This window comes from Bradyrhizobium sp. OK095, from assembly GCF_900109945.1.
Taxonomy (GTDB): domain Bacteria; phylum Pseudomonadota; class Alphaproteobacteria; order Rhizobiales; family Xanthobacteraceae; genus Bradyrhizobium.
In genome coordinates this window covers 279,239-333,945 of the sequence record NZ_FOBX01000009.1, presented here as the reverse complement: position 1 = coordinate 333,945, position 54,707 = coordinate 279,239, and the positions used below count along the sequence as shown (strand labels likewise).

Sequence of the window (54,707 nt, the reverse complement as noted above, 5' to 3'; positions counted from 1 at the left end):
GCTCTTGATCTCGCGGGGTGGTTGCGGTTGAATGACCGGCGGGGAGGATAGCCACTGACTGCAGATGACATCGCGAATGTCGCAGTCATTGGCTAGATGTTGCATGAGGGGGCGAAATGCTTGCAGGTTCAATTCCAAGCCTAAACCGCGTCTGCAAAGCAATCCTTGTAGCAGCCTCTGTCGTCCTCTCGGCTGCGGACGCCTTCGCGGCCGATCCGCAAGACCTCAGAGATTGTCAGGATAGCGCCGACATCCAGCGTATGATCGCGGCCTGCACCAGGCTCTCGCAGGACGCTGCATTGCCTCCCGGTGCGCGATCCATGACATTGCTGAAGCGGGGCTTCGGGTATTTTGCGCTCGATAAGTTCGATGCGGCCCAGGCCGATTTCTCCGAGGCCATCAGACTCAACCCCAAGAACAATTTCGCTCATCACGAACTGGGCCTCACCTTGTTCAAAAAAGGCGACTCAGTTGGCGCGATTGCGTCGTTGACCGAGGCCATCAAACTTGATCCCGCCAGTGCCGCAAGCCGGGTCAGTCGTGGGCAGGTTTATTTGGCGGCGGGCGGGCTGGACGAAGCCATCCAGGATTTCACCGATGCCATCAAGCTTGGAGTTGACAAGAACACGGCCTTCACCAAAGGCCAGGCAATGGATCGGCCGGAGGCCAATCGTGTCGCGGCCGACTACTACGCAGCGCGAGCGGATGCGTACTACCTGAGAGGCAATTTCGATGAAGCTGCCTCGGACTACGACCATGCGGCGAATTTTTTCGATCCGGAAGGTTATAATTTGATTGCGGCATCGGTCGCCCGGGCCCGAGGAGGATCGGCCAACGCTGACACTGCACTGTCCGCCGCGCTCGGCAAAGGTCAACTCAAGGACTGGCCCAAGTCCATCGCAGAATTACTCGCCGGGCGGATTACGCCCGCCGCCGCCATGGCTGCGGCCAAGACTGCAGACCAAATCTGCGAGGCTCATTACAACATTGGAATAGCTGAGCTCAGGCTCAAGGATTTAGCCACGGCCCAAAAAGAATTTGTGGCGGCGCGTGACGGATGTCCAAAGTCGTTTCGGGAGTATCGTGCCGCCGTTGCGGATCTGAAGCGAATACAATCGCAGTAGTCGAACACATTGCGCGCGAAGAGAAGCTCGTTACGGCCGACACAGCGCTGCGGCTCGGCAAGTTCTTCAAGACCGGCGCTGCGTTCTGGATGAACATTCAGACGCGCTTCGACCTCGAAGCGGCCGAAGACGTACTCGCACCACAAATCACGAACATCGTGGCTTACAAGGCGGCTTGAGTCGCGTGACGGCTAACTACGACGGCAGCCTCTGCTCGGAGATGATCCGCACCGGCGGAAAAGCGACGCAATCCACCACATCGAACAGCACTTCAATTCGTCGATCGAATGAACGTGCGAATGCGAGGGCGTCACCGCGAAATTCATCGTCGATACGCGTGCCGAGCGTGCAATGCGGCGTCCACATTCCCGGCCGGTAATGAGGACGGCAATGCGCGGGGTCGATTGCGGCGCTGATAGAGCTGTGGATGCGGCTTAGCGCCTCATTGGAGGTCGGCTCCGCCCAGAGAACGAGTGGCGAGCCTTCGAACCAACGAATACGTTTGAACTCGATGCGCAACTGCGGTTCATCGATGACAGCCGCCTGCATGGCGTCCCATGCGGTCGTCTCGCTGATGGAAGGGGGATCGTAGATCGCAAACGTGAAATGCGGCCGGTAGCCGAGGGCACGCATCGACGGCTCGACCTCGAACGCGGCAACCTGACCCCACAGACGTTCTATCTCGCCAGCGGAGGCATTGTCGGCCCGGATGTTGATGGCAAGTGCCACAGACTCACCCTGTGGGCGGAACAGTCAATCGCCAAGCGGGGGCCGATCGACTCAAAAAAATGGCGCTCCCTAGGGGAATCGAACCCCTGTTTCAGCCTTGAGAGGGCCGCGTCCTAACCGCTAGACGAAGGGAGCGTGTCGGCTAGCCAATAACCTCGAAATTTGTCCGCCGCAAGGACCCGGATCGAGCTTTTACGGCTCATTGGCAAATTTCAGCTTTCCGGCCGGTTTGAGCGTGTGGGCGTCGAAAGTGCGGATCTCGGTGACCCCGCCGACGTCGAGCGTGACCACGAGGCGGTCGCCGGCGACCCCGGTCGCGACGATCCTGGCGCCCTTGGGCAGGGTGGCGGTGACGTCGCCCACGGCGTCAGCCGCCCTTCCCTCCGACTTGAAAAGGCGGTAGCCCACCCCGATCAGGACGGCGCAGATTGCCAGCGCCGTGGTCAACCCCGCAATCAGCATCATCCGCCGCACCCGCGCAAACAGCGCGGCCTGCTCGGGGCTCGGTTCGGGAACAACAGTTTCGGTCGTCATGGAAAACTCAGGTTCAGCGCAAAGGTTGGAGGTCGTGGTCGGCGGCGACGAGGGCTCGGTCCGGCTCGACCGCGTGCTGGCGGTGCACCTCGCTGAGCTGTCGCGATCAAGGCTGAAAGCCCTGATTTTGGCGGGCGCGGTGAGCCTCAAGGCTGCCGCGGTCCGCGACCCCGCTTATCACGTCAGTTCGGGCGATACGATCATAATCGACGTGCCGGAGGCGGTCGCCGCGGAGCCGCAGGGCGAGGATATCGCGCTCGACATCGTGTTTGAGGACGACGACATCGTCGTCCTCAACAAGCCCAAGGGCCTCGTCGTGCATCCCGCCGCCGGCCACGACACCGGCACATTGGTCAACGCGCTGATCGCCCATTGCGGCGGCTCACTGTCTGGCATCGGCGGGGTGCGCCGGCCCGGCATCGTGCACCGGCTGGACAAGGATACGACCGGGCTGATGGTGGTCGCCAAGAACGACCTCGCCCATGCCTCGCTGACCGCCCAGTTCGCCGACCACGGCCGCACCGGGCCCATGCGCCGCGGCTATATGGCGTTCGCCTGGGGGCTGCCCGGCCGCCATCGCGGCACCGTCGATGCGCCGATCGACCGCCACCCGCATGCGCGCGAGAAGATGGCGGTGCGCCAGGGCGGTCGCGAGGCGGTGACACATTGGGAGCTGCTCGAGAGTTTTACGGGTCGCGATGGCAAGCCGATCGCGGCGCTGCTCGCCTGCGAGCTCGAAACCGGCCGCACCCACCAGATCCGCGTCCACCTCGCCCATATCGACCACCCCCTGATGGGCGATGCCGTCTATGGCCCCCATTTCAAGACCAAGGCGAACCAGCTTGGGCCCGAGTCGCAGGCCGCCTTGACGGCCCTTGGACGGCAGGCCCTGCATGCTTATCTGCTGGTATTGGAGCACCCGAGGACGGGAGAATTACTCCACTGGGAGACGCCTCTGCCGGAGGATTTGCTTCTCCTTCAGGGCTCCCTGAAAGCGGCGCTATGACGCAGGTAGATTCAGAAAATCGTTACATTACAAAAAGTTATAGCTGCCACACGGGGACGTGACGTCAGCAATCCTTCCCTTTTTGCCCTCCCATGAGGTATATTGCGCCTGCGTTGGAAATGACCAACGCGGAACATCGCAGCTACGGCCGGCTTTAACACAGCGGTCGTCTGCCTGGCCCGCCGCTATCGGGGGCCTGAACCTTGGAGGGCTTAACAATGGCCCGTACCGCTGCTCTGCCGGTCCTTAACGGTGAATCCGGCCTTTCCCGCTACCTCGGCGAAATTCGCAAGTTCCCGATGCTGGAACCCCAGCAGGAATACATGCTCGCCAAGCGCTGGCGTGAACACGACGATCGCGACGCTGCACACCAACTCGTCACCAGCCATCTCCGGCTCGTGGCCAAGATCGCCATGGGCTATCGCGGCTACGGCTTGCCGATCTCCGAGGTCGTCTCGGAAGGCAATGTCGGCCTGATGCAGGCGGTGAAGCGTTTCGAACCCGAGAAGGGGTTCCGTCTTGCCACCTACGCCATGTGGTGGATCAAGGCGTCGATTCAAGAGTACATCCTGCGTTCCTGGTCGCTCGTGAAGATGGGCACCACCGCGAACCAGAAGAAGCTGTTCTTCAACCTGCGCAAGGCGAAGAGCAAGATTTCCGCACTGGACGAAGGCGATCTCCGCCCCGACCAGGTGGCGATCATTGCCAAGCGCCTCGGCGTCACGGCTCAGGACGTGGTCGACATGAACCGCCGCCTCGGTGGCGACGCGTCGCTCAATGCTCCGATCCGCGACGACGGCGAAGCCGGCGAATGGCAGGACTGGCTGGTCGACAATTCGCCCAACCAGGAAGCCATGCTGGCCGAGCACGAGGAGTATGATCACCGCCGTGACGCGCTGAACGGCGCCATGGGCGTGCTCAACCCGCGTGAACGCCGCATCTTCGAGGCCCGTCGCCTCGCTGATGATCCGATGACACTGGAAGACCTTGCCGCCGAGTTCGGCGTGTCGCGCGAGCGCGTCCGCCAGATCGAAGTCCGCGCCTTTGAAAAGGTGCAGGCCGCGGTCAAGGGCACGATCGCAAGGGCCGAACAGGCCGCGCTGGAAGCCGCGCTCTAAGCGCGGGGCTCTAGCGCCAGGAATTGGCGGATCGAAAAAGACGAAAAGCCGGCGGCAACGCCGGCTTTTTTGTTTGTGTGAGGTGCAGCATGTTCGCAGGAACGCCGGCACGGCATCTTGAACCAGCGTCGCCGGTCAACCGACCCAGAAATGAGAGCGACCAGCATCAAGCGAACGGACACCGACCGTGTCGATCATCCTGCAATCCACCGTCGGCGGCTTCGAAGCCCAGTTCATGCGCAAGCTGCCGCGGGTCGAGCAGGCGATGCGCGAGCACGGGCTCGAGCCATCGGAGTTCGTGATCTCCAAGGACTACGCCTCGACCGCGACGATCCCGATCATGGGGCCATTCTTCTTCAACTACAGCGTCTTCTTCGGCGAGGAGACATTCACCGTCACCGAGCCGAACGACATGGTGTTTCTGGATTACTTCTTCAAACGCGTGCTGGCGGCAGACGATCCGCCGGAAGTGCCGCGGCGGCCGGGATTGATGCGGCGATTTTTTGGCTGGATGGCAGAGGCGGTGTAGCGCGTCACTCCCCCCAAGTCCGCGCCAGCGTTGCGAGCCAGCAGCCTTCGCAATAACGGGCGTCCTTGTAGTCGATCCAGTTGTGCGCATAGACGTGGTCGAGCGGGATGTCGTAGCGCGCGCGCAGCACCTTCACGAGGATCTTCCATGCCGCGACCTGCGCCTCGGTAGGGCCAGCGGTGACGTCGGGATAATTGCCGGCGAACTCGACACCGATCGCATTGTCGCGCACCACCTGGCGATAGGTCGTTCTGTTGTCGATGTACTTGTTGTCATTGCGGTTGGCACCGTCGCCATGGGTCGGCACCAGGTTTTCCGCGACCGCCCAGTACACCGTGCCGTCGGTCTCGACCCACACCGTGACGCCGCGCCGCGTCGGGTTCTTCGCCTGCTCCGCCGCACCGCCGCGCGCCGAGCCCGTCGGCCCCTCGGTCTGGTGCACGATGATGTTGTGCCAGGCATGAGCCTTGGCGACATCGCCCCACGGCGCGAGCCAGACGATCTTCAGGCCGGGAATGTCGGGCGTGCCGGGGCTGCGCGCGAGCTTTGCGAGCTCGGCGTCCGTTGCAGCTGCGGGTGCGATCAGAAAGAGAGCGGCGAGAGCAGCCGCGAACAGGCGAGATATCATCATGAGGGTCCAACAACGGACCCAGCGTACAGCATGATCCGGAAAAGTGCGCAGCGGTTTTCCGAATAGATCCTGCTCAAACAACAAGGCTTTACGCGAATTTGCGCGTGGCCTCACTGAGCCCGACCAGCTCGGGCGACAGCGGCGGCGGCGGATCGTAAACCGCAAGATCGTTCTTGCCGTTCTTCTTGGCGGCATAGAGCGCGTGATCGGCATGCGCGATCAGGCGGTCCGGGAATTGGCCGATGCCGCGGTCCCACTCGGCGACGCCGATCGAGATCGCGACCGGGATGTCCTTGGCCGTGCAGGCGGCGGCGTCCTGGCGGCAGACCTCGAGCACGCGGCGGGCGATCGCGGCGGCCTCGCGCAGCGACGACGACGGCAGCACGACGCAAAACTCGTCGCCGCCGGTGCGGGCGAGCATATCGCCGGGCCGGAGCCGCGTCTGCGCCATCAGGGTGAAGTGGCGCAGGCACTCGTCGCCCGCGGCGTGGCCATGGGTGTCGTTGATGGTCTTGAAGCCGTCGAGGTCGATCACCAGCAGCGAGAACGGCTGGCCGCTGCGCTCCGAACGGGCGCATTCCTCGGACAGGCGCTGCAACAGATGCCGCCGGTTGGCGACGCCGGTGAGATCGTCGAGCAGCGCGAGGTCGGCAACCTCGTTGCGCAGCCGGTCCATCGCCATCAGCAGGAAGCCGAAATTGAGCGTCATCGACAGGAACAGCAGCCCCAGCACCATGACGGCATGGACCTGACCGGCGGCAATGGCCGAAAAATCGTTGCCGAGCAGATTGCCGACCGCACGGACCACGTAGATCGCGATGATGGCCAGGATGACGATGCTCGCGAGCCGGGCGCCCGGACTGACGCGGCCTTCAGGCGGCGACAGCAACAGACGTAGCGACAGCACCAGCGGCAGGGCCTGGCCGAACGTGTAGCTCGCCATGCGCAGTTGCATGTGGTCGACGACGACCATGAAGAAGATCACACCACCGAGGCTGAGAGCGCCCGTGACGACCATGATGCGCCAGGACACCGGCCGGCCGTAGAAGCGCTGGATGCCCATGGTTGCAAGGCAGCTCGCCGCAATGACGCCGGCGGCGCCGGCCACAAGCGGCAGGGGAGAAGAGACGAACAGACGCATCAGCGCCGCGATCGCACCCGCCGCGGCGACGAAGGATGATGCCATCCAGAACCGCGCGGCCGCGAATTTCGGATAGGAGCGCGTCACATAGGCCCAGATCAGACCGAGCGCCAGGAAGTTGACGACGAAGACCGTCCAGAGTGTCGGCACGTTCAGCATGGCGATCGCAACGCGCGCAGCGTCGCGCCCCAAATCTCTGGCAGCCGTTCGTCCATGACCCGTCCCCGTTTTCTTGCGGAGAACAATGCGCGGGTTGCACTTAACGGAACCTCACTGCGATCCGTCAAACCGCGCCCTTGGTTTTGGATTCATGAACGGCGGCTGGCGTTGTCGGATCGTTAGGCATGTCGTCGGCGAGCGCAACGCGGGCGCTGTGATGCGGTTTCGCGCGCAAAAATCACCCGAAAATGCATCTGAGCTGTGGATAACGCGATGACACGGATGTGACAGCAGAGGGCAGAGACCTGCGAATCTGCTGAGTTTGTCACCGAGGATGTTGCGAGGCTGGCCCTCCGCCGAGCATCCCTCGTGTCGCGTTTAACCATGAACCCTTATGAGGATACTATGGCTAAGAAAGCGAAGAAGGCTGTGAAGAAGAAGGCGAAAAAGGCCAAGAAGGCGAAGAAGAAGTAACGAGGCTTCTTTTTCTTTGCCCGGGTGGAGCCTCGCTCCGCCCGGGCTTCGGGTCAGGTTGGTTTGAAGGTAGCGGGCGCGAGGCCCGCTTTTTTATTGGGTGGAGAAGCTACCGCTCCGCAAACGCGAGCTTGGCGCCGAGCGCGGCAAACCCCGCCGCAAAACTGCGCCGCAGCCAGGCCATCACAGCGGGCCGCGAGATGACGCGCTCGCGCACCGACGCGGCGCAGAGGCCGTAGACCACAAACACCGCAAAGGTCATCGCCATGAAGGCGCCGCTCAATTCCAGCATCCGCGCCAGCACATGGGTCTCGTCCACCGCGATGAACTGCGGCAGGAAGGCGAGGAAGAAGATCGACAGTTTCGGATTGAGGATGTTGATCAGGAAGCCTGTCGCGATGACGCGGCCGCTGGAGCGCTCCTTGATCTCGCCCTCGACCGCCAGCGCGCCGGTTTCGCGCAGCGCCTGCCAGGACATATAGAGCAGATAGAGAACGCCGCCCCATTTCAGCGCGGCGAAGGCGAGCGCGCTGGTGTGGAGCACGGCGGCAAGGCCGAGCATCGCCGCCATCATGTGCGGCACGATCCCGAGCGTGCAGCCGAACGCCGCGGCGACACTGGCGTGCGAGCCACGGGTCAGCGCCGCGGCCAGCGTGTACAGCACGCCGGTGCCGGGCGAAGCGACGACGATGAGCGAGGTGAGCAGGAAGGACCAGGACATGGCCGGACCCTATCACCCCGCCGCGCGGCGAGAAAGCCAGCGTGGATCGGCCGTCAGGACAATTGCGCGAGTTCGGCTTCGCGCAGCACGTCCAGCGGTGCCCAGGGCTTGGCCCAGAATTTTGCTCCGTCAGGCAAGGGCTGCATCAACGGGCGTCCGGAGGTCACGACGACATCGAGCTTCGGATTGCGGTCCTTGGCGACATGGGCAAGCTCGACGCCGTTCATGCGGCCTGAAAGCTGCACGTCGGTCAGCATCAGGCTGAGCGCGCCGGCGTTCTTCTCCAGCACCCGTTCGGCGGCTTCCGCACTCTCGCACTGGATCACCTGATAGCCGCTCTCTTCCAGCAGGAGACTGAGCATCTCCCGCTGCATGGCGTCGTCTTCAACGATGAGTGCGGTTGCGCGAAATGGTTCTGATTGTCCCATTGATGGCTCCCAATGCTGCCGCCTCCGTCAAGTCACGTATGTTAAGGGGCCAAATCGGATACAGTTCGGTTCCATTCTGAAAAAATGTAAATCCTCGTTCCCCATCCGGGACTTGACGGGAGGCATCATGACAGTGATTTGCGGCGCCGCGGCTATCACGGGAGCGGCGAGCGGCATCGGCCGTGCGCTGGCCATCGAACTGGCAAACCGCGGTTGCGACCTTGCGCTCGCCGATCGCGACGAGGCCGGGCTGAAGGCGCTCGCCGATGAGATCGGCAAGCAGCGCAAGGTGACCGTTCATCGCGTCGATGTCAGCGAAGCCGGCGACATCGCACAATTCGCGATCGATGCCATAGCGGCGCATCCACAGCTCAACATCGTCATCAACAATGCCGGCGTGGCGCTGATGGGGACGTTCGAGGAGATCGACCAGGCGCAGATGCAGTGGCTGTTCGACATCAATTTCTGGGGCGTGGTGCACGGCACGCGCGCCTTCCTGCCGCATCTGAAGACGCTGGCAGAGGCGCATATCGTCAACGTCTCCTCGATCTTCGGCATCATCGCGCCGCCGGGACAATCAGCCTATGCGGCGGCGAAATTCGCGGTGCGCGGCTTTTCCGAGAGCGTGCGGCACGAGCTTGCAGTGGCGGGCAGTCCGGTGAAGCTATCGGTGGTCCACCCCGGCGGCGTCGCCACCGCCATCGCGCGCAACTCGCGCACCGGTGTCGGTGTCACTGACAATGCCCGCCGCGCGCAGTCGATCGAGCGGTTCGAGACTGCAGCGAAGACTACGCCGAAGGACGCCGCGCTGCGCATCATCAGGGGTATCGAGAAGAACGAGCCGCGCATCCTGATCGGCAACGACGCCCGCTTCATGGACCTGTTGCAGCGTTTTCGCCCGGGGACCTATTGGGCGCCGTTGCAAAGGAAGCTGGAGAAGATGGCGAAGGGGACATGAAGTCAGGGGCGCGATGGCGTCGCCGCAATCTCCGCCGTCATTGCGAGGAGCCCTTGCGACGAAGCAATCCAGACTGCCCCCACGGAGGGATTCTGGATTGCTTCGCTGCGCTCGCAATGACGGCTGTGGCTAGCTGAGTGCCCTCACTGCCCCGCCAGCCGATCGGCAAAATACCCGATCGTCTTGCGATAGATCACCGCCCTGTTCCACTCGCGCATCGCGTCGAAATTGGCGGTGCCTTCGCCGTAGGGCTGCCCCATCTTGAAGCCGTTGGTGTGGAGCAGGTTCGCGGTCGAGGCGAGCACGTCGGGGACGCTGTGGCGCAGATCGACATGGCCGTCGCCGTCGAAATCGACGCCGTATTTGATGTAGGACGACGGCAGGAACTGGGTCTGCCCGATCTCGCCGGCATAGGCGCCGATAAGGTCGCGCAACGGCAGGTCGCCGCGTTGCACGATCTTGAGGGCCGCGAGCAGCTCGCCCTGGAACAAATCAGTACGGCGGCAATCATGCGCGAGCGTGGCGAGCGTCCGGATCACCGGCAGCTTGCCGATGTCGCCCTTGCCAAAATCGCTCTCCAGCCCCCAGATCGCGACCAGGATGTAGCGCGGCACGCCGAACTGCTGCTCGATGCGTGACAAGAGTGCGGCGTGGCGCTGCAGCAGCGCTTTGCCACCATTGATGCGGCCGGGGCCGACGCGGGTCGAGACGTACTGCTCAAAGCTCTTGTTGAAGGTGTAGCGCTGGCGCCGGTCGAAGGCGAGCACCGCGCCGTCCTCGGTCACACCGCTAAGCGCCGTATTGGTCACGCTCGCCGACACGCCGGCGGCTTGCGCTTCCGAAGCCATGCCGGCAACAAAACTGTTGAAGTCGCCGCCGCAGCGCGCGGCCTGCGCCTGACCGCCGGCGAGACAAACGACGAAGGCGGTGGCCAGGCCTCGTCCGAACATCAGGGCGTGTCTCAACATGCGGGAAAATCCTTTGGAACTATGTGCGGAAGGCCGCGCGATCATGCCCGGGAACAGGATTCGCGTCAAAGCGGCAAATCCTCTCCAGAACCGATCCCGCCTTGGGCGCGACTAAAGGGCAGCGCTCGCCCCTGACACAACCGATCGAGATGACCATGCCCATTCCCTGCCGAATGCTTGCTGTCCTCGCCCTGTTCTCGCTCACCAGCATCCCCGCCGCCTCCGCGCAGACGCGCGATGTCGCAGGCGCCCGCGACTATCCCGGCATCGGCCGCTTCGCCGGCAGCGTCATCACCGGCTATGTCGTGAAGGATTTTGACGCGACGCGGATGCAGGCCGCCGCCTTCAAGGACGGTCAGCCGACCGATGCGCGGCGGCTCGAGGGCCGGATCTTCCGCATCGCCTATCGCACCAATCCCGGCCCCTCGATTTTGGAGGTGTCACGCAATTTCGAGACGCAGCTTGCGAAGGCCGGCTTCGAGACTTTGCTCGCCTGCGACACCGATGCCTGCGGCGCCATTCCGTTCACGGAAAGCATCGACACGCTGCCGGTCCCACAGATGTGGGTCGACGGCTTCAACTACCGCTATTTTGCCGGCCGCAAGAGCGAGGGCGGGCGCGAAACCTATGCCAGCGTCATCGTCAGCCAGAACAACCAGGACATCACGGCACAGGTCACCGTCGCCGAACTCGGCGCAATCGCCAACAAGATGGTGGATGCCGCCGCAATGGCGAAGGGTCTTGGCGATACCGGCCACATCGCGCTCTACGGCATTTATTTCGACACCGACAAGGCCGTGCTCAAACCGGACAGCCGCCCGACGCTGGAGCAGATCGCAAAGCTGCTGACCGGCCAGCCGCAGCTCAACGTCTTCATCGTCGGTCACACCGACAGCCAGGGCGCCTATGACTACAATCTCGACCTCTCGAAGCGGCGTGCGGACGCGGTCGCGGCCGAGCTCGTGAAGAGCTTTCGCATTGCGCAGACACGGCTGCGCACCGCCGGCGTCGGATTGCTGGCACCCGTCGGCTCCAATGCCACGGATGCCGGCCGTGCGCTGAACCGGCGGGTGGAGCTGGTGGCGCCGTAACACCCACTCGTCATTCCGGATTCCGGGCTCGCGACTTCCGCCGTCGGTTCCGCAGCGATGTGCAGGCGCGAACTGGAGCTCATTTGCGTGCAGAGAATGAGAGCCAATGTCCGCGTCGGGAAAGAATGCAGATTTTCGCACACGCGCACACGTCACGCGCGAACTCTCGCTGCATTGCAAGAACCGACGAAATGAACAAAGTATTTTGACAATCAAATCATTCGCGATGAAAGCGCGTTGCAGCAGTACGCATGATCGACGCATATCTGATGCGCTCGCTGCGACATCAACGCCGCCATGATTTGCCTTGCCATCGCAGGGCGAAGGTATTAGCCTTCTATTTTAGGTTGTCGCCCTGCCAGCCCCGGGCGACGCTGAAGACCAAAAATAAACGGCGGGCTTTGCGGCCCGCCGTTTATTGAAACGTCGGCCCATCGAAGGGTCGCAGCAGGCGCTTGGCGCCGCCCCGGCAGGCAATCGCGATCAAAACGGACCTACTGCCGGCCAAACGAGCGCTCCGAGCCGCCGCTGACGTCGACAAACCGCCAAAGTCATTTGACTGCGGCCCCCTGATCGACGACAAGCCGCCCATGGCCAAAAAACCCGGGACCAATCCCAAAGGCGAATTCGCCTTCTTCAACGTCTTCTATGAAGACGATACCCAGCGCTCCAACCGCCGCGTGCCCGCCGAGCTGCTCGGCGGCCTCGACGGCGACGAGCCCGCCCGCAGCTTCATCATGGAGCAGGACCGCGAGATCGCCGAAAAGGGTGGCCGCCCGGCGCCCGAGATCAAGCGGATCGAGCGGGTCGGGGCGAAGAAGAAGTAGCGGCCATCAGCATCGGCCCGAAGTCCGGCCGAAACAAAACAGCAGGCTCGCCGCGAGCGAAGCTGGTCGCCTGAACTAGACTGCCTCCAACTCGGGCATGACCGGAACGGTGGTTCGCGGCTCGACCCGAACACGCGGCTTGTTGATCAGGCTCACCAGCGTGTAGCTGATGATCAGCAGCAAGAACCACGAGCCGAACTTGGCGGGCGAGACCATCGCCCACCCGTGCTGCTGGGACGGATACAGCCACGTCTTCGTGAAGGTGCCGATGTTCTCAGCGAACCAGATGAACAGCGTCACCAGGCCGAGACCGAGCAGAAGCGGCATTGAACGATCATCGTCCCAGACCTTGAAATAGATCGTCGTGCGCGCGAGCAGCAGCGCGGCCGCGGCAAACAGAACGATCCGCACATCCGGCACGTAATGATGGGTGAAAAAGTTGACGTAGATCGCGATGCTCAGCGCAACGAGCGCCCAGCGCGGTGGATGTCGCCCGAAGCGGAAATCGAACAACCGCCACACGCGGCAGAGATAGCTGCCGATGCATGAATACATGAACCCGGTGAACAACGGCACGCCGGCAATCCTGAAGAAGCTCGGCTCCGGGTAGATCCAGGAGCCGACCGACGTCTTGAAGATCTCCATGACCGTGCCCACGACATGGTAGATCACAATGACCTTCGCCTCATCCAGCGTCTCCAGGCGCGTCCCGAGCAGGACGATCTGGACAACGATCATGCAGAGAAACAGGAAGTCGTAGCGCGCCAGTGGCGCGGTGGCGGGATAGAAGCGCCATGTCGCGATCATCAGCGCAACCGCGATGCCGCCGAACAGGCAGGCCCAGCTCTGCTTGATGCCGAAGCGAAGGAATTCATAGAGGAACGCCGTCCATTGGCGGCGCGCCATGAAGCGCCCAAGGCGCCGTTCGCGGACGATGAAACGGCGGAGAGGCGGCCAGGTTGCGGCGGCACTGGGCGGCATGATGCCGGGTGCGTCCTCGTCGGGCGGGGGCGATTGATCGGAAGCGTGATGCACGATGGGAACCGTGGTGGGCGATCGCGGTCAAAAAATGACAGGCATGGAATGAGGCTTCCGTGGCCGACGGCAGGCACTCACCAGCGCCCGCACCACTTATTCCAGGCGAACAGCAGATCGGCAAAACGGTTGTAAAAGAACCGCGTTAACGGCAACGCCACACGGTTGCCGAACAGCGCCGCAAGCCACCCCTCCCCCGGCGTCAGCCGCCACAGCGCAATCGCGACATCCGCGCCGACAATGAGCCGGTCGGCCTCGTCGGTCGCATGTAGGCGCCGTCTGATGTCGTCGAGCGAGGCGCCAAAGTGCGCTAGCGCGTCGGGCTGCTCGTTGATGTCCCTAAATTCGACCGTGCCCGCGCGCACCAACGCCAGCAGTTTGTTGCGCTGCCAGTCGATGCCGGCGTCGCAGACGGGGCAGCGGGTGTTGTAGTAGACGGTGAGGTTAGGGCCAAGCATGAGCAGCTAGGGATACAAGGTGGCAACTATCATGAGATTACCCGACGTAATCAACCACAACGCGCTATCTTGGTTGAAGATTTCTACTCAGATGATATTTGGAGAAAGATCAGCAATTTGGGGATGAATTGAAGTACAGTGATCGCCCAATTGTCAGACCGGGAGAAGACGTTCTCGGAAGAGCGCCTTTTGCGTTGGCGCTCGCACGGGCTATCGACGGCATGGTTCTCGCCAGCGATGGTTTTGTGATCGCGATAAATGGTAGCTGGGGCCTCGGCAAGACTAGCGTCGTTGAACTAACTTTGCGATTTCTAGCCCACCTTGAGATGGAGCGAGCGAGCAATACTACGCTATTAGGCGACGAGTCCCCTTACCCAAAGAATATGACAGAACTGGAAGAACTTGCCTCAAGCTTTGACAAGGTGAGAGACAAGATAACCGCGTATGACGAGCTAAACTTAAATGTCACCGCCGCCCAACGCAATCACCAACTAGGACTTTTCCGAAGTTGGCTTCGAGACGAGGATGAGGCCAACAAGGCCGATCAATATTGGCGCCTCTATCGTAAGATTGAAGGTCATCGTCGAACGATACAAGTCCGATTCTCCCCGTGGGTAATCGCTGGTCGAGCAGAATTGGCATCCGTACTCTTCAGCGAGCTAGCGCGAGCCCTTGGTGACAGACTGGGTTCGGACGTCAAGGACGCCTTCGCCTCGATAATAAGCCGACTAGCTGAGCTTGCGCCAGTCGCGGGCGCTGGTCTGGATTTAGTAACCCCCTACGGAGCAGGAAAGCTCTTTTCCGCGGGAGTTAGCTGGTCCAGCAAAGTCGCGGCATCGTCCATAAGAGGTCCGACTCTCGACCAACTCCGAGATACTCTAAAGAGGCGACTGCGAGATCTCAAAGACCAACGTATCCTCGTGATTATTGACGACTTGGATCGTCTGATGCCCAGTGAAGCGGTCGAAATGGTGTCACTCGTAAAGAGTCTGGGCGATTTACCCAACGTTATCTACTTGTTGAGCTACGACGAGAATAATCTTGCTCGCCTCATTAAAGAAGGCATCAAACTGGACGGCCGCGAGTTCCTCTCCAAGATTGTGCAGTATTCCGTCGATCTTCCCATCATAGGGAAGGATAAAATGGGAGAACTCTTCGAAGCTGATTTGATCTCTATCGCGGGGAGTTTGACTGATGAACAAAGCCAGCGGTTGAGCGCCGCTTGGTATTTTGTGATCCGCCATTATCTTAGGACCCCAAGAGACGTTCGGTTGTATGCTAACTCAATAGCAATGGCATGGTCGGCGGAGAGCGACCACGTCGACATTGTAGATTTACTTTTGATCGAGGCTCTCCGTCTACATGAACGCAATCTCCATGACTGGGTGAGAGACAATTTAGAAGAATTGACCCAATGAACGATCGGGACGACGAACTCAGGAAGCGGGTAGAGCTTCAGTTGTCGGATACCAAGAACGCAGAAGCGGCCAAAAATGCTTTGGCTCTTCTCTTCCCTTCTATCGAAAGAGTTCTGCAGACGTACGTCCCTTCAGATAGGGACGTCAAATTCCAGAAAACCAACCGGAGAATCTCCCAGAAGGATTTTTCGCACGCTTACTTTAGCCTGAATCCGGAATCTGCCACGTGGGGGCGAACGGAGTTCGAAAGGCTTATCGAAGAAGGGCCCGAAGTCGCCTTTGCCGCACTTGAAGATCGAACCAGTAAGTCATCCGCGTCTGATCAAGCGAAGCTGCGTAAGTTGTTCCTCGAATTACTGGATGCGGCATTCAGCACCACAGTGGAGTTTACCCAGCTGTGGCTCGACCAGATCATTGCTGGAAGCGCCAAGCTCTTGCGCCAAAGAGATCGCTCGACAGAATCTCTATTTGCGTTCGACAACGAAGACAGGCTCCGATGGCTGATCACGAATGCACTCGAAAAGCTGCCGGTCGAGCGCAAAGTCGAGTTGTTGAAAAACTCGATCGTTGCGGCCAGCGACCTCACGGTTTTGACTGATGTCATCCGAGGAATTGTTGGGGACAAGAACCCTGACGGCGTCCAAGATCGGAGCAGCAGGTCCAGTCTTGGGGAAGAAGCGGAGGACGTTCGAGAAAAACTTCTAAGAAAGATAAAATACCTTGCGGGTTGGGGAAGGTTCTGGAGGCAAGCTAGACCCGGACAGTTGCTTTGGTTTTGGTGGGGATGCGATCTTAAGGAGGAAGTTCAAACCTTTACGACAATGTCCATGAAGTCGAGGATCGGCCTTCTTGGCTTGCTTGAAGCACCGATAAGTGTGGTGACTTCAACTGCAGGTTCCTTTGAGCGCGTAAACAGAGCTAGCTGGTCGAAAATAGTTGATATTGACGCACTCACGGAAAGGGCGAAAAAGCTCTCAGAAAGTTCGGCTAGCCAGCGCGAACGGGAACTGGCTGTCAGATTTTTGAATGCGGTCGATCGAGATCAGCGGAGATGACGGCAGGCCTAGGCCTGCCGCCTCAATCGATGACGATCCGAATTTAGTTATCCAAAAAGCTCCGCAGCTTCCGCGACCTTGACGGATGCTTCAGCTTCCGCAGCGCCTTCGCCTCGATCTGACGAATACGTTCGCGCGTCACCGAGAACTGCTGGCCGACTTCTTCCAGCGTGTGGTCGGTGTTCATGCCGATGCCGAAGCGCATGCGCAGCACGCGCTCTTCGCGCGGTGTCAGAGATGCCAGCACGCGCGTCGTGGTCTCGCGCAGGTTCGACTGGATCGCCGCGTCGATCGGCAGGATCGCGTTCTTGTCCTCGATGAAATCGCCGAGGTGTGAATCCTCTTCGTCACCGACGGGCGTTTCGAGCGAGAGCGGCTCCTTGGCGATCTTGAGGACTTTTCGCACTTTCTCCAGCGGCATGCCGAGCTTTTCGGCGAGCTCTTCCGGGGTCGGCTCGCGACCGATCTCGTTGAGCATCTGGCGGCTCGTGCGCACGATCTTGTTGATCGTCTCGATCATGTGCACGGGGATGCGGATGGTGCGGGCCTGGTCCGCAATGCTGCGGGTGATCGCCTGCCGGATCCACCACGTCGCGTAGGTCGAGAACTTGTAGCCGCGGCGGTACTCGAACTTGTCGACGGCCTTCATCAGGCCAATGTTGCCTTCCTGGATCAGGTCGAGGAACTGCAGGCCGCGGTTGGTGTACTTTTTCGCAATCGAGATCACGAGACGGAGGTTGGCTTCCACCATCTCCTTCTTGGCCTGGCGTGCTTCGCGCTCGCCCTTCTGCACGGAGTGCACGATCTTGCGGAACTCGACGATCTCGAGGCCGGTGAGGGCTGCAAGCTGATGCACCTCGTGGCGGAGGTCCTTGATGCGGTCCTTCTCGACGTGGACGAAGTTCTTCCAGCCCTTGGCGGACAGCTTCGAGACGCGGTTGAGCCAGCGCGGATCGAGCTCGGAACCCTGGTAGTTGCGCAGGAAATCCTCGCGCGCGACGCCATGGCTGTCGGCAAGCCGCATCAGGCGACCCTCGTGCGAGACGAGGCGCTTGTTGATGTCGTAGAGCTGCTCGACGAGTGAATCGATACGCGCCTGGTTCAGGCGCAGCGACTTCACCTCGACGATGATCTCGTCCTTGAGCTTGCGGTACTTGCGCTCCTGGTGCGGCGACAGCGAGGGCCCGTGCGAGGTGCTCTCGAGCTGATTCTGGATGTCCTGTTCCTGAAGCTTGCGCAGCTTCTTGTAGCTGTCGGCGATCTTGTCGAAGATCTCGACGACCTTCGGCTTGAGCTCGGCCTCGATGGCCGCGAGCGACATCTGGTTCTCGAACTCGTCGTCGTCGTCCATGTCGGATTCGGCGGCGGCTTCGGCCGGATCCTTTTGCTCACCGGCCTGGCTGCCGCCTGGAGCGGGCTGACCAGCGCGGAACGGGGTCGGCGACGGCGGGGCTGCGGGCGGCGCGACATGCGCGGGCGCGCCGGCAGCGGCAGGCTGGCCGCCTTCGGCGGACGCTTCACCGTTCTCGCCGTTGGGACCGGCAATCATGGCGTTGTTCATGCCGGCCTTGGCATCGGGCCCGGCATAGGTCGCTTCGAGATCGATGATGTCGCGAAGGAAGATTTTGCCTTCGTTGAGCTCGTCGCGCCAGATGATGATGGCCTGGAAGGTCAGCGGGCTTTCGCAGAGACCTGCGATCATCGCCTCGCGGCCGGCCTCGATGCGCTTCGCAATCGCGATTTCGCCTTCGCGGGAGAGCAGCTCGACGGTGCCCATCTCGCGCAGATACATGCGCACGGGGTCGTCGGTGCGTTCGCCCGGCTCGCTCTTCTTGACCTCGGTGACGGCCTTTTGCGTGACCTCGACAAGCTCGTTGTCGGTCTCGTCCTCGCCGCCCTCGTCCTTCTCCTCTTCGCCGTCGCTATCGTCGGCTTCGGTGACGTTGATGCCCATGTCCGAGAGCATGGACATGATGTCCTCGATCTGCTCGGGCGAGGTCTGGTCGGACGGCAAAACTTCATTGAGCTGATCGAAGGTCACGAAGCCGCGCTTCTTGGCCTGCTTGATCATCTTCTTCACTGCCGCGTCGGACAGATCGAGCAACGGCGACGGCGCGTCCTGGGAGTCCTTCTCCGGCGCGTCCGCTGCCTTGTCGTCTTTTTCCTTGTCCTTCGTCTGCAGCGTCTTTGCCTTGGTGGCCATCCATTGCTCCTAAACGCGCTTCATGCCGGCGGCTCGCTCCGCCCGCGTGAAATCACTTGAACCTGTTGTTCGACGCTCTCGCTTCGTCAGATCTCGACACGGAAAGGGCGGCGCGCACATCTCTCGCCACCCCCGACCTTTCTCTCGCCGGATTTGCCTAACGCTTCGTGAGCCTCTTTGTCGCAGCGGATGCAGGTGAAGTGCCAACAGCTATTGCGCGGATTCATTCCTGACGCGTCTGTTCTGCCTGCGGCCGCCTGGTGGCCAAAGTGCTACAAGACCGTTAAGTCTCGATTAACCCTGTTTTTGCCGCCAAACCTTGGATTTGGCGAGTCTTTTAGCGGTTCCGACCCCGGCCGTCCGCATGATTCTTTCATCACACGCTCTTCTGGAACCGGCCCGACAGCTCGCCAAAACCCTCGATCAGGGCCTCGGTGCCGTCGACTTCGCCTATCCGAGCCTTGACGTCACGCAGCCACGCCAAATTGGCCTCGCTGGAGTCCTCCCCCAAGGCCAGCTCGGCGTCCTTCAACTCCCTAAGTAGTGAATGGTACTGCCGATGCAAGGCAACGAGCTGGTGCCAGGTGGCGAGAACGTCGTCCCGCGCGGCCCCCTCGCGGGCGCCCCACACCGCCGCGGTGGTGATTCCGCCCTCAACCCTTTGAAGAATCTTGGAAAATTCACCCTTCTCGATGTCGCCACGCATCTTCTCGGCTTGCTCGCCAAGGTCCGGGGAATGATGATGGTCGTTGGCGAAAGCGGCGATGATGCCGGCCCGGAGCTTATGGGCCTCGGGGTGGGCGAACTCCAGGGCAGCGACCTCCTCGAGGTGATCATGCAGGAGCCAGGGGTGGTTGATCAGGCTTTGCAGGATCAGGGCCTCGCGGCGGGAGATGGCGCTCCTCTGTCCACGCATGATCGGGCTCGCCGCCAGCTGGGGGCTTGCGGCCTGGTAAGGGCCGGACGGCAGCGGGGTCGGACCGGGCGGGCCACGGCGCCCTCCAAAGCCCTGGCCACCAAAGCCTTGGCCGCCGAATCGATTCGGCTGTCCCCCGCCCCTTGGCTGGAACTGGCGGCTGCCCTGACCGGGACGGAAATTGCCCCGGCCGGCAAAGCCGCCGCGGTTGCTGTCCGGTGCAAAGGTGCGCTGAAGCCGCTCGGCGAGATCCTGGCGATAATAACGCCGCACCACCTCGTCGCGGATGCCGTTGGACAATTCCTTGATGCGCGCTTCCAGCGCGGCGCGGCGCTCGGGGGTGGCAAAATTGCCGCCTTCGAGCTCGCGCGCCCAGAGCATGTCGGCAAGCGGGCGCGCCGCCGCGATCACCTCTTCGATCGCACCGCGCCCGCCGGAGCGCGCGAGGTCGTCGGGGTCCTGCCCTTCCGGCAGCAGCGCAAAGCGCAGGCTTTTTCCCGGTGCGAGGAAGGGCAAGGCAAGGTCCGCCGCACGATACGCCGCCTTCTGCCCGGCCTTGTCGCCGTCGAAGCAGAGGATCGGCTCGTCCGCCATCTTCCAGATCAGCGCGAGCTGGTTTTCGGTCAACGCAGTTCCGAGCGGCGCCACCGCGCCTGCAAAGCCTGATGTCACCATCGCGATGACGTCGACATAGCCTTCGACCACGATCAGGGGGCTGCCGTCATGGGTGGCTTTGCGCGCGGTCTGGTGGTTGTAGAGATTGTCGCCCTTGTGGAAGAGCGGCGTCTCCGGCGAGTTCAAATATTTGGCCGGAACGTCCTTCTCCAGCGCGCGCCCGCCGAAGGCGATGACGCGGCCGCGCATGTCTGCGATCGGAAACATCACGCGATCACGGAAGCGGTCATAGGGCACGGGAATGTCGTCGCCTGCGACGAGCAGCCCGGTCTCGACCATGTCGTCGACGGAGACGCCGAGCTTGCCGAGATGCTCCTTCAGCGCGAAGCGATCGGGCGAGGCATAGCCGAGGCCGAACTGCAATTGCGTCGCCGGCGAGATGGCGCGGTCGGCGAGATAGCCGCGCGCCTTGGCACCGACGCGGGAGGCCAAGGTCTCCGCAAAATACTTCGCGGCGAGATCCATGACATCATGCAGCGAGCGGCGCCGCTGCTCCTGCCGCGCGGCATCCGGCGTCACCGCCGGCAGCGGCAGGCCGGCCATGCTGGCGAGCCGCTCCACGGCCTCAGCGAACGGCAGGCCGTCGGTCTCCATCACGAAGCTGATGATGTCGCCGTGCTTGCCGGAGGAGAAGTCGTGGTAAAAACCCTTCTGGTCATTGACGAAAAACGACGGCGACTTCTCCTGCTGGAACGGCGACAGCCCCTTCCACTCCCGCCCCGCCTTCTTCAGCTTGACGCGCTTGCCCACGACTTCGGAAACCGAAAGCCGGGCACGCAGCTCGTCGAGGAATTGGGGCGTGAAGCGCATCGTGTTGATTTCTGGGGTGAGTCGGGCGTTAAGCCAATCGGATAGGCATATAAGGATGGCCTTGGGAAATACGACGCACGTGGGGCTTCTCCCGGCTATTCACAGGCCAAAAGATTCGACGGCAGGCTTGAACCCCGCCCGGTTCCACGCTTCCATGGGCCATGTTCAGGACCTTTCGGGGCGGCCAGAGCGGGGGCTGGCGCATTACTTCGGTTTCGCCCGTGACGGGCGAGCCCTTCGCCTTCATGCCGGCGCTGTCGGTCACCGACAGCGACGCCATTTCATTGCCGCTGGTGCCCTCGCGCAATGCGTGGCGGCTGGTCGGAGTGGCGAGCAGCTTGCGCTACACCGAGCGCGCCGAGAAGCAGCAGCTCACCGCCGTGCAGGCCGGGCTCGGCCGGCTGGAGGCAACGAGCGCGGCCCTGATCCCGATCCGCAAGTCGCAGGCCTGGTGGGATCTGACGCAGGAAGAGCGGCGCAAGATCTTTGAGGACAGATCGCACCACATCGCCAGCAGTCTTCGTTTCCTGCCCGCCATCGCGCGGCAGCTCTATCACTGCCGCGACCTCGGCGGCCCCTTCGACTTCCTGACCTGGTTCGAATTCGCCCCCGCCCACGCCTCGCTGTTCGAGGAACTGGTGGCGATGCTCAGGCGAACCGAGGAATGGACCTATGTCGAGCGCGAGGTGGACGTGCGCGTGGTGAAGGAAGTGCTGTCGGCTTAATGCTCCAGAAAACGTCCTGACTCGATAAGCGGCAGATCGGCGACGGGCCAGTTGTAGATGTAGGTCCAGGCCTTCTCGCTGGTGCCATCAGGCAGCATGACGTCGATCAGCCGGCGCAGATACTCCGTCGGCTCGGGAAAGCCTTCCCCGCAGGCCTCGTACATGTCGAGCTCGCCCAGGAGTTCGTCGGGCACGCGGAGGTGAAAGAGTTCGCCATGCACGATGTCGGAGGCCGCATCCGACAACAACAGGCCCGGATAGTGCTTCACAAGAACGAGCCGGCCGCGGCAGGTCGCTTCACCAACGAAGTCGGCATGGCCAGCAAGCAGCCGCGCCATCGGATGGTCGAAGCCGCGCATCAGGGTGCCGTAGACGAAGAGGCGATCGGGGGTCATGGAGGCGTCTATAAACTCCCAGCCTCGTCATTGCGAGCGTGGGGCAACGCCTCACCCCACCTTTACCGCCTTGTCGCCGGCCACCTCATCGCTCACCACCACGAACTTCTTTAATTCCATCCGGCCAAAGCTGGTCGAGAGCGCGACGTCGGCGGCATCGCGCCCCGTCCCCATCAGGATGCGGCCCCTGCGAGGGACATTGTGGCGGGCGTCGAAGGTGAACCATTTGCCGGATAGCCAGACCTGAAACCAGCCGGAGAAATCCATCGGGGACGGGTCCTTGGGAATGCCGATGTCGCCCATGTAGCCGGTGCAGTAGCGCGCCGGGATGCCCATGCAACGGCAGAGCGTGAGAGCGAGATGCGCGAAGTCGCGGCAGACGCCGGTCTTCTGCTTGTAGACGTCGTGCGCCGACTTCATGTGATGGGCGTGCTTGTAGCCGAAAGTGACGTGATTGTGCACGAACTCGGTGATGGCCGAGACGCGCTTCCATCCTGGCTCGGTCTTGCCAAACAACGACCAGGCGATGTCGGTGAGCTTGTCGGTCTCGCAATAGCGGCTCGGCATCAGATAGAGCAACAATTCGTCCGGCAGCTGGTCGATCGGGAGTTGTTGCGCGGTCGGCATGATCTCGTCGGGCCGGCCGCTGTCGCGCACCAACGCGCTGCCCTTCAGCGTCACGCCGCCCGCGGGTGCCACGAGGCGGCCGCACACATTGCCAAAACCGTCGTGATAGAAGTGGATGGGAACGTCGGGCTCAGCGACCACCGTCTCCTTGCCGATGATGTCGGCCTGTCGCGAGGGGTGGATGTTGAGCATGATCACCATCGGTGTCGGCTGCGCTGCCGCGTAGGTGATCTCGAAGCCGACCTTGATTTCCATCTATGAAACTTCTGCCTCCATCTCTTCGTCGCTGTTTTGGTCATCCGAGACCACTCTGATGTTCACGTCCATCTCCTCGAAAGCGCCCTCGGAGCCGATATAGACCCCGTGCAGCGGGATCGCCTGACGCGGATCGCGAGCGACCGCGACACGGATCAGGTCGCGGGTACCGATGATGCCATTGGTCGGATCGAACTCGATCCAGCCCGCACTCGGCAGATAGACCTGCACCCACGCATGCGTCGAGCCGCCGCCGACATGATGTTCCTCGATATCTTCCGGCACGAAGATGTAGCCGGAGACGAACCGCGCGGCGAAGCCGAGATGGCGCAGCGCCTCAATCATAAACAGCGCATAGTCCCGACAAGTTCCCGTGCCCGACTGCAAAGTATCCAGCGGATGCTGGGTGCCGGGCTCGTGACGCTTCCGGTATTTGAACTGTTCGCGGATGCCATGCGTCATGCCGCTCAGGATATTGAAGGTTGGCGACGGCGATTCCTCGTCAAGGAAGCCGCGCGCCCACTCCGCGATCTCGCCGTCGGGATCGGCATATTGCGGCGTGATGTACTGGACGAGATCGGGAAACTCCTCGTCGTCATAGACGAAAGGATAGAAATAGGCCTCGTCGTCCGGCGTCAGCGCGAACTCATCGACCGGATTGTGCTCGACGGTGACGTGCCAGTCGAAGGTCAGCGTTTCCGAACGCTCGTCGAAATTGGCGATCGCGACCGAATTGCCGAACACGTCGTGAATCCAGCGCAGCGACATCGGTTCGGGCGATATCTCGAGCCTTGAGTCGAGCACGCGCAGATCGTGCCCATCGCGTGGACGCAGCATGATCCTGTGTTCGCCGAACGCCACGGGGCGGTTGTAGCGATATTCGGTCTTGTGATGAATCGTGAGCAGCGGCATCGTCAGTCAATCATGGTGAGTTTGGGCGGATCAATCTATAGCGATTCTGCCCGATTCTTGGGGTGACTGCTTCTTCAATAGGCAATCAGGATGGCTTTAGACACAGCCGACGCGACGGATCAACTGCTCGGCCGGGGCGACATTCCGCCAGTGCATGAGGTGAATGCAGCAGGCACATCGCCCTTCCTGCTCACTTCGGACCATTACGGCCGCGTTCTGCCGCGCGCGCTCGGCGATCTCGGCGTCGCTGAGGCCGAGTTGACGCGACACATCGCCTGGGACATCGGCATCGCCGGCGTCGCCGACCGGCTGGCGGAGATGCTGGATGCGCATCTGATCGCGCAGCACTATTCGCGGCTGGTGATCGACTGCAACCGCCCGCCGGCTGCGGTGAGCTCGATTCCCGTGATGTCCGAGGCGACGGGAGTCCCGCGCAATGAGGCAATCTCCGAGGGCGAGCGCGGCGCGCGGCGGCGCGAGATCTTCGAGCCCTATCATCATCGCATCGACGCCGCGATCGACCGCCGCCTCCATGCGAAGCAACCGACCGTGCTGGTGTCGCTGCACAGCTTCACGCCGGTTTATGCCGGTGTCGCACGGCCCTGGCACATCGGCGCACTCTACAATCGCGACACCGTGCTGCCGCAGCTGCTGCTGAAACATCTACGCGCGGAGGGCGATCTCGTCGTCGGCGACAACGAGCCCTATGCGGTGAGCGACCTCACCGACTACACCATTCCCGTGCACGGCGAAGCCCGCGGCCTCATCAACACCGGCATCGAGATCCGCCAGGATCTGATCGCGGACCAGTCCGGCCAGCAGCAATGGGCGGAGCGGCTGGCGCGGATCTTTGCGGAGATCGAGGTGGAGTTGCGGGCGGAGAGGTTGCTCGACTAACCGCCCCGCGTCGCGACGAATATCGCGAGCGCGGCGAAGATTGCGGCGATCCCCCACAGCACATAGGCGATGCGGCCATCGCCGCGGGGATTCAGTGTCGTCTCCGCAGGATTGTCGGGATTGACATAAACCTCGACGCTGGCGCCGTCCTGATAGCGCGACAGCAGACGTTGCAGCATCTTGTTGGAGGCCGAGGGCGATCCGGTGGCGACCCGCGCGCACTCACTGGTATAGCTGACGCTCCGGTAACTGTACGTGCAGAACACGCGCTTGCCGAACATCTCGGTGCCGCGCCGCGCGCTGTCTTCGTTGGCTTCGCGATATTCTTCCATCTCCGACAGCTTGATCTTGCCCGGCACCACCGACCATCGCCTCTCGATCGAGGCCTGCCGGTGCATCGCGAGCCCGAACAGCGCGATGGCCAAGCCGAATGCACCAAAGCCGACGACCAGGCCCGCGAGATCGGGGCGTGCGATGTGACGTGCGAGATAGGCGTAGCTCTGGTTGAGGCCGAAAGCCGAGCCGAGAACGATAGCAAGCACGATAACCGTGCCGATGCCGAGACAGCCCCACAGCCCCTTGGGCAGGTCGCGCTCGAGCAACGCCTGATCCGGATGGCGCGGATTGTAGTAGACGGTAACGATGCTGCCGGCGGGATATTTCGCGAGCTTCTCAGCAACCTGAAAGTTGCCGAGGTCTTCGCCGATGGAGATGCGGTTGTTGTGCAGCTTGCGGCTGCCGACCGAATATTCGTAAGTCACATTCGCGAAGTTGCGGCTCTCGAGGCGAGAACCGCCCTCCCGCTCGTCGTCCAAAACCGTGACCTCGCGCACCTCTGCAACCGAGGTGACGACCTTGCCGGGTGCCTGCGGCCAGTTGCGCGCCTCGCGCACCTGCCAGGTCTTGACGATTGCAGCGACCAGGATGAGTCCGAGCGGTGCGAGCAGCATCGCATAGACGAACCAGGGCAAATCAGGCACGGCCAAATTCCTTCGTCAGCAGCAATGCTTCCTTGGACGCACCGCCGCGGACGAAGGTTCAACCGGCAGACTCGCTTACTGAAGTCCTGCTCATTTGGCCCGGATCAACGCCAGCCAGATGCCGCCGCCGATCATGAAGCCGCCGGACACGCGCGACACCATGCGGGTGCGGCGCGCCGAGAAAAAGCCGCGGGCCTGACCGGCAAGCAGCGCGTAGATTCCGTCCGTCAAGCCGGCAAGCACCATGAAGGTTGTTCCGAGCACCAAGACCTGCGACAGATGATCCTTGCTCATATCCATGAATTGCGGAATGAACGCGCCGAAGAACACCAGCAGCTTCGGGTTCGACAACGCCACGACAAAGCCCTGCAACAGAAAGCCACCGCGAGGGGGAGGCGGTGGCGCGTCGGTGTCGACGCCCTCAACCGGAGAGCGGATCAGCTTGATGCCGAGCCAGACCAGATAGGCCGCGCCCGCAAAGCGCACCCAGTTGAACCAATAGCCCATCGTCGCCATCAGCGAGGTGAGGCCGATCGCAAGTATACCAATCACGATCAACAGCCCCACCTGGACGCCGAGAATGTTGGTCAGCGCGGCACGCGTGCCATGACGCAGGCCGTTGGCGATGACGAGGGTGACGATCGGCCCCGGCAGCAGCGCGAGCGCAATGCAGGCGGCGACGAAGGCGAGATAGGCTTGCATGGACATCATGGGGAGGACTCGGCTGAGGTCGGTTTGGGGTATTAATGCATGGCACTCACTTTCCGTCCAGCGCCGCCGTCAACCATGTCTTCATCTCCGGCGTCTCCAGGAACACGAGCGCAGCACGCTGCACCCCGCTTGCTTCGCCACGCCCCTGCGCCGCCGCGACGAACAGATCGCACCGGCGTGAAACGGCAACGCCGATCGCGACGCGATGGACGCCGTCCGGCATATCGAGATCATAACGCCTCGCGCGTCCGCGCATCTCGCCGATACCGACCTCCTCACCCAGCGCGACGGCCGCGAAGCGCGGGCTGATCAGATCGACATCGGCAACACGATCGACCTCATCGTCATCGGCAACGCCGCTGTCGCAATTGCAGAAGCCACGTTTTGCGCGCACGTACAGCTCGGCGCCGGCGCACGCACCTTCGCAACGAAACGCGCGCCCTGCCGGCCAACCATCGCGCGGGAACGGCCATGCGATCTCGCGCCAACGCGCGACCTCCTCCACCGGAGACGTCGCAAGCTGATAGGCGCCGACACCGGACACACCGAGCGCAATCACCGCCACCGCTATCGTCGCCCCGCGCCGCATCGTCAGTTCCTCGGCAGGCCGGCGGCGGCGCGCGCGGGTCCGGTCAGTTCGAGAATGTGCAGACCGGTATTGGCGCGGTCAACGATGTAGATGTAGCCGCGATCGTCGGTCTCGACATTGTTGGTCTGGATCGCGACCTTGCAGCGCGCGCCGCCCTCGATCGGGATGCAACGCTTGTCGGTGGCCGTCGTGATCGCGGGAATGAAATAGCCGACCTCCTTCGGATGATAGGGATCGCGGATGTCGAGCGCGCGGACGCCGGCATTGAAGAAGGCGATGAAGGCCATCTTCTTGTAATAGACCGGCGCCATGCTCTCGTTGGAGGAATGCGAGCCGAAACGGCCGCCGCGCTGGCAGAACTGCCCGCTCGCCTCCGGCACGGTGTAGCTCGAGATCATCATCGGCCGCGTCTCGGTGGTGACGTCGGCGAACCACACCATCTGCCGTGCCTCGCCGCATTCGTTCAGGATCGCCTCGTCCACGATCATGACGATGTCGCGCGTCTTGCCGTCCTTGTCCTCGGCAAATTCCGCAACGGGCATGTCGAGCATCGGAAATGTCGTGTGTGCGCCGTTGAAGGCGGACATCGGCATGCGCGATATCTCGGGATAGCGCAGATTGTCCGGCGTCGGCTCCTTCGGCCCGTTCAGCAGCTTGTCGCGATCGACGATCTGCAAAATGCCGCCCTTGTTGGTGCCGTAGCCGAAAAAGACGCGGTTGCCGTTCGGCCCGGTCGAGATCGGCCCGTGCAGCTCGGTCGGCACCGCGCCGGTCGAACCCGGCTCCTGTCCGGGCAGGCCGAAGTCGCGGATTTTTTGCGGATGCGCGGGGTCGCTGAAATCATAGATTTGCGTCATGCGCCGCGTGCGCCAGTCCGGCGCGCCCGAAACGAGGAAGGCGATGCCGGTGTCGCATTCCCACCAGCTCTTGTGGGTGTCCTTCAGCCCGGCAATGCGCGTGATCAGCACAGGATTTGCGGGATCCGCGACATTCCAGATCTCATGCGCCTCGCTGCCGAAGGTGCGGAGCAGGTAGACCGCATTGGGATCCCCCTTCGGCAACGACTTGCCGTCACAGACCCGCACCATCTGCGCGCCGCCGGATTCGTACTTGCCTTCCTGCCCGGGCAGGTGCCGCAGATATTTTGGACGCGCGGGATCGGTGACATCAACGATCGAGGTGCCGTTCGGCTCCTCCTTTCCCGTCATCGGATTGACGGGAGCGGGCACATCATCGGTGCCGCCGTGATGGCCGATATAGGCGATCCAGCGATCGCCCTGATGATGAATGGTCGGCTGATAGGCGCTGCGCGCCTGAAGGTCGTTGGTGCCGACCAGCTTCATGTTGGAAGCTTCCGGCGGCGCACCGATCGTCTGCTTCTGGGCGTGGACGAAGGCGCTGCTGGCGAAAAGGACGAGGCCTGCAGCAGTCAAGACGCAACGGAACACTCATGTCCTCCCGGAACCAATCTGCGTTGGCCAAGCTTCAATGCTAACACAACCGCTTGCACGCGCCCAAGACACCATCTTGACATGCAACCTTTTGGTTGCCTAATATGCGTGCCATGGATGAGGTCTTCAAAGCGCTCGCCGATGCGTCACGACGGTCGCTGCTGGACAGGCTTCACGCCAACAACGGCCAAACCCTGAACGAACTCTGCGAAGGCCTGGAGATGACGCGCCAGGCGGTGACAAAGCACCTTGTCATTCTGGAAGAGGCCAGCCTCGTCACCACCATCAGGCATGGCCGCGAGAAGCTGCACTACCTCAATCCGGTGCCGATCCATCAGATCGGCGAGCGCTGGATCAAAAAATTCGAGCGCGGCAAGCTCGTCGCGCTGAGTGAGTTGAAACGCCAGTTGGAGAAGCGCGATGAGTAAGCCGCAATTCGTCTATGTGAGCTATATCGAGACCACGCCGGAAAAACTGTGGGAGGCGCTGACGTCGAGCGCGTTCACCAGGCAATACTGGTTCGGCGCCGAGGTCAGATCGGACTGGAAAGTCGGCTCGCCCTTTGCGCTCACGCTGGACGGCGAGATCACCGATTCCGGCGAGATTTTGGAAGCCGATCCGCCGCGGCGCTTGTCCTACAGCTTCAAGCACCAGAAGTTCGAAGAGCTGCGCGGTGAACCGATCTCGCGCGTGGTCTTCACCATCGAACCATTCGGCTCGCTCGTTCGTTTGACCGTGCTGCATGACGGCTTCGTCGAGGGCGGCAAATATCTCGGTGCCGTCTCCAATGGCTGGCCGGCGATCCTGTCCCAGCTCAAGAGCCTGATCGAGACCGGCAAGCTGCTCGGCATCCCGCGCGCAGCCCTGAACAAGGGATTCGACGCAAAATGAACCTCGATCAGTTCAAGCCGCTCACGGTCTATTCGATTTACATCGTCTCCACGCCGGAGAAGGTGTGGGAGGCGCTGACCTCCGCCGAGTTCAGCCAACGATACTTTTCCGGCTTTGCGGTGGAGATGGAGCCCAAGCTCGGCGGCACCTTCATCGTGTGCGCGCCGGACGGCACGGAGCATATTTCTGGTGAAGTGTTCGAATACGATCCGCCGAAGAAGCTGACGGTCACCTGGAACGTCAACTGGCCCGACCTTGTCGCAAAGCTCGGTACCACGCTCGTCACCTACGAGATCGAGCCCGCCGGCGAAGCCGTCCGCCTCACCATGAGCGAACGCCACGACCGCGCGCTCAGCGACGACATCCTCTCCGGCGGCCGCGCCGGCTGGCCGGCGATCCTGTCGGGGCTGAAGAGCCTGCTGGAAACCGGCAAGGCGCCACAGATCAAGGTGACACCGCCAGTGAAGATGCTGGCGGCGTTAAAGGCGATGGGGATCAAGACGCCGTAGCGCCCGGACCCTGCCCCTCATCGCTTCTTCTTCGCCGGCGGCGGATCAATCTCGTCGATCTTGCGACGGCAGTCGCCTTCCGAGTCGTGCGGGCCCGAGACAAAGGTGCCGCTGACTTTGATCGCATACCAACCAGACTCCACGCCGAGCCGGAGCGCTTCTTCTGTCTTGACGTGCCGTGAGGAGAGAGCTTGCATCAGGTGCTTTCGGTTGGCGTTCGATCCTGTATCGAACAGCGATGAAATCTTTCAGGCATCCGCGGCAAGAGCCTGCGGCGTCCGGCTCAGCGGCGGGAACGGGCAAGATCCACAACGATCGCCGTTACGACGACTGTGATGAGTCGGCTCCGCCATTGCGAGGAATGAGCCGTTTCACGTCGCGCGCGCATAATCGTGGCGCCGCGTGTGCGCAGAGACGACCGATCTTTCCGACATAGGTGCACCGTGCGCGCAATCACTGCAATTAGCTATCGTTTTCTCGCCTGCGCTGCGCTTTTGAAGCGCCAAATGCCGCTCTCGATCGAATAAGGCCGTTAGAGCCTTGTGTTCGACTGCTCCGTAGCCATGTTGGTAGCTTAGCCAAGGGAAAGTCTCTCGTATGAAGCTCCGCGTCGGGTTCGAGATGCTGTACGAATTCCCGCAGCCGACGCCCATGATCATGGTGTTGGGTACGCACTTTACACGCGCCTCCGATGTCATCGTGCCCGACCTGCTGACCACCAGCCCCTCGGTGACGATCACCCCCTATCGTGACCTCTTCGGCAATTGGTGCAGCCGCATCGTGGCGCCAGCCGGCACCTTCCGCCTCGCCGGCGATGGCGTCGTTCGTGACAGCGGCCTGCCTGACCCGGTGTTTCCGGACGCGATACAGCACGCCGTCGAAGCGCTACCGGCCGACACGCTCGTCTATCTGCTCGGCAGTCGCTACTGCGAGACCGATCGCCTGTCGGATATCGCATGGAAGTTGTTCGAGAAGACGCCGCCAGGCTGGGCGCGGGTCCAGGCCATCTGCGATTTTGTTCATCGCCACATCACGTTCGGCTATGGACACGCGCGTGCGACCAAGACGGCCCGGGAAGCCTACGACGAAGGCAAGGGCGTGTGCCGCGACTACGCCCATCTCGCGATTACATTCTGCCGCTGCATGAACATCCCGGCGCGTTACTGCACCGGCTACCTCAGCGATATCGGCACGCCGCGTCCCTGGGCCGCAGGAGATTTCGCCGGCTGGTTCGAGGCGTATCTCGGTGGAAGCTGGCACATGTTCGATCCGCGCAACAACACGCCGCGGATCGGCCGCGTGCTGATCGCGCACGGACGTGATGCCGCAGACGTCGCGATCACCCAGACCTTCGGTCCGAATACCCTGCTCAATTTCAAGGTATGGACCGACGAGATTGCCTGATGAGAGGGCGCCACCGCGCTCAGCGCCGACGAATTTGCGTCGTTGGCCAACGCCGGCAAAGGCAACGCGAAACTCCGCTAGCGCGCGGCGAACGCCTGTCTCTTACGCCACCGGCACCACCAGCCGCCGATAGAGATGCCACGTCGCGTGCCCAAGCACGGGCAGCGTCACCACCAGCCCGAGAAAATACGGCAGCGCCGAGACGGTCAGCAGCATCACGATCACCGCGGCCCAAGAGATCATCGGCAGCGGGCTGGTCACCACCGCGCGCACGCTCGTCACCATCGCGGTGACGAAATCGACCTCGCGGTCGAGCAGCAGCGGAAACGACACCACGGTCAGCGAAAACAAAATCAGCGACAGCGCCGCGCCGACCGCGTTGCCGATGGCGAGGAACAGCAGGCCCTCATTGGTCGTCAGCACCACCGTCATGAATTCCTGGAGGCTCGAAAACGAGGCATGCAGGCCGAGCAGCAGCGCGATCAGCAGCCGCACCTGGTACATCCAGATCACGAACACGAACAGCGTGACAAACGCCATCCAGCCGATCTCGCTGCGCGAGCGTATCGCCGACCAGATCGCCGCGAAGGAGACGGGCTCGCCGCGCTCGCGGCGACGGCTGACCTCGTAGAGACCGATCGCCACGAAGGGACCGATCAGAGCGAAGCCGGCGGCCAGGGGATAGACCAGATAGAGCATGCCGAAGGCGGTGAGGCAGAGCATGATGGCGATGCCGCCGGCCGCATAGATCGCCCCGAAACAGAGCCCGTAGAGCGGCAGCGCCTGGAAATCGCGCAAGCCTTCGACCAGCGCCTCGGCGATGTCGGTCGCCACGATGGGACGTACCACCGGATCGATCTTGCCCGAGATGGACATCAGCTTCCTCCTGATCTGCCGGCGCGGTCTTCGTTGCACGCGGATCGACCTCGATATTAGCGCCCTCGCCCGCGGCGTGCACGTGCAAGTTGATTGCCGGATGACGGTATCCTGGGAGCACCGGCACGACCTCGTCCGCGAGCCTCTCGGGGCTCGTCCATGATACGCGACTTCAGAATCTTTCCCCATCGCGGGCTTTTCGGCACGATGCCTATGGACTGAGCGGAGGCTGGTGCCGCAAATTGTACCCTCGAACCAGCACACGCGATGACCCGAGCGGACCCTTCGACCGATGAGCTTGCGGACCCGGCTACTGATACTCGTCATCGCGGCCATGCTGGTGCCGGCGAGCCTCGTCGGCCTGCGTTTCGTGCAAAACCGCAGCAGCGAGGTCAACGCGGCCCTGGCCAATCTGGCGGCAACGGCCGACGACATTGCGAGCGATCTCGACGAGAAGATCCAGGGCACCGCCCAGCTTCATTATGGTCTGTCCCGTGCGCGCGACCTCGACACGCGCGACAAGGCGGCGTGCTCGGCGTTCCTGTCTGACGTCCGCGAGGAATACCCGCAGTTCACTGGGATATTGACCATCGATCCAGACGGCAGCCTGTTCTGCGACTCGCTGCGGACCAGCCGCACACTTGACCTCAGGGATCGCGCCTATTTCAAGCAGGCCCTGGTCTCACGCAGCGTCGTGATCGAGCCGGTGTTTGGCCGGCTGACCGGACTGTCGGTGCTCCAGATTGCCTATCCGGTACGATCGGAGACGGGCGCGCTGAAGCTGATCCTGCTGGCGTCCTTCAACCTGAGCAAATTCGTGGAGTTTCACGACAGGCGGCTGCTTGCCGAGAAAGAGATTCTGCTCATCGACAGCAAGGGAACGGTGCTGGTCGCCCCCTCCGGCGGAGGCTGGACCGAGCCGGTCGGGACATCGATCGCGGGATCCGAGTTGCTCCGCTTCGCTGCAACTCCCGATCGGAAGGCGTTTCAGGAGGTCACCGATCGCGAGGGCCGCACGCATGTCTGGGCCGTCGCCGCCCGCTCGCCCTCGACCCGTGATGCCGGGCTCTACATCCTGGTCGGACGATCCAAAGATGGCCTCGTCGCGGCGGCGAACCGCCGGCTTTACGAGGATATGGCGATCCTCACGTTGGCCTCGCTGCTGCTGCTCGCGGGTGTCTGGGTCCTTGCAACCGTGAGCGTCGGGCGGCAGGTCGGACGGCTTGCCACGATGGCGAAAAAGCTCGGGCTCGGCGACCTTAGCGCCCGCATTCCTCCACCGCACCCGCGCGGCGAGCTCGGCGGGCTGATGACGCTGCTCAACGACACCGCGGAGTCGCTCCAGCAGCAACGCGCCGCGATCGCTGACCTCAACCAGAAGCTCAGCCAATCCCAGAAGATGGAAGCCATGGGCCAGCTCACCGGCGGCGTGGCGCACGATTTCAACAATCTTCTCACCGTCATTCTCGGCAATTCGGAGCATCTGGCCGACATGCTGGCGGGCAACAAGGAATTGCACCGGATCGCCGGCGACATCGCGACCGCCGCCGAGCGCGGCTCCGATTTGACGCGGAGCCTGCTCGCCTTCGCGCGCAAGCAGCCGCTCCGGCCGCTGGACCTCGACATCGCCGGGAAGATTCTCGACATGGAGCCATTGCTGCGCCGGACCCTGGGCGGGCACATCGAGTGCACCTTCGCACTCGATCCGGATCTGTGGTTGACCAGCGTCGATCCCGGCCAGCTCACAACGGCGCTGCTCAACCTCGTACTCAACGCGCGCGACGCCCTGCCTGAGGGCGGCAAGCTGACGGTTGGAGCACGCAACATTTCACTCAGCGAATCCGACCTCGACGTCAACGGCGAGCCGCGGCCCGGCGACTATGTCATGGTCGCCGTGACCGACACCGGCAGCGGCATGACCGCCGAGGTGGTGAGCCGGGCGTTCGAGCCGTTCTTCACCACCAAGGAGGTCGGCCAGGGGACCGGGCTCGGGCTCAGCATGGTCTACGGCTTCGTGCGACAGTCCGGCGGCCTGGTGCAGATGCAGTCCGAGCCGGGACGCGGCAGTGTCGTCAAGCTGTTCTTTCCTCGCCTTGCAACGCCGCCGATCGAGGAGCCAGTACCAGCGGAGCGGATCACGACACCCGACGGCAGCGAGACCATTCTCGTCGTCGAGGACGACGACATGGTGCGCGCCTATGTCGAGAACGAGCTGAAGGCGCTCGGCTACCGCGTCATCGCGCGGTCGAACGGTCCCGCGGCGTTGGAATTGCTGCGCCAGCCCGGGGACATCCACCTGCTGTTCACCGACGTCGTGATGCCCGGCGGGATGTTCGGGCCGGAGCTTGCGCGGCAGGCAACCGGCTTGCGGCCCGGGCTCAAGGTGCTCTTCACCTCCGGCTACACCCAAAATCCCGTCAAGATGCCCGACGGGGTCGGCGACGCCCGCATTCTGACAAAACCGTTCCGGCGGAGGGATCTTGCCGCGATGCTGCGGACCGCTTTGTCGGCGCCGGAGCGTTGAGCTCAGGAAGAAGACACGAGCAGGAGCGCGACACCGAGATTGGCCGCGAACAGGACCGCGTCGATGACGAAGATCCTGAGCATCGGGCCCTTCAACACCGGCCAGTAGGCCACCCCGACGCGTCCGCCGCGCATCAGCACTGGAACGTTGTAGATAAACTGGCTGAAATGGCAGGCGGCAAAGAACAGGAACAGCACGAGCTGCGCCTGCACCGGCTGGAAGAACAGCGGACGCGCGGCCAGAAGATAGAACGACAGCAGTCCGATCGGCAGATTCATCCCGCCCAGGAACGCCACGCTGGCCGCAAGCGTCGGCGCGATCGGGTTGCTGCGCTCTTCCCGCGGCAAAAGTATCTTCAACGTGTTGGCTTGCGCGATGCTGAACTGGATGAAGGCGCCGCCGAACCAGAGCGCATTGAGGAGCAGGACGAAATCGGAGAGGTGCATGGTCATTTTCCGTAAAAGGCTTCGCTGCGCACCACGCGGCCCGCATCGTCAAAATCCATGAACTCGCTGGCGCGGGTGTCGCCGAGCTGCCACCACACCGTCAGTCGCGCGATCGCCTCGTCCCAGCTCCAGCTCAGGATCTTCAAATCGGCGCTTTCGATGTGGCCATAAGCCTTGCGCCAATAGGCGCGGATGTTCTCGGCGCCCGCAACGACCGGAGAGCCGGTCAGCGTCAACGCGAGAGGGCTGCGCATCTGCGCGTTGTCGGCAAAATGCGCGACGACAGCGTCGATATCGACCCGGCGCCAACTCGCGCACCATGCCGCGACAAAGTGTTCCGCGGCAGCGCGGTTCATTTTCCCTGCGTCCATGACGCGGCCCTCCCCCCGGTTCGTTGCCGGGAAAGTGGCAAAGCCCGCCGCTCATGTCAACTATGTTGACTTGAGGACTCGTCAATTATTGTCGGCGATCGCTTTCATGACGGCCGTCCACGCCGCAGCACCCGGAACCCCGACGCGATCGAACGCCTTGCGCATGACCTTGCGCTCGTGATCCGACGCCTTCTGCTCGACACGTCGCCCGGCCTCCGTCAGGCGCAGCAGCTTGGAGCGATGCTGCTCCGGTGCCCGCTTCGACGTCAGGAGCTTGCGCTCCAGCAGCAGATTGAGCGGCCGGTTCAGGGCCTGCTTGGAGATACCGAGGACATCGATCAGCGCGCCGATCGCGATGTCGGGCCGGCGCGCCACGACGTAGAGGATACGGTGGTGCGGGCGCGACAGGCCCTGCTTCGCAAGATAGTCGTCGGCCTCCAACGTCATCCCGCGCCAGCCGTAATACATCAGCTCCAGCGCCGCATCGAGATCGTGCAGCTTGTCGAGCGAGGCGCGGTGAAGCCCCGCGGCTTGAGAGGTCTTTGGCATCGTCAGACTCTAACCCATCGCCCGCAGCTCGCGCCGCAACACCTTGCCTGTAGCCGTCATCGGCAACGTCTCGGCGAACTGCACGAAGCGCGGATATTCGTGCGCGGCGAGCTGCACCTTGACGAACTCCTGGATCTCGCGCGCGAGCGCATCGCCTGGTGCGAAGCCGGGGCGCAGCACGATCCACGCCTTGATCGATTCCGTGCGGATCGGATCGGGGATGCCGACCACCGCCGCCATCGCCACCGATGGATGCTTCATCAGCGTGTGCTCGATCTCGGACGGGCCGACGCGATAGCCGGCGGTGGTGATGACGTCGTCCTCGCGACTGACATACCAGAAATAGCCGTCGTCATCCTGCACGCCGAGATCGCCGGTGAGCAGAAATTCGCCGGCGTATTTCTTCGCCGTCGCGTCCGGATTGCGCCAGTATTCGATCATGGTGCAAGGGCACGGCTGGCGCACGCCAATGATGCCGCGCTGCCCCGTGGGCAGTTCCTCGCCCTTGTCGTTGACGATGCGGACGTCAAAACCCGGCGTCGCCTTGCCCATCGAACCCGGGCGGATCGGAAACAGATTGGAGTTGCTGCCGATCACGAGGTTGCACTCGGTCTGGCCGAACACTTCGTGCGCGTCGACGCCAAAAATCTCGCGCACCCAGCCGAGCAGCTCGCCACCGAGCGATTCGCCGCCGGTAAAAATGCTGCGCAGCTTGACGCTCGCATGTTTTACACCGGCCTGCCGCATCAGTTTCAGCGCCGTCGGCGGCAGGAAGACGTTGCGCACGCCGAGATCGGCCATCATCTGCATCGCCGCCTGCGGCTCGAATTTTCGCGCGCGGTGCCCGACCAGGGGAATGCCGTGATACCAGAACGCGAACAGGCCGTTGACGAGGCCGCCGATCCAGGCCCAGTCCGCCGGCGTCCACATCAGATCGCCAGGCCGGGGCAGGAAGTTGTGACACATCTCGACATTGGGCAGGTGACCGAGCACGACGCGATGCGCATGCAGCGCGCCCTTCGGATTGCCTGTGGTGCCTGAGGTGTAGATGATCAGCGCGGGATCATCGCACGACGTATCGACACGCGTGAAATCGGGTGAAGCCGCCTTGACCACATCCCAGAACGATTTCGCGCCTGATGGCGCGCGCTCGCCGACGACATAGACGTTCTTCAAGTCCGGCAAGCGATCGCGAATCTTCGCAAGCTTCTCCCAGCCGCCTTCGTCGGTGACGATCGCCTTGGCCTGCGAGTTCGACAGGCGGAATTCCAGCGCGTCCTCGCCAAACAGCGCGAATAGCGGGATCGAGATCATCGCCGAGCGGAACGCCGCCATATGCGCGACCGGCAATTCCAGCGACTGCGACAAAAACACCGCGACACGGTCGCCGCGGCCGAGCCCATCCGCTTTCAGCACATTGGCGAAGCGGCGCGACATCTCCGCGACCTCGTCGAAGGAGGTGCGCGTGGTCGCGCCGTTCTCATCGACATAGATCAGCGCGAGGCGACCCGAACCGTCGGCATGGCGGTCGCAGCACGCCTCCGCCATGTTGAAGCGCGCCGGGACGTCCCAGCGGAAGTTGCGATAGAGCTCGTCGTAGGTGGCGGCTTCGGTGAGCATGGCTATCGCACCGTCCGGAAGAATTTTCTGACCTCGCCGACATACAGCTCCGGCTGCTCGAAGGCAGCGAAATGGCCGCCCTTCTCCATCTCGCTCCAATGCGTGATGTTGTGGAAGTTGGGTTCCATCCAACGCCGCACCGGCGTGATGATCTCCTTGGGGAACACGGCGACCCCGGTGGGCACGCTGACCTTCGGCGTCGTTCGGCGCTTGCCAAAGCTCTCCCAATAGAGCCGCGCGGACGAGGTCGCCGTCTCCGTCACCCAATAGAGCATGACGTTGTCGAGCAGCTCGTCCTTGCTAAAAATGTTCTCTGGATGGCCGTTGCAATCAGTCCAGGCCCAAAACTTTTCGAGTATCCACGCCGCCTGCCCGCTCGGCGAATCCGTCAGTGCGTAACCGAGCGTCTGCGGCCGCGTCGATTGCTGTTTTGAGTAGCCGGAGTCGAGATCGACGTAATGCTTGAGGCCGGCGAGCGCGCGTTTCTCCTCGGCCGTCGGCTCGCCCTCGACCTTCGGCGCAGCGTTGAAAGCGAGCGTGATGTGGATGCCGGCACAATGCTCGGGGTCTTGCATGCCGAGCGACGTCGTCACCGCCGAGCCCCAGTCGCCGCCTTGCGCGCCATAGCGTGCGTAACCGAGCCGATCCATCAGCTTCGCCCAAGTCGCGGCGATGCGGTCGACGCCCCAGCCGGTGGTCGTGGGCTTTGCGGAGAAGCCAAAGCCCGGTAGCGACGGACACACAACGTGAAACGCATCCGCGGGATTGCCGCCATGCGCGGCGGGATCGACCAGCGGCGCGATCACCTTCTGGAATTCGACGATCGAACCCGGCCAGCCATGGGTGATGATCAGCGGAAGTGCTGACGGCTCCTTCGAGCTCACATGCAGGAAGTGAATGTCGAGCCCGTCGATCTCGGTGGTGAACTGCTCGAAGCGATTGAGCTTTGCTTCGCGCGCGCGCCAGTCATAGCCATCAGCCCAATAGGTGCAGATCTCCCGGATCCATTTCAGCGGCGCGCCCTGGCTCCAGTCATCGACCAGCTCCGCCTCCGGCCAGCGCGTGCGGGCAAGGCGCGATTTGAGGTCGGAGAGGATGTCGTCGCTGATGGCGATCTTGAAGGGTTTGATGCTGCTCATGAGAGGCCCTGCTCATCGGAGGTTCTCGTCATGGCCGGGCTCGTCCCGGCCATCCACGTTCTTTCTCACCACTTTGAAGAACGTGGATGCCCGGCACAAGGCCGGGCATGACGAGGATGATAGCCTGTCAGCTACCGGCAGGCCCTTCTGGCGCGGTCGTCTAGCCCGACAGCGCCGCCTTCACCAAACCGCTGGCCTTGCCGAAGTCCATCTGTCCGGCGTACTTCGCGCGCAACACGGCGATCACCTTGCCCATGTCCTTCATGCCGGCGGCGCCGGTCTCGCCGATGGCGTCCGCGATCGCCTTCTTGACCTCGTCGTCCGCCATCTGCTTCGGCAGATAGGCCGAGATGATCGCGATCTCCTCGCGCTCCTGCGCTGCGAGCTCGGCGCGGCCGCCCTTGTCGTAGAGCTCGACCGATTCCTGCCGCTGCTTGATCATCTTCTGAAACACGCCGAGCAGATCGGCATCACTCAGCGGCGGCTTGCCGCTGCCGCGCGCCTCGATGTCGGCGTTCTTGATGGTCGAGTTGACCATGCGCAGCGTGGAGAGCTTGCGCTCCTCCTTGGCCTTCATGGCCTCCTTGACCGCATTGTTGATGTCGTCGCGCAACATGATCGCAATCCCCTAGAATATCCGACGCCTGATCTAGGCCGTTCGCGGCCCTGACACAACCGGGGTTCCCAGCCATTCGCCCAGCGCCCGCGTCGTCGCCTCAGGCTGCTCCGGCTGCGGCAGATGCCCGCAATTGTCCAAAACAACGAGCTTCGCGCCGGCAATGCCCTCCGCCATCTCTTTCGAGAACGCGTTGGGAATGGTGTTGTCCTGATCGCCCGTCAGCACCAGCGTCGGGCATTTGATCGTCGCCAAGGTCGGCCGTGAATCCACCCGCGCGATGATCGCGATCTGTTGCCGGAGATAGGCTTCCACGCCGACGTCCTCGCCCTGCTCATGCACGAGCCGGCGAATGCTGGCATCGTCGCGGCGCGAGGGATGCACCAGTTCGGGAAACGACTCTTCGCGCGCCGCGCGCAGCTCTCCGCGCCTCGCACGCTCCATCAGACCGCGGCGACGCGCGGTCGCCTCCGGCGTATCGGGCCGCGCCTGGGTGTTGATCAGTGCGAGCTTCAAAACCCGCCCGGGCGCCTGACGCATGATCTCGAGCGCGATGTAGCCGCCCATGGAATGGCCGGCGAGCGCGAACTTCGGCGGCGCCTCGCTCAGCACCCGCCGGGCGATCGCCGCCATGCTGTCATCGCGGATATGGTTGGCGACCATCACCGGGCCGAACCGCCACAGCGCCGGGATAACAGGGGCATAGATCCGGGCCGAGGAGGCCAGCCCCGGAACCAGCAGAATCGGGACGGTCTGGTCCATTATTGCCTCGCAAGCCCAGGAAATTGCCGGAAATTGTGCCGCCAAGCTGAAGTGGCCGAGGCGACCTGTCAAATATGCAAAAACGCATGTGAATCCGCGCTTCTCCGCTTTGACGGCAGCGCCCGCGGGGACTATGAACCGGGCTTATGACACAATCCGAAAACGATCCCGCCTGGCCGGACCATAAACCGACCGCGCTCCTCGTGCTCGCCGATGGCACGGTGCTCGAAGGCTTTGGTCTCGGCGCCGAAGGTCATGCCGTCGGTGAAGTCTGCTTCAACACCGCGATGACCGGCTATGAAGAGATCCTCACCGATCCCTCCTATGCCGGCCAGCTCATCACCTTCACTTTCCCGCATATCGGCAACGTCGGTACCAACGAGGAAGACATCGAGACGGTGAACATGGCGGCGACGCCGGGCGCGCGCGGCGTGATCCTGCGAACCGCGATCACCGATCCCTCCAACTACCGCGCCACCAAGCATCTCGACGCCTGGCTGAAGGCGCGCGGCATCATCGGCCTCTCCGGCATCGACACCCGCGCGCTGACCGCGCTGATCCGTTCGAAGGGCATGCCCAACGGCGTGATCGCGCATGCCAGGAACGGCGAGTTCGATCTGCATGGCCTCAAGGAAGAGGCGCGCGAATGGCCGGGCCTCGAGGGGATGGACCTCGTGCCGATGGTCACCTCCGGCCAGCGCTTCACCTGGGACGAGACGCCTTGGCTCTGGGAAAAGGGTTTCGGCCGGCAGGAGAATCCCGAATTCAACGTCGTCGCCATCGACTACGGCATCAAGCGCAACATTTTGCGCCTGCTCGCCGGCGTCGGCTGCAAGGTGACGGTGGTGCCGGCGACGACCTCGTCCGAAGACATTCTGGCGATGAAGCCGGACGGTGTGTTCCTGTCCAACGGCCCCGGCGATCCGGCCGCGACCGGCAAATACGCGGTGCCGGTGATTCAGAAGGTGATCCAGTCCGGCACGCCGACCTTCGGCATCTGCCTCGGTCACCAGATGCTCGGCCTCGCCGTCGGCGCGAAGACGAAGAAGATGCATCAGGGCCATCACGGCGCCAATCATCCCGTCAAGGACGAGACCACCGGCAAGGTCGAGATCACCTCGATGAACCACGGCTTTGCTGTGGACGAGAACACCCTGCCGAAGGGCGCGACGCAGACCCACATCTCGCTGTTCGACGGATCCAATTGCGGCATCCAGCTCGACGGCAAGCCGGTGTTCTCGGTGCAGTACCACCCCGAAGCGTCCCCCGGCCCGCGCGACTCGCACTATCTGTTCCAGCGTTTTGCGGATCTGATGCGGCAGAAGAAGAGCGCGTAGGCCGCGCTCGCGTGCCCCGGGCGCAGTGCAGCGCGCTGCCCTTTGCGGCGTGGTGCGCTGCTGAACCGGGCCCATCTCGCTACAATCTCGGTCCCGGCTCTGCGACGCAGCGTTGCACGCTGCATCGCGTCCGGGACACAGAGGAACACGTTGCGGGCGCCGCCAGTTGAACCCTGCTACGCACTTGCAGGAGCCCTGCCATGTCCGTCATCCCCGACAATGCCGAGCCGCTCGCCATCGTGTTTGAAGATGACGGGCTCGTGCCAAACAACGTCCTCCCGCTCCTCGTCTACCAGGGCGCGGTGAAGCTCGACCCGAAGCATCCGGAACAGACCATCGAAAACCTGTTCGAGGAAAACCGCTGGGGCGGCACGTGGCGCAACGGCGTTTACGACTATCTGCATTACCACGCGACCGTGCATGAGGTGCTCGGCGTCGCGCGCGGCAGTGCGCGTGTCCGCTTCGGCGGCGACCAAGGCCAGGTGATGGAGATCAAGGCAGGTGATGTCGCGATCCTGCCGGCTGGCACCGGACACCAGTGCATCGAGGCGAGCCGTGATTTCTCCGTGGTCGGCGCCTATCCGCCCGGCGCGAAGATGGAGATCACGCGGGCAACACCCGAGAACCACGCCAGAGCGCTGAAGACGATTCCGCAAGTCGCGCTGCCGCCCGCCGATCCGGTGACCGGCAAGGATGGGGCGTTGATGCGGTTGTGGCGGAAGTGACTCTCCGTTGTCGTCCCGGCGCGGCCGGGACGACGTCGTTGATGCGGTCTCCCTACGCCTCGTTGCCGCCTTCCTGCCTTGTCGCTTCGAACAGGAACCAGGTCCGGCGCTCGGTCTCGTCGATGAAGTTTTCCAAAATGCTGGCGCTGGCGACATCGCCGGCATCATCGCAGACCTCGTGCGCTTTGCGCATCGCAGCCGCGACGTGCTTGTTGTCCTGCATGAGTTCGCGCAGCATCTCGCGCGGCGGGACGTAATCCTCGTTGTTGTCCTTGATGGTCTGGAGCTTTGCGACCTGGCCGATCGACTTCAGCGTGGTGCCGCCGATCTTGCGGACGCGCTCGGCGAGCTGGTCGGTGGTGGCGAAGATCTGGTCCGACTGCTCGTCCAGCAGCAGGTGGTAATCGCGAAAGTGCCGGCCGCTGATGTGCCAGTGGAAATTCTTGGTCTTGAGATACAGCGCGAACGCGTCGGCCAGAAGCACGTTGAGCGCCTCCGAAACCTTTTTGGTCGCCTGGGGCGACAGATCGGTGGGGGTGTCGAGGTCGGGCGAGACCTTGCTGGGGGCTTTGCTCACGATGAACCTTCCTGTTAGGACGCGGACATTGACGGCGCGCCGTCGCACCCCTAACGCAGGCGGGCAGCGCCGGTTCCTTTGCCGGAACCGCTTGGCCGGGGCCCTCAGATACCATGGACGATTGGATCGATTACTACGACTCCACGCATACGATCTATGTCAGCAAGCTGCATCGCGATTTGCACTTCCAGATCATCGCGCGGGACATCATCGGCTACATCTCCTCGCCCGAGGCGACCGTGCTCGACTACGCCTGTGGCGAGGCGCTGTCGGCGAGCCAGGTGGCATCCGCCTGCGGCAAGCTGATCCTGGCCGAGCCGGCACCGGGCGTGCGCGGCCGACTGATCGCGCGCTATGCCCCAAACACCAAAATCCGGGTCCGCTCGCTCGACGACGTCCGCAAAATGCAGGACCAGTCCATCGACCTCGTCGTGATGAACTCGGTCGCGCAATACATGACGTCGGAGGAGCTCGATGCCGCGCTCCGCAACATCAGGCGATTATTGACCCCATCAGGCAAGCTGGTGCTCGGAGATATTTTGCAGCCTGATGTCGGCATGTTCAAGGATGTGATGGCCCTGCTCAGCTTCGGCCTGCGTCACGGCTTCTTGAAGGACGCGCTGGTCGGGCTGATCAGCACGGCGCTGTCAGATTACCGTCATCTGCGCTCGCGCATCGGGCTGCAGCGCTACAGCGAGGATGAGATCACTGCCAGGCTGAAGACGGCCGGCTTTGCGGCCCAGCGCGCCCACACCAATATCGGCCATAATCGCTGGCGCATGACCTTCATCGCTCGACCGCCTCTGGTGCGTTAAGCATAACAATTAGCTGAGGTGGCTTGTCGCACCTCGATCGGCAATGATCGGCGCGGCCCGGTGGCGGAAGCGTCTACGCGAGAGCAGTGCATCGCTCTTCATCCTGGTTCAAATCCAGGCCGGGTCTCCAGCCTTCGCTGCTTACGCAGCTTCGGCTAGGCAAGCCAGCTAGTCGGCTTCCACCACTTCACACTCGGGCAGCAGTTGAAGCCTATCCGCGTCCTTGGCCGCGGAGCTGATCACGGCATCGAGCAGGCCCGGAAACCGCGCGTCCATATCCTCACGACGCAGCCGCATGAAGCGGTTGGTTCCGGCGACGCGTGTCAGCATCAGGCCGCATTCGCGCAGTTTTGCGAAGTGATAGGTCAGGTTCGACTTGCCGCTCAGGCCATTGAAGTCGCCGCAGCAGAGCTCGCTGCTGACACGTTCCTGCTGGGCAAGCTGGTACACGATCGCCAACCGGATCGGATCGCTCAGACAATCCAGAACCAGCGGCAGATCGATCTGTTCGCGGGTGGGGTGGAGAGGTGTGCGGCTCATGATCCGGGAATCATAGCGAAGCGGCCATAATGTTCAATAGTTCTTGAACCAATTGACTCCTCGATCTTCGCATTCGATAGTTCAATAAACGTTGAACATAGGGATATTGTCTGATGAGTGTGTTCTGGCTGGCCCTGGCGGCCTTCGCAATTGGCACGGAAGGCTTTGTCATTGCAGGGCTTTTGCCCTCGATCGCCGCTGATCTTTCGATTTCCGTCCCGGCCGCCGGGCAACTCGTCACCGCCTACGCCCTCACCTATGCCGTGGGCTCGCCGATCCTGGCGGTGACGCTGAACAACATCGACCGCCGTACCGTGCTGGCGCTGGCGCTGACGACCTTCATCGCCGGCAACCTCGCCGCCATGGAGGCCTCCAACTACACTCTGCTGCTGGCCTCGCGCATGCTGATGGCGCTGGGCTCCGGGCTGTGCATGCCGACGGCGCTTGCGGTGTCCGTGGCGGTCGCCTCCCCCGAACGGCGCGGCCGCGCGGTGGCGCTGGTCACCTCGGGCCTCACGGTTGCGACCGTTATCGGCGTCCCCCTCGGCAATCTCGTCGGCAGCCTGTTCGGCTGGCGCGCGACCTTTGCGATGGTCGCCCTGATCGGCGCCGTCGCGCTCGCAGGCCTTCTGCTCGGCCTGCCCAAAGGCCTGCCGCGTAACACTGCTTCGCTCAGCGAGCGGCTGGCGGTGGCCCGGCACAGCAATGTCCTGATCGCGCTTGTGATCACAGTTTTATGGGCGCTCGGCGGCTTCACCGTGTTCACCTATTTCGCGGTCCCGCTGCACGGCCTCGGCTTCGATGCCTCGCAGATCAGCTTGGCGCTGCTGGTGTTTGGCGGCGCGGCCGCGATCGGGAACATGCTCGGCGGCGTCCTCGCCGACCGGCTCGGCACGCTCACCACTGCAGCGCTCGGGCTCGCGGGCATGGCCAGCGCGCTGATCCTGCATTCGCTGGTCCTCAAATTGATGCCCGGCCAGGCCCATTACGCAGTGCTGGGAACGATCTTCCTCTGGGGCATCTCGGGCTGGGCGTTCTATCCGGCGCAGATCGCCAGCATCATCCGGATCGAGCCGCAGGCCTCGATGATCGCGCTCTCGCTTAATGCCTCCTCGATGTATCTCGGCTTCGCCATCGGCGGTGCCTTAGGGGGTGCGGTGCTGGCCACCATGTCGCCAAACGACCTCGGCTGGATCGGCGGCACGAGCGTCGCGGCCTCGCTTCTGGTGCACCTCGCGCGTGGCTGGCAGGCGCGGCCAAAACCCGTCAAAATTGCCGGTTGATGGGCGTTTTTCGGGGTTTCGCCGCCCCGGTATCTGGTCTATGACCCACCCGCGCGCGAGAGGGAGACCACCGCGCTCTCGGCTCAAGGGGACGCGCGGCAAGCGCGCCCTTTTTTTGTGCCCAAATTCCACTTCGGCGAGAGTTGATGCCCAAACGTACAGACATCACCACCATCCTGATCATCGGCGCCGGTCCCATCGTGATCGGCCAGGCCTGCGAGTTCGACTATTCGGGCACCCAGGCGGTGAAGACGCTGAAGGAAGAGGGCTATCGCATCGTCCTCGTCAATTCCAATCCGGCCACCATCATGACCGACCCGGAATTGGCCGATGCGACCTATATCGAGCCGATCACGCCCGAGATCGTCGCAAAAATCATCGAGAAGGAACGTCACGTCCTTCCCGGCGGCTTCGCGCTGCTGCCGACCATGGGCGGCCAGACCGCGCTGAACTGCGCGCTGTCGCTGCGGCAGCAAGGCACGCTCGACAAGTTCGACGTCGAGATGATCGGCGCCACCGCGGACGCGATCGACAAGGCCGAGGACCGCCAGCTGTTCCGCGAGGCCATGACCAAGATCGGACTCGAGACGCCGAAGTCGCGGCTCGCCAATGCCTCCGCCCTGAAGAAGTCCTTCCGTGACAAGTACCAGGCCGAACGCGCGAAGGCATCCGGCGCAGCGCTCGCAGAGCTCGAGCGGCAGTGGACGCTCGGCGAAGGCGACCGCCGCAAGCGCTATCAGGAATATGCGCTCGGACAGGCGCTGATGGCGCTGTCCGAGATCGGGCTGCCGGCGATCATCCGCCCCTCCTTCACGATGGGCGGCACCGGCGGCGGCATCGCCTACAACAAGGAAGAGTTCCTCGACATCATCGAGCGCGGCCTCGATGCGTCTCCGACCAACGAAGTGCTGATCGAAGAATCCGTGCTCGGCTGGAAAGAGTACGAGATGGAGGTGGTGCGCGACAAGAAAGACAATTGCATCATCGTCTGCTCGATCGAGAACCTCGATCCGATGGGCGTGCACACCGGCGATTCCATCACGGTCGCGCCGGCGCTGACGCTGACCGACAAGGAATACCAGATCATGCGCGACGCCTCGCTGGCGGTGCTGCGCGAGATCGGCGTCGAGACCGGCGGCTCCAACGTGCAGTTCGGCGTCAATCCCGAAGACGGCCGCATGGTCGTCATCGAGATGAACCCGCGCGTGTCGCGCTCCTCGGCGCTGGCGTCGAAGGCCACCGGCTTCCCGATCGCGAAAGTCGCGGCGAAGCTCGCGGTCGGCTACACGCTGGACGAGATCGCCAACGACATCACCGGCGGCGCCACGCCGGCCTCGTTCGAGCCGACAATCGACTACGTCGTCACCAAGGTGCCGCGCTTCGCCTTCGAGAAATTCCCCGGTGCCTCCACCACGCTGACCACGTCGATGAAGTCGGTCGGCGAGGTCATGGCGATCGGCCGCACCTTCCAGGAAAGCCTTCAGAAGGCCTTGCGCGGGCTCGAGACCGGTCTCACCGGCCTCGACGAGATCGAGATCGAAGGGCTCGGCCAGCACGACGACAAGAATGCCGTGCGCGCCGCGCTCGGCACTCCGACGCCGAACCGCCTGTTGCAGGTCGCGCAGGCCATGCGGCTCGGCTGGTCGAACGAAGACATCTTCAATTCCTGCAAGATCGATCCCTGGTTCCTTGGCGAGATGCGCGGCATCGTCGACATGGAAGCGAAGGTCCGCAAGAACGGCCTGCCGGGCAATGCCTTCGGCATGCGCACGCTCAAAGCCATGGGCTTCTCCGACGCGCGGCTTGCCGTGATCGCGCAGACGACCGAGGCCGAGGTGACGGCGAAGCGCCACGCGCTCGATGTCCGCCCGGTCTACAAGCGCATCGACACCTGCGCGGCCGAATTCGCCTCGCCGACCGCTTACATGTATTCGACCTACGAGTCGCCGTTCGCGGGTGCGCCCGCGGACGAGAGTTCGCCGTCCGACAAGAAGAAGGTCATCATTCTCGGCGGCGGACCGAACCGTATCGGCCAGGGCATCGAGTTCGACTATTGCTGCTGTCATGCCTGTTTCGCGCTGCATGACGCCGGCTACGAATCCATCATGGTCAACTGCAACCCGGAAACGGTGTCGACCGACTACGACACCGCCGACCGGCTCTATTTCGAGCCGCTCACCGCCGAGGACGTGCTGGAGATCATCGCGAAGGAGCGCACCAACGGCACGCTGCACGGCGTGATCGTGCAGTTCGGCGGCCAGACCCCGCTCAAGCTCGCGCGCGCGCTGGAGGCCGCCGACGTGCCGATCCTCGGCACCTCACCCGACGCCATCGATCTGGCTGAAGATCGCGACCGCTTCAAGCGCGTGCTCGACAAGCTGCGTCTGAAGCAGCCGAAGAACGGCATCGCCTATTCGGTCGAGCAGGCCCGCCTGGTCGTGACCGACCTCGGCCTGCCGCTGGTCGTGCGCCCGTCCTACGTACTCGGCGGCCGCGCGATGCAGATCATTCGCGAGGAGAACCAGCTCAGCGACTACCTGCTCGGCACGCTGCCGGAGCTGGTGCCGGCCGACGTCAAGGCGCGCTACCCGAACGACAAGACCGGCCAGATCAACACCCTGCTCGGCAAGAACCCGCTGCTGTTCGACCGCTATCTGTCCGACGCCACCGAGATCGACGTCGACTGCCTCTGCGACGGCAAGGACACGTTCATCGTCGGCATCATGGAGCATATCGAGGAAGCCGGCATCCATTCCGGCGACAGCGCCTGCTCGCTGCCGCCGCACTCGCTCGACGCGAAGATGATCGGGGAGCTGGAGCGGCAGACGCGCGAGCTGGCGCTCGGCCTCGACGTCGTCGGGCTGATGAACGTGCAGTACGCCATCAAGGACGGCGATATCTACGTGCTCGAAGTCAATCCGCGCGCCTCGCGCACGGTGCCGTTCGTCGCCAAGGTGGTCGGCACGCCGGTCGCCAAGATCGCCGCGCGCATCATGGCCGGCGAGAAGCTCGCCGACTTCAACCTGAAGAAGGCCGACCTCAAACATGTCGGCGTCAAGGAATCGGTGTTTCCGTTCGCCCGCTTCCCCGGCGTCGACACGGTGCTCGGCCCGGAGATGCGCTCGACCGGCGAGGTCATGGGCATCGACCGCTCCTTTGCCGTTGCTTTTGCCAAGAGCCAGCTCGGCGGCGGCACGCGGGTGCCGCGCAAGGGCACGGTGTTCGTCTCGGTCCGCGAGAGCGACAAGGTCCGTATCGCCGACGCCGTGCGCCAACTGCACTCTCTTGGCTTCAAAGTGCTGGCAACCTCGGGCACGGCGCGCTTCCTGACCGATCAGGGCATCCCGGCCGAGAAGGTGAACAAGGTGCTGGAGGGGCGGCCGCATATCGTCGACGCCATCACCAATGGCGACGTCCAGCTCGTCCTCAACACCACTGAAGGCCCGCAAGCGCTCGCCGACAGCCGTTCGCTGCGTCGCGCGGCCCTCTTGCATAAAGTGCCGTATTACACCACTCTTTCCGGGGCCGTGGCGGCCGCGCAGGGCATCCGTGCCTACCTTGGCGGGGACCTTGAGGTTCGGACCCTGCAGAGCTACTTTTCGGAAACCTGATCGCTAGCGGCGGCGAAGCCTCCGCTAAGTGACTGGCAATGAAGCCACAATGGCCGGAGGAACTGTCCGGCCAGAGTGGTTGTTCTGTTCCGGCGCCAGACCCACATAACGCTCCGGCGGCGGCGTGTTCAGCCCCCGGACAGACTGACGAATCAAGGTTGCCGCGCCCTGTGTTTTCGTAGGGCGAGCGCAATCGAAGAACGAGAGAAGAGATGGAAAAGGTTCCGATGACTGCGAGCGGCTTTGCCGCACTCGGGGAAGAATTGAAGAAGCGCCAGTCCGAGGACCGTCCGCGCATCATCGAGCATATTGCGGAAGCGCGCTCGCACGGCGATCTGTCGGAGAACGCGGAATATCACGCCGCGAAGGAAGAGCAGTCCCACAATGAAGGCCGCATCGCCGAGCTCGAGGACAAGCTCGCGCGCGCCGACATCATCGACATCTCGAAGCTGTCCGGCGATACCATCAAGTTCGGCGCGACGGTGACGCTGGTCGACGAGGACACCGAAAAGAAGACGGTGTGGCAGCTCGTCGGCGAGGTCGAGGCCGACGCCAAGAAGGGCCGCATCTCCATCACCTCGCCGCTCGCGCGCGCGCTGATCGGCAAGAAGAAGGGCTCGACCGTCGAGGTCGTCGCCCCCGGCGGCGCCAAGGCGTATGAGATCACCAAGGTGGAGTGGCGGTAAAGATTTGCCGCTGCGACGCTGACGTTTGAAAAGGCCGCGCAACCGTGCGGCCTTTTTTGTTTCCGCATGTTGCTGTCGTGAGGCCGCACGACTCTCGTGTCCCGGACACGCTGCAACGCCCTTAGCGTTGCGGCGCAGAGCCGGGACCGAGAACGCAACACGGTATGATGCGGTGAGATGGGCTCCGGCTCTGCAGCGCACCGCCTAAGGAGCGCTGCGCTGCGTCCGGGGCACGAGACCGAAAGCTACCTTCGTCCCTTCACGTCCAGCGGCACGGCCGCCTCGTATTTCGAATTATGCAGCACCAGCGAGGTTCGCACATTCCGCACATGGGGCGCGGCGGTCAGGTGCGTCACGAAATCCTGGAAGGTCGCCATGTCGGGCGCGACGCATTTGAGGATGAAATCGACTTCGCCCGACAGCATCCAGCATTCCCGCACCAGAGGCTCGGCGCGGACGAACTCCTCGAAGGCGCGCAAATCGGCCTCGGCCTGGCTGGACAGGTGAACGGCGGCAAACACCGTGACGTCGAAACCGAGCTTGCGGGCGTCCAGGAGCCCGCGATAGCCAAGGATATACCCCTCCTCCTCCAGCGCCCGGACCCGGCGCAGGCAGGGGGGCGGCGAGATGCCGACGCGCTTGGCCAGCTCGACATTGGTGATTCGACCGTCGGCCTGGATCTCGGTGAGAATCTTCAGGTCGATCTCGTCTAGGTTCCGCGACACGTGAATGGAACTCCTGGCCTTTGCGGCGGTATTGGTGGGTTTGTCGCAATCCTCATAACCCAGTCCGCATGGTTAGCGCAATTTTATTGCGCGTGCAGCGCAATCGACTTTTGTTCCCTGTTGGAAAAATCCGCCGACAGGGAATGCAATTCTTGCATAGCTCACCAGAAGGCTTAGATTAGCTCTGATATTTCAGCGCTTCCGCGAGGCCTCCTGGCTCTTTCCGCGCCCGCGCTGCAAATCCCCCGTGAAAGGCGTCCATCGAAATGTCCGCTCCTGTTCATGCAAAGGTCGTGATTATTGGCTCCGGGCCCGCGGGCTACACCGCGGCGATCTATGCCGCGCGCGCGATGCTCGAGCCGATCCTGATCCAGGGCATCCAGGCCGGCGGCCAGCTCACCATCACCACCGATGTCGAGAACTATCCGGGCTTCGCCGACGTGATCCAGGGCCCCTGGCTGATGGAGCAGATGGAGAAGCAGGCGGTCCATGTCGGCACCAAAATCGTGTCCGATCTGGTCATCAAGCTCGACACCTCGCAGCGGCCGTTCCGCCTCACCTGCGACAGCGGTGATGTCTATCTCGCCGAAACCGTGATCCTCGCGACAGGCGCGCAAGCGCGCTGGCTCGGGCTGCCCTCCGAGGCGAAATTCCAGGGCGGCGGCGTGTCGGCCTGCGCCACCTGCGACGGCTTCTTTTACCGCAACAAGGACGTCGTGGTGGTCGGCGGCGGCAATACTGCGGTCGAGGAAGCGCTGTACCTCACCAATCATGCCTCGCAGGTCACCATCGTGCATCGTCGCGATCACTTCCGCGCCGAACGCATCCTGCAGGAGCGTCTGTTCAAGCACCCGAAGATCAAGGTGGTCTGGGACTCCGCCATCGACGAGATCTGCGGCACTGAGAACCCGAACAAAGTCACCCATGTGCGGCTGAAGAACGTCAAGACCGGCACGCTCACGGATTTGAAGACCGACGGCGTGTTCGTCGCCATTGGCCACGCGCCGGCGACTGAGCTCGTGAAGGACCAGATCAAGCTGAAACCGTCGGGCTATGTCGAGGTCGCCCCGAATTCGACCGCGACCTCCGTGCCCGGCCTGTTTGCCGCCGGCGACGTCGCCGACGAAACCTATCGCCAGGCCGTCACGGCCGCCGGCCTCGGCTGCATGGCAGCCCTCGAGGCCGAACGTTTCTTGGCCCTGCGCGCCAGCGAGCGCGCGGCAGCGGAATAAAGATCATGGCTCGAACACGCGACGGATTTACGGATATGGACTGGGACAAGCTGAAGGTGTTTCACGCGGCGGCGGAAGCAGGCAGCTTCACGCATGCGGGCGAGCAACTCGGCCTGTCGCAATCGGCGGTGTCACGCCAGGTCTCGGCGCTGGAGCAGGAGCTCTCGGTCTCGCTGTTTCATCGCCACGCCCGCGGCCTGATCCTCACCGAACAGGGCGACCTCTTGTTCCGCACCGCGCATGACGTGTTCATGCAGCTGCAGGCGGCGCGCGCAAAACTCACCGACAGCCGCGAGCGGCCGAGCGGCGATCTCAAGATCACCACCACGCCCGGCGTCGGCATCAACTGGCTGATCCCCCGCCTCGGCGAATTCACCGCACTCTATCCGGAGATCCGGATCTCGCTGATCGTCACCGACGAGGAGCTCGACCTGTCGATGCGCGAGGCCGACGTCGCGATCCGCACCCGCAAGCCGACGCAGCCGGATCTCATCCAGCGCAAGCTTTTCGCGATGGGCTTCCACGCCTATTGCTCGCCGGACTACATCAAGCGCTTCGGCACGCCGCGCACGCTGGAAGAGCTCGACGCTCACCGCATCATCACGCTCTCGGACGGCACCTTCGCGCCGCATCTTCAAAACCGCAACTGGCTGGTCGAAGCCGGCCGCAACGGCAGCGGTCCGCGCGAGGCCTATTTCAGGGTCAACAACATCCTCGGCCTCGTGCGCGCCTGTCAGCAAGGCCTCGGCATTGCTGCGCTGCCGGATTACCTGATCGAAGAGCAGAGCCGCCTCGTGCAGCTGTTCGGCGAATCGGATTCGATCCAGCTCGATACGTATTTCGTCTATCCCGAGGAGTTGAAGACGGTCGCGCGCGTGCAAGTGTTCCGCGACTTCGTGGTGAGCAAGGCGCAGCGCTGGCCGTCCTGATTTCCGCATGTCTGACATGCGGCCTCGACGCTTGCTGCATGCCGCTCGTCAAGCCCATACTGCTTGCACGCTGAGCCTTCGCGTTGCGCATTTGTCCCCCTCCTCCAGTGACGCGGGAGTTCAGTAATCCCTCTTGGAAGGTGATTGTGTCGGCCTCACGTGGCCAATACCTTAAGCCGGGCTCTTATTGGGCCCGGCTTTTTTTCTGTCGAATTCGGCATTCGCCTTGCGCGTGTATTGACAGTTTTGGGCATACCCCGCATCATTTACAAATGATCACGAAGTCGTGCGCAATCGTCTCGAAAAAAGGCCCCCACCCGGGGACCTCGGATTTTTGCGCGCGCTAATACTGACTTCGTCATCGCGAGCCAAACCCCGAAAACCCCGCCACCTGGACGGGGTTTTTTCATGTGCCCTCCGTCTCAGGTTTTTTTCCCGAGAAGGAGATGGAACATGACTGACCTGCGAACACAGCTGCACGGACTCTGGCTGCCGCTGGTGACACCGTTTCGCGACGGCAAGCTCGACGAGACCTCGCTGCGGCGGCTGACGCGGCACTACTGCGCACAAGCGATCGACGGTTTTGTCCTCGGGGCGACCTCGGGCGAAGGCATGACGCTGCGGGATGCCGAGTTCGAGCGCCTCGTCGCCATCGTGCGCGACGAGATGGCGGCGGGCCGCCGCAACGTCCCAATCTGCCTCGGCCTGTCAGGCGCGGACACCTCGCGGCTGAGGGATCGTCTCGATGAAACCGCGGACTGGCCGATCGACGGATATCTGATCGCGAGCCCGTATTATTTGCGGCCGTCTCAGCGCGGGCTGCTGGCGCATTTCGAAGCGCTTGCCGATCACGCGGCCTGGCCGCTCGCGCTCTACAACATCCCCTATCGCACCTCGGTCAACATCTCCAACCAGACCATGCTGCGGCTCGCCGAGCATCAAAACATCGTCGGCCTCAAGGATTGCGGCGCAAGCCGCGAGCAATCGATCGCGCTGCTGCGCGACAGGCCGAAGGAATTTCGCGTGCTGACCGGAGAGGATGCGAACTATCTCGAGGCGCTCACCGACGGCGCCGACGGCGGCATCGTGCTGTCAGCCCATGTCGAGACCGCGACGTTTGCGGCGATCTATGCCGAGCACAAGCGCGGCAACCACGATGCCGCGCAGGCACGCTGGCACGAGGTCGCCGAGCTGACGCGCCTGTTGTTCACTGAGCCCAGTCCTGCGCCGGCGAAGTATTGGCTGTGGCGCAGCGGCCTGATCGACAGCCCCGAAGTGCGCCTGCCGATGGTGGAAGTGAGCAGCGAGCTCGCAGCCCAGATCGATCGCGAGATCGAGCGACGGATGAAAGTCGCGGCGTAAGCGCTTCCTTCGTCATTCCGGGTTCGCGCTACGCGCGCCCCGGAATGACGGCGGCGGGGCGGCGCACTTGTGCCACCGTGGTTAACCGCACGCGAACATCCTTCGCAGCTGCCGCATGGTGCATCCACGGCTCGTTTACGCAATCGGCCCTATCGTTCCCGCTTAAAGTATTTCAAAGGGGGAATAACCAATGGGGCATCGCACCCGGCCTACGGCCGCGAGCCAGTTCGCGCCCGCCGATCTCTTGCAGGGAATTCTCGTCGTCTCATCGTTCGGGTTCTGGGCGGTGATGCTCGGCCTGATGCCGGTGCTGCTGTTTCGGGTCTGGCTCGCCTGAGGAGGATCCTGGCGCGGGATGGTTAAACCGAGGTCACAAATGCGCTCAAAATGCGAGTGGGATTGCGATCCGGAATTTTAAAACATCCCGTGTAGCGTGATGCCCATAAGCGAAGAAATCGCGGGGGCGTTTGTGAATAGTCAGAACGAAGTGGCGTCGCATTACGACGCCGGACAACAGGGCTTGTCCACCGAGCAGAACTTCACCACCGAAGACATTCTCTGGGCCGCCGGCATCTGGTCGGTGATCCTGACGCTGTCGCCGGTGATCGTGTTCTACATGCTGATGGTG

57 protein-coding genes and 1 tRNA gene (1 of these 58 cut by a window edge) are annotated in these 54,707 nt (G+C 62.9%); 27 read left to right on the top strand and 31 right to left on the bottom strand.

Annotated elements, in window-relative coordinates:
- Positions 1 to 116 precede the first annotated feature (116 nt).
- On the top strand, positions 117 to 1,124 hold the full coding sequence (locus tag BMW89_RS24860; protein WP_092029652.1) for a tetratricopeptide repeat protein: 1,008 nt from the start codon (positions 117 to 119) through the stop codon (positions 1,122 to 1,124).
- A 195-nt stretch (positions 1,125 to 1,319) separates the two neighbouring features.
- Here the strand turns inward: BMW89_RS24860 and BMW89_RS24855 are convergent, their stop codons facing one another.
- The 3 genes from BMW89_RS24855 to BMW89_RS24845 all read right to left on the bottom strand — a co-directional run bounded on the left by BMW89_RS24855 (position 1,320) and on the right by BMW89_RS24845 (position 2,387).
- A complete protein-coding gene (locus tag BMW89_RS24855) occupies positions 1,320 to 1,853 on the bottom strand; it encodes a 2'-5' RNA ligase family protein (RefSeq protein WP_092029651.1) in 534 nt (177 codons plus the stop codon).
- A 60-nt stretch (positions 1,854 to 1,913) separates the two neighbouring features.
- A tRNA-Glu gene (locus BMW89_RS24850) sits at positions 1,914 to 1,988 on the bottom strand.
- A gap of 57 nt (positions 1,989 to 2,045) precedes the next feature.
- A complete protein-coding gene (locus BMW89_RS24845) occupies positions 2,046 to 2,387 on the bottom strand; it encodes a hypothetical protein (RefSeq protein ID WP_092029650.1) in 342 nt (113 codons plus the stop codon).
- Here BMW89_RS24845 and BMW89_RS24840 point away from each other — a divergent pair.
- The 3 genes from BMW89_RS24840 (at position 2,386) to BMW89_RS24830 (ending at position 5,040) form a co-directional block, all read left to right on the top strand.
- Complete coding sequence (locus BMW89_RS24840) at positions 2,386 to 3,393, top strand: RluA family pseudouridine synthase (protein ID WP_092029649.1); 1,008 nt, start codon at positions 2,386 to 2,388, stop codon at positions 3,391 to 3,393. The two genes, BMW89_RS24845 and BMW89_RS24840, sit on opposite strands and share 2 nt — an antisense overlap.
- 218 nt (positions 3,394 to 3,611) lie before the next feature.
- Positions 3,612 to 4,511 (top strand): RNA polymerase sigma factor RpoH, encoded by a 900-nt coding sequence (gene rpoH / locus BMW89_RS24835; RefSeq protein WP_092029648.1) that lies wholly within the window; start codon positions 3,612 to 3,614, stop codon positions 4,509 to 4,511.
- Positions 4,512 to 4,698: 187 nt separating this feature from the next.
- Complete coding sequence (locus BMW89_RS24830) at positions 4,699 to 5,040, top strand: hypothetical protein (RefSeq protein ID WP_092029647.1); 342 nt, start codon at positions 4,699 to 4,701, stop codon at positions 5,038 to 5,040.
- 4 nt (positions 5,041 to 5,044) lie between these two features.
- On the opposite strand, the gene BMW89_RS24825 is transcribed toward BMW89_RS24830, so the two are convergent.
- The 4 genes from BMW89_RS24825 to BMW89_RS24810 form a co-directional block, all read right to left on the bottom strand.
- A complete protein-coding gene (locus tag BMW89_RS24825; protein ID WP_092029646.1) occupies positions 5,045 to 5,671 on the bottom strand; it encodes a peptidoglycan recognition protein family protein in 627 nt (208 codons plus the stop codon).
- An 88-nt stretch (positions 5,672 to 5,759) separates the two neighbouring features.
- Positions 5,760 to 6,971, bottom strand: coding sequence for a GGDEF domain-containing protein (locus BMW89_RS24820; protein ID WP_092029645.1), 1,212 nt, complete (start codon positions 6,969 to 6,971; stop codon positions 5,760 to 5,762).
- A 583-nt stretch (positions 6,972 to 7,554) separates the two neighbouring features.
- Positions 7,555 to 8,166 carry a LysE family translocator gene (locus tag BMW89_RS24815; RefSeq protein ID WP_092029644.1) on the bottom strand — a complete coding sequence of 204 codons (612 nt, stop codon included), beginning with the start codon at positions 8,164 to 8,166 and terminating at the stop codon, positions 7,555 to 7,557.
- A 53-nt stretch (positions 8,167 to 8,219) separates the two neighbouring features.
- Positions 8,220 to 8,594: a response regulator gene (locus tag BMW89_RS24810; RefSeq protein ID WP_092029643.1), complete on the bottom strand. Its 375-nt coding sequence runs from the start codon at positions 8,592 to 8,594 to the stop codon at positions 8,220 to 8,222.
- 127 nt (positions 8,595 to 8,721) lie between these two features.
- Between BMW89_RS24810 and BMW89_RS24805 the strand changes: the two genes are divergently transcribed.
- Complete coding sequence (locus BMW89_RS24805) at positions 8,722 to 9,552, top strand: SDR family NAD(P)-dependent oxidoreductase (RefSeq protein WP_092029642.1); 831 nt, start codon at positions 8,722 to 8,724, stop codon at positions 9,550 to 9,552.
- A gap of 143 nt (positions 9,553 to 9,695) precedes the next feature.
- On the opposite strand, the gene BMW89_RS24800 is transcribed toward BMW89_RS24805, so the two are convergent.
- On the bottom strand, positions 9,696 to 10,502 hold the full coding sequence (locus tag BMW89_RS24800) for a lytic murein transglycosylase (RefSeq protein WP_502686405.1): 807 nt from the start codon (positions 10,500 to 10,502) through the stop codon (positions 9,696 to 9,698).
- Positions 10,503 to 10,675: 173 nt separating this feature from the next.
- On the opposite strand from BMW89_RS24800, the gene BMW89_RS24795 reads away from it, so the two are divergent.
- Together BMW89_RS24795 and BMW89_RS24790 are read left to right on the top strand one after the other, a co-directional pair.
- Entirely contained in the window at positions 10,676 to 11,611 is a 936-nt protein-coding gene (locus BMW89_RS24795; RefSeq protein ID WP_502686404.1) for an OmpA family protein, read from the top strand.
- 590 nt (positions 11,612 to 12,201) lie between these two features.
- Positions 12,202 to 12,438, top strand: a complete 237-nt coding sequence (locus BMW89_RS24790) for a hypothetical protein (RefSeq protein WP_092029786.1) — start codon at positions 12,202 to 12,204, stop codon at positions 12,436 to 12,438.
- A 75-nt stretch (positions 12,439 to 12,513) separates the two neighbouring features.
- Here BMW89_RS24790 and BMW89_RS24785 read toward each other — a convergent pair whose 3' ends face one another.
- Complete coding sequence (locus BMW89_RS24785) at positions 12,514 to 13,419, bottom strand: DUF817 domain-containing protein (RefSeq protein WP_092029783.1); 906 nt, start codon at positions 13,417 to 13,419, stop codon at positions 12,514 to 12,516.
- Between the two features lie 131 nt (positions 13,420 to 13,550).
- The gene (locus tag BMW89_RS24780; protein WP_092029639.1) at positions 13,551 to 13,931 is read right to left on the bottom strand and encodes a thiol-disulfide oxidoreductase DCC family protein; all 381 of its coding nucleotides are present in this window, start codon (positions 13,929 to 13,931) and stop codon (positions 13,551 to 13,553) included.
- A 98-nt stretch (positions 13,932 to 14,029) separates the two neighbouring features.
- Here BMW89_RS24780 and BMW89_RS24775 point away from each other — a divergent pair, with 98 nt between their 5' ends.
- Together BMW89_RS24775 and BMW89_RS24770 are read left to right on the top strand one after the other, a co-directional pair.
- On the top strand, positions 14,030 to 15,349 hold the full coding sequence (locus BMW89_RS24775) for a KAP family P-loop NTPase fold protein (protein WP_092029638.1): 1,320 nt from the start codon (positions 14,030 to 14,032) through the stop codon (positions 15,347 to 15,349).
- Positions 15,346 to 16,404, top strand: coding sequence for a hypothetical protein (locus BMW89_RS24770; RefSeq protein ID WP_092029637.1), 1,059 nt, complete (start codon positions 15,346 to 15,348; stop codon positions 16,402 to 16,404). Before BMW89_RS24775 ends, BMW89_RS24770 begins: the two co-directional genes overlap by 4 nt.
- 43 nt (positions 16,405 to 16,447) lie before the next feature.
- Here the strand turns inward: BMW89_RS24770 and rpoD are convergent, their stop codons facing one another.
- Together rpoD and dnaG are read right to left on the bottom strand one after the other, a co-directional pair.
- Positions 16,448 to 18,607 (bottom strand): RNA polymerase sigma factor RpoD, encoded by a 2,160-nt coding sequence (gene rpoD / locus BMW89_RS24765; RefSeq protein WP_092029636.1) that lies wholly within the window; start codon positions 18,605 to 18,607, stop codon positions 16,448 to 16,450.
- A gap of 376 nt (positions 18,608 to 18,983) precedes the next feature.
- A complete protein-coding gene (gene dnaG, locus BMW89_RS24760; protein WP_092029635.1) occupies positions 18,984 to 21,008 on the bottom strand; it encodes a DNA primase in 2,025 nt (674 codons plus the stop codon).
- A 161-nt stretch (positions 21,009 to 21,169) separates the two neighbouring features.
- Between dnaG and BMW89_RS24755 the strand changes: the two genes are divergently transcribed.
- The gene (locus tag BMW89_RS24755; protein ID WP_092029634.1) at positions 21,170 to 21,733 is read left to right on the top strand and encodes a chlorite dismutase family protein; all 564 of its coding nucleotides are present in this window, start codon (positions 21,170 to 21,172) and stop codon (positions 21,731 to 21,733) included.
- Here the strand turns inward: BMW89_RS24755 and BMW89_RS24750 are convergent.
- The 3 genes from BMW89_RS24750 to BMW89_RS24740 are packed head-to-tail and all read right to left on the bottom strand — an operon-like array spanning position 21,730 to position 23,922.
- Positions 21,730 to 22,128 (bottom strand): gamma-glutamylcyclotransferase family protein, encoded by a 399-nt coding sequence (locus tag BMW89_RS24750; protein ID WP_092029633.1) that lies wholly within the window; start codon positions 22,126 to 22,128, stop codon positions 21,730 to 21,732. The two genes, BMW89_RS24755 and BMW89_RS24750, sit on opposite strands and share 4 nt — an antisense overlap.
- Positions 22,129 to 22,179: 51 nt before the next feature.
- Positions 22,180 to 23,010: a transglutaminase-like domain-containing protein gene (locus BMW89_RS24745; protein ID WP_092029632.1), complete on the bottom strand. Its 831-nt coding sequence runs from the start codon at positions 23,008 to 23,010 to the stop codon at positions 22,180 to 22,182.
- On the bottom strand, positions 23,011 to 23,922 hold the full coding sequence (locus BMW89_RS24740) for a transglutaminase family protein (protein ID WP_092029631.1): 912 nt from the start codon (positions 23,920 to 23,922) through the stop codon (positions 23,011 to 23,013). It lies immediately after the preceding gene.
- Positions 23,923 to 24,012: 90 nt separating this feature from the next.
- Here BMW89_RS24740 and BMW89_RS24735 point away from each other — a divergent pair, with 90 nt between their 5' ends.
- Positions 24,013 to 24,819, top strand: coding sequence for an N-formylglutamate amidohydrolase (locus tag BMW89_RS24735; protein WP_092029630.1), 807 nt, complete (start codon positions 24,013 to 24,015; stop codon positions 24,817 to 24,819).
- Here BMW89_RS24735 and BMW89_RS24730 read toward each other — a convergent pair.
- The 4 genes from BMW89_RS24730 to BMW89_RS24715 all read right to left on the bottom strand — a co-directional run bounded on the left by BMW89_RS24730 (position 24,816) and on the right by BMW89_RS24715 (position 28,547).
- Positions 24,816 to 25,799, bottom strand: coding sequence for a DUF3592 domain-containing protein (locus tag BMW89_RS24730; RefSeq protein WP_092029629.1), 984 nt, complete (start codon positions 25,797 to 25,799; stop codon positions 24,816 to 24,818). The two genes, BMW89_RS24735 and BMW89_RS24730, sit on opposite strands and share 4 nt — an antisense overlap.
- Before the next feature lie 90 nt (positions 25,800 to 25,889).
- A complete protein-coding gene (locus BMW89_RS24725) occupies positions 25,890 to 26,507 on the bottom strand; it encodes a LysE family translocator (protein ID WP_092029781.1) in 618 nt (205 codons plus the stop codon).
- Positions 26,508 to 26,556: 49 nt separating this feature from the next.
- A complete protein-coding gene (locus tag BMW89_RS24720; RefSeq protein ID WP_092029628.1) occupies positions 26,557 to 27,099 on the bottom strand; it encodes a hypothetical protein in 543 nt (180 codons plus the stop codon).
- 2 nt (positions 27,100 to 27,101) lie between these two features.
- Complete coding sequence (locus BMW89_RS24715; protein ID WP_092029627.1) at positions 27,102 to 28,547, bottom strand: LVIVD repeat-containing protein; 1,446 nt, start codon at positions 28,545 to 28,547, stop codon at positions 27,102 to 27,104.
- 116 nt (positions 28,548 to 28,663) lie between these two features.
- On the opposite strand from BMW89_RS24715, the gene BMW89_RS24710 reads away from it, so the two are divergent.
- From BMW89_RS24710 to BMW89_RS24700, 3 genes are read left to right on the top strand one after another with little or no spacing between them, the layout of a single operon-like run.
- On the top strand, positions 28,664 to 28,978 hold the full coding sequence (locus BMW89_RS24710) for an ArsR/SmtB family transcription factor (RefSeq protein WP_092029626.1): 315 nt from the start codon (positions 28,664 to 28,666) through the stop codon (positions 28,976 to 28,978).
- Positions 28,971 to 29,441: an SRPBCC family protein gene (locus tag BMW89_RS24705; protein WP_092029625.1), complete on the top strand. Its 471-nt coding sequence runs from the start codon at positions 28,971 to 28,973 to the stop codon at positions 29,439 to 29,441. Before BMW89_RS24710 ends, BMW89_RS24705 begins: the two co-directional genes overlap by 8 nt.
- Positions 29,438 to 29,950 (top strand): SRPBCC family protein, encoded by a 513-nt coding sequence (locus BMW89_RS24700; RefSeq protein WP_092029624.1) that lies wholly within the window; start codon positions 29,438 to 29,440, stop codon positions 29,948 to 29,950. The genes BMW89_RS24705 and BMW89_RS24700 overlap by 4 nt, the downstream gene beginning before the upstream one ends.
- Before the next feature lie 17 nt (positions 29,951 to 29,967).
- On the opposite strand, the gene BMW89_RS24695 is transcribed toward BMW89_RS24700, so the two are convergent.
- The gene (locus tag BMW89_RS24695) at positions 29,968 to 30,147 is read right to left on the bottom strand and encodes a hypothetical protein (RefSeq protein ID WP_092029623.1); all 180 of its coding nucleotides are present in this window, start codon (positions 30,145 to 30,147) and stop codon (positions 29,968 to 29,970) included.
- 400 nt (positions 30,148 to 30,547) lie between these two features.
- Between BMW89_RS24695 and BMW89_RS24690 the strand changes: the two genes are divergently transcribed.
- Positions 30,548 to 31,354 carry a transglutaminase-like domain-containing protein gene (locus BMW89_RS24690; RefSeq protein WP_092029622.1) on the top strand — a complete coding sequence of 269 codons (807 nt, stop codon included), beginning with the start codon at positions 30,548 to 30,550 and terminating at the stop codon, positions 31,352 to 31,354.
- A 102-nt stretch (positions 31,355 to 31,456) separates the two neighbouring features.
- Here BMW89_RS24690 and BMW89_RS24685 read toward each other — a convergent pair whose 3' ends face one another.
- Positions 31,457 to 32,230: a DUF2189 domain-containing protein gene (locus BMW89_RS24685; protein WP_177196286.1), complete on the bottom strand. Its 774-nt coding sequence runs from the start codon at positions 32,228 to 32,230 to the stop codon at positions 31,457 to 31,459.
- 292 nt (positions 32,231 to 32,522) lie between these two features.
- Between BMW89_RS24685 and BMW89_RS24680 the strand changes: the two genes are divergently transcribed.
- A complete protein-coding gene (locus BMW89_RS24680) occupies positions 32,523 to 34,754 on the top strand; it encodes an ATP-binding protein (RefSeq protein WP_092029620.1) in 2,232 nt (743 codons plus the stop codon).
- A gap of 2 nt (positions 34,755 to 34,756) precedes the next feature.
- Here the strand turns inward: BMW89_RS24680 and BMW89_RS24675 are convergent, their stop codons facing one another.
- From BMW89_RS24675 to BMW89_RS24645, 7 genes are all read right to left on the bottom strand, one after another.
- Positions 34,757 to 35,200 (bottom strand): hypothetical protein, encoded by a 444-nt coding sequence (locus BMW89_RS24675; RefSeq protein ID WP_092029619.1) that lies wholly within the window; start codon positions 35,198 to 35,200, stop codon positions 34,757 to 34,759.
- Between the two features lie 2 nt (positions 35,201 to 35,202).
- Positions 35,203 to 35,571 carry a nuclear transport factor 2 family protein gene (locus BMW89_RS24670; protein ID WP_092029618.1) on the bottom strand — a complete coding sequence of 123 codons (369 nt, stop codon included), beginning with the start codon at positions 35,569 to 35,571 and terminating at the stop codon, positions 35,203 to 35,205.
- Positions 35,572 to 35,652: 81 nt separating this feature from the next.
- Complete coding sequence (locus BMW89_RS24665) at positions 35,653 to 36,120, bottom strand: MarR family winged helix-turn-helix transcriptional regulator (RefSeq protein ID WP_092029617.1); 468 nt, start codon at positions 36,118 to 36,120, stop codon at positions 35,653 to 35,655.
- Positions 36,121 to 36,129: 9 nt separating this feature from the next.
- Positions 36,130 to 37,740 carry an acyl-CoA synthetase gene (locus BMW89_RS24660; protein WP_092029616.1) on the bottom strand — a complete coding sequence of 537 codons (1,611 nt, stop codon included), beginning with the start codon at positions 37,738 to 37,740 and terminating at the stop codon, positions 36,130 to 36,132.
- Between the two features lie 2 nt (positions 37,741 to 37,742).
- Positions 37,743 to 38,879, bottom strand: a complete 1,137-nt coding sequence (locus BMW89_RS24655) for an epoxide hydrolase family protein (RefSeq protein WP_092029615.1) — start codon at positions 38,877 to 38,879, stop codon at positions 37,743 to 37,745.
- 160 nt (positions 38,880 to 39,039) lie between these two features.
- Positions 39,040 to 39,495, bottom strand: a complete 456-nt coding sequence (locus BMW89_RS24650) for a GatB/YqeY domain-containing protein (RefSeq protein ID WP_092029614.1) — start codon at positions 39,493 to 39,495, stop codon at positions 39,040 to 39,042.
- A 33-nt stretch (positions 39,496 to 39,528) separates the two neighbouring features.
- On the bottom strand, positions 39,529 to 40,257 hold the full coding sequence (locus tag BMW89_RS24645; RefSeq protein WP_092029613.1) for an alpha/beta fold hydrolase: 729 nt from the start codon (positions 40,255 to 40,257) through the stop codon (positions 39,529 to 39,531).
- 146 nt (positions 40,258 to 40,403) lie between these two features.
- Between BMW89_RS24645 and carA the strand changes: the two genes are divergently transcribed.
- Together carA and BMW89_RS24635 are read left to right on the top strand one after the other, a co-directional pair.
- The gene (gene carA / locus BMW89_RS24640; protein ID WP_092029612.1) at positions 40,404 to 41,594 is read left to right on the top strand and encodes a glutamine-hydrolyzing carbamoyl-phosphate synthase small subunit; all 1,191 of its coding nucleotides are present in this window, start codon (positions 40,404 to 40,406) and stop codon (positions 41,592 to 41,594) included.
- A gap of 200 nt (positions 41,595 to 41,794) precedes the next feature.
- Entirely contained in the window at positions 41,795 to 42,319 is a 525-nt protein-coding gene (locus BMW89_RS24635) for a hypothetical protein (RefSeq protein WP_092029611.1), read from the top strand.
- Between the two features lie 52 nt (positions 42,320 to 42,371).
- Here the strand turns inward: BMW89_RS24635 and BMW89_RS24630 are convergent, their stop codons facing one another.
- Positions 42,372 to 42,896, bottom strand: coding sequence for a Dps family protein (locus tag BMW89_RS24630; RefSeq protein WP_092029610.1), 525 nt, complete (start codon positions 42,894 to 42,896; stop codon positions 42,372 to 42,374).
- 113 nt (positions 42,897 to 43,009) lie between these two features.
- Between BMW89_RS24630 and BMW89_RS24625 the strand changes: the two genes are divergently transcribed.
- The gene (locus tag BMW89_RS24625; RefSeq protein WP_092029609.1) at positions 43,010 to 43,711 is read left to right on the top strand and encodes a class I SAM-dependent methyltransferase; all 702 of its coding nucleotides are present in this window, start codon (positions 43,010 to 43,012) and stop codon (positions 43,709 to 43,711) included.
- A gap of 168 nt (positions 43,712 to 43,879) precedes the next feature.
- Here the strand turns inward: BMW89_RS24625 and BMW89_RS24620 are convergent, their stop codons facing one another.
- Positions 43,880 to 44,251, bottom strand: coding sequence for an ArsR/SmtB family transcription factor (locus BMW89_RS24620; RefSeq protein ID WP_092029608.1), 372 nt, complete (start codon positions 44,249 to 44,251; stop codon positions 43,880 to 43,882).
- A 113-nt stretch (positions 44,252 to 44,364) separates the two neighbouring features.
- On the opposite strand from BMW89_RS24620, the gene BMW89_RS24615 reads away from it, so the two are divergent.
- From BMW89_RS24615 to greA, 3 genes are all read left to right on the top strand, one after another.
- On the top strand, positions 44,365 to 45,534 hold the full coding sequence (locus BMW89_RS24615; RefSeq protein ID WP_092029607.1) for an MFS transporter: 1,170 nt from the start codon (positions 44,365 to 44,367) through the stop codon (positions 45,532 to 45,534).
- Between the two features lie 146 nt (positions 45,535 to 45,680).
- Positions 45,681 to 49,145 (top strand): carbamoyl-phosphate synthase large subunit, encoded by a 3,465-nt coding sequence (gene carB, locus BMW89_RS24610; protein WP_092029606.1) that lies wholly within the window; start codon positions 45,681 to 45,683, stop codon positions 49,143 to 49,145.
- Positions 49,146 to 49,357: 212 nt separating this feature from the next.
- Positions 49,358 to 49,831 (top strand): transcription elongation factor GreA, encoded by a 474-nt coding sequence (gene greA / locus BMW89_RS24605; protein ID WP_092029605.1) that lies wholly within the window; start codon positions 49,358 to 49,360, stop codon positions 49,829 to 49,831.
- A gap of 245 nt (positions 49,832 to 50,076) precedes the next feature.
- Here greA and BMW89_RS24600 read toward each other — a convergent pair whose 3' ends face one another.
- Positions 50,077 to 50,556 carry an Lrp/AsnC family transcriptional regulator gene (locus BMW89_RS24600; protein ID WP_092029604.1) on the bottom strand — a complete coding sequence of 160 codons (480 nt, stop codon included), beginning with the start codon at positions 50,554 to 50,556 and terminating at the stop codon, positions 50,077 to 50,079.
- 266 nt (positions 50,557 to 50,822) lie between these two features.
- Here BMW89_RS24600 and trxB point away from each other — a divergent pair, with 266 nt between their 5' ends.
- The 5 genes from trxB to BMW89_RS24580 form a co-directional block, all read left to right on the top strand.
- Entirely contained in the window at positions 50,823 to 51,788 is a 966-nt protein-coding gene (gene trxB, locus BMW89_RS24595; protein ID WP_092029603.1) for a thioredoxin-disulfide reductase, read from the top strand.
- Positions 51,789 to 51,793: 5 nt separating this feature from the next.
- Positions 51,794 to 52,717: a LysR family transcriptional regulator gene (locus BMW89_RS24590; RefSeq protein WP_177196285.1), complete on the top strand. Its 924-nt coding sequence runs from the start codon at positions 51,794 to 51,796 to the stop codon at positions 52,715 to 52,717.
- A gap of 453 nt (positions 52,718 to 53,170) precedes the next feature.
- Positions 53,171 to 54,079, top strand: a complete 909-nt coding sequence (gene dapA / locus BMW89_RS24585) for a 4-hydroxy-tetrahydrodipicolinate synthase (RefSeq protein ID WP_092029601.1) — start codon at positions 53,171 to 53,173, stop codon at positions 54,077 to 54,079.
- A 190-nt stretch (positions 54,080 to 54,269) separates the two neighbouring features.
- Positions 54,270 to 54,416, top strand: a complete 147-nt coding sequence (locus BMW89_RS38020; RefSeq protein WP_008135850.1) for a hypothetical protein — start codon at positions 54,270 to 54,272, stop codon at positions 54,414 to 54,416.
- 99 nt (positions 54,417 to 54,515) lie between these two features.
- A protein-coding gene (locus BMW89_RS24580) for a hypothetical protein (RefSeq protein ID WP_177196284.1) crosses the window boundary here: on the top strand, positions 54,516 to 54,707 show its 5' portion. The gene runs 6 nt beyond the window's last position; only the first 192 of its 198 coding nucleotides appear in the window; it begins with the start codon at positions 54,516 to 54,518; its stop codon lies beyond the right edge, outside the window.

Excerpts from the sequence above, each read along its gene's own strand:
- BMW89_RS24770 (WP_092029637.1), top strand. The coding sequence starts at position 15,346 with ATGAACGATCGGGACGACGAACTCAGGAAGCGGGTAGAGCTTCAGTTG.
- BMW89_RS24625 (WP_092029609.1), top strand. The coding sequence starts at position 43,010 with ATGGACGATTGGATCGATTACTACGACTCCACGCATACGATCTATGTC.
- BMW89_RS24810 (WP_092029643.1), bottom strand. The coding sequence starts at position 8,594 with ATGGGACAATCAGAACCATTTCGCGCAACCGCACTCATCGTTGAAGAC.
- BMW89_RS24860 (WP_092029652.1), top strand. The coding sequence starts at position 117 with ATGCTTGCAGGTTCAATTCCAAGCCTAAACCGCGTCTGCAAAGCAATC.
- BMW89_RS24790 (WP_092029786.1), top strand. The coding sequence starts at position 12,202 with ATGGCCAAAAAACCCGGGACCAATCCCAAAGGCGAATTCGCCTTCTTC.
- BMW89_RS24645 (WP_092029613.1), bottom strand. The coding sequence starts at position 40,257 with ATGGACCAGACCGTCCCGATTCTGCTGGTTCCGGGGCTGGCCTCCTCG.
- dapA (WP_092029601.1), top strand. The coding sequence starts at position 53,171 with ATGACTGACCTGCGAACACAGCTGCACGGACTCTGGCTGCCGCTGGTG.
- BMW89_RS24620 (WP_092029608.1), bottom strand. The coding sequence starts at position 44,251 with ATGAGCCGCACACCTCTCCACCCCACCCGCGAACAGATCGATCTGCCG.
- BMW89_RS24735 (WP_092029630.1), top strand. The coding sequence starts at position 24,013 with ATGGCTTTAGACACAGCCGACGCGACGGATCAACTGCTCGGCCGGGGC.
- BMW89_RS24720 (WP_092029628.1), bottom strand. The coding sequence starts at position 27,099 with ATGCGGCGCGGGGCGACGATAGCGGTGGCGGTGATTGCGCTCGGTGTG.
- carA (WP_092029612.1), top strand. The coding sequence starts at position 40,404 with ATGACACAATCCGAAAACGATCCCGCCTGGCCGGACCATAAACCGACC.
- BMW89_RS24655 (WP_092029615.1), bottom strand. The coding sequence starts at position 38,879 with ATGAGCAGCATCAAACCCTTCAAGATCGCCATCAGCGACGACATCCTC.
- BMW89_RS24845 (WP_092029650.1), bottom strand. The coding sequence starts at position 2,387 with ATGACGACCGAAACTGTTGTTCCCGAACCGAGCCCCGAGCAGGCCGCG.
- greA (WP_092029605.1), top strand. The coding sequence starts at position 49,358 with ATGGAAAAGGTTCCGATGACTGCGAGCGGCTTTGCCGCACTCGGGGAA.
- BMW89_RS24745 (WP_092029632.1), bottom strand. The coding sequence starts at position 23,010 with ATGGAAATCAAGGTCGGCTTCGAGATCACCTACGCGGCAGCGCAGCCG.
- BMW89_RS24635 (WP_092029611.1), top strand. The coding sequence starts at position 41,795 with ATGTCCGTCATCCCCGACAATGCCGAGCCGCTCGCCATCGTGTTTGAA.
- BMW89_RS24705 (WP_092029625.1), top strand. The coding sequence starts at position 28,971 with ATGAGTAAGCCGCAATTCGTCTATGTGAGCTATATCGAGACCACGCCG.
- BMW89_RS24740 (WP_092029631.1), bottom strand. The coding sequence starts at position 23,922 with ATGCCGCTGCTCACGATTCATCACAAGACCGAATATCGCTACAACCGC.
- BMW89_RS24670 (WP_092029618.1), bottom strand. The coding sequence starts at position 35,571 with ATGGACGCAGGGAAAATGAACCGCGCTGCCGCGGAACACTTTGTCGCG.
- BMW89_RS24825 (WP_092029646.1), bottom strand. The coding sequence starts at position 5,671 with ATGATGATATCTCGCCTGTTCGCGGCTGCTCTCGCCGCTCTCTTTCTG.
- BMW89_RS24675 (WP_092029619.1), bottom strand. The coding sequence starts at position 35,200 with ATGCACCTCTCCGATTTCGTCCTGCTCCTCAATGCGCTCTGGTTCGGC.
- BMW89_RS24750 (WP_092029633.1), bottom strand. The coding sequence starts at position 22,128 with ATGACCCCCGATCGCCTCTTCGTCTACGGCACCCTGATGCGCGGCTTC.
- BMW89_RS24710 (WP_092029626.1), top strand. The coding sequence starts at position 28,664 with ATGGATGAGGTCTTCAAAGCGCTCGCCGATGCGTCACGACGGTCGCTG.
- BMW89_RS24690 (WP_092029622.1), top strand. The coding sequence starts at position 30,548 with ATGAAGCTCCGCGTCGGGTTCGAGATGCTGTACGAATTCCCGCAGCCG.
- BMW89_RS24695 (WP_092029623.1), bottom strand. The coding sequence starts at position 30,147 with ATGCAAGCTCTCTCCTCACGGCACGTCAAGACAGAAGAAGCGCTCCGG.
- BMW89_RS24780 (WP_092029639.1), bottom strand. The coding sequence starts at position 13,931 with ATGCTTGGCCCTAACCTCACCGTCTACTACAACACCCGCTGCCCCGTC.
- BMW89_RS24785 (WP_092029783.1), bottom strand. The coding sequence starts at position 13,419 with ATGCCGCCCAGTGCCGCCGCAACCTGGCCGCCTCTCCGCCGTTTCATC.
- rpoH (WP_092029648.1), top strand. The coding sequence starts at position 3,612 with ATGGCCCGTACCGCTGCTCTGCCGGTCCTTAACGGTGAATCCGGCCTT.
- carB (WP_092029606.1), top strand. The coding sequence starts at position 45,681 with ATGCCCAAACGTACAGACATCACCACCATCCTGATCATCGGCGCCGGT.
- BMW89_RS24685 (WP_177196286.1), bottom strand. The coding sequence starts at position 32,230 with ATGTCCATCTCGGGCAAGATCGATCCGGTGGTACGTCCCATCGTGGCG.
- BMW89_RS38020 (WP_008135850.1), top strand. The coding sequence starts at position 54,270 with ATGGGGCATCGCACCCGGCCTACGGCCGCGAGCCAGTTCGCGCCCGCC.
- BMW89_RS24820 (WP_092029645.1), bottom strand. The coding sequence starts at position 6,971 with ATGCTGAACGTGCCGACACTCTGGACGGTCTTCGTCGTCAACTTCCTG.
- BMW89_RS24795 (WP_502686404.1), top strand. The coding sequence starts at position 10,676 with ATGCCCATTCCCTGCCGAATGCTTGCTGTCCTCGCCCTGTTCTCGCTC.
- BMW89_RS24665 (WP_092029617.1), bottom strand. The coding sequence starts at position 36,120 with ATGCCAAAGACCTCTCAAGCCGCGGGGCTTCACCGCGCCTCGCTCGAC.
- BMW89_RS24725 (WP_092029781.1), bottom strand. The coding sequence starts at position 26,507 with ATGTCCATGCAAGCCTATCTCGCCTTCGTCGCCGCCTGCATTGCGCTC.
- BMW89_RS24700 (WP_092029624.1), top strand. The coding sequence starts at position 29,438 with ATGAACCTCGATCAGTTCAAGCCGCTCACGGTCTATTCGATTTACATC.
- BMW89_RS24755 (WP_092029634.1), top strand. The coding sequence starts at position 21,170 with ATGTTCAGGACCTTTCGGGGCGGCCAGAGCGGGGGCTGGCGCATTACT.
- BMW89_RS24840 (WP_092029649.1), top strand. The coding sequence starts at position 2,386 with ATGGAAAACTCAGGTTCAGCGCAAAGGTTGGAGGTCGTGGTCGGCGGC.
- rpoD (WP_092029636.1), bottom strand. The coding sequence starts at position 18,607 with ATGGCCACCAAGGCAAAGACGCTGCAGACGAAGGACAAGGAAAAAGAC.
- trxB (WP_092029603.1), top strand. The coding sequence starts at position 50,823 with ATGTCCGCTCCTGTTCATGCAAAGGTCGTGATTATTGGCTCCGGGCCC.
- BMW89_RS24800 (WP_502686405.1), bottom strand. The coding sequence starts at position 10,502 with ATGTTCGGACGAGGCCTGGCCACCGCCTTCGTCGTTTGTCTCGCCGGC.
- BMW89_RS24650 (WP_092029614.1), bottom strand. The coding sequence starts at position 39,495 with ATGTTGCGCGACGACATCAACAATGCGGTCAAGGAGGCCATGAAGGCC.
- dnaG (WP_092029635.1), bottom strand. The coding sequence starts at position 21,008 with ATGCGCTTCACGCCCCAATTCCTCGACGAGCTGCGTGCCCGGCTTTCG.
- BMW89_RS24815 (WP_092029644.1), bottom strand. The coding sequence starts at position 8,166 with ATGTCCTGGTCCTTCCTGCTCACCTCGCTCATCGTCGTCGCTTCGCCC.
- BMW89_RS24590 (WP_177196285.1), top strand. The coding sequence starts at position 51,794 with ATGGCTCGAACACGCGACGGATTTACGGATATGGACTGGGACAAGCTG.
- BMW89_RS24805 (WP_092029642.1), top strand. The coding sequence starts at position 8,722 with ATGACAGTGATTTGCGGCGCCGCGGCTATCACGGGAGCGGCGAGCGGC.
- BMW89_RS24680 (WP_092029620.1), top strand. The coding sequence starts at position 32,523 with ATGAGCTTGCGGACCCGGCTACTGATACTCGTCATCGCGGCCATGCTG.
- BMW89_RS24660 (WP_092029616.1), bottom strand. The coding sequence starts at position 37,740 with ATGCTCACCGAAGCCGCCACCTACGACGAGCTCTATCGCAACTTCCGC.
- BMW89_RS24615 (WP_092029607.1), top strand. The coding sequence starts at position 44,365 with ATGAGTGTGTTCTGGCTGGCCCTGGCGGCCTTCGCAATTGGCACGGAA.